Below are 56,404 nucleotides of genomic sequence, written 5' to 3' on the forward strand. Positions count from 1 at the left end.
GACGGACGCCGGCGAGACCATGCTCGGCTATGCGCGGCGGCTGCTCGAGCTGAATGACGAGGCGGCGGCGGCGATCCATGATGTCGAACTGGAAGGCTGGGTGCGGCTCGGCCTGCAGGAGGATTTTGGCGAAGCGGTGCTACCGGATGTGCTCGGTCGCTTCGCCCGTGCCCACCCCAAGGTCAAGATCGAGGCCAGGATCGCGCGCAGCCACGAGCTTGCCGAAAGGGTGATGTCAGGCAGCCTCGACATCGCGCTCGCCTGGCATAGCGGCCAGACGCTGCCCTACAGCGAGCATGTCGCCGATGTTCCCATGCGCTGGATCGGCCCGGCAAGGCGCATCGAGACCAGCCTGCGCGACGGCGAACCGCTGCCCCTGGTGGCGCTCGAGGCGCCATGCCTGTTGCGCACGGTTGCGACCGAGACGCTCGATCGCGCCGGGCTGCCCTGGCGCATGGCCTTCTCCAGCCCGAGCCTCGGCGGCATCTGGGCGGCCGTGGCGGCTGGCCTGGGGCTGACGATCCGCACCGATGTCGGCCTGCCGGCCAGCGTCAGCGCGATGACGCCGGAGATTGCCGGTCTGCCGGCACTGCCCAAGATGGCGCTCTTTCTGCACCGCCGGGATGCCGAACCCGAGCCGGTGGCGGCCCGCCTCGCCGCCATATTGCTGGAGGCGGCGCGGCAGGCCTTGCCGGGCAATGCGAGGACTACCGGCCTGCGTGCGGTCGCCTGATCGGACGAGCACTGAGGCTCAGCCGCGTTTCTTGGCCCGGCCGGCGAACGGATTGTCGGAGGTGCGCAGCGCAATGCGGATCGGCACGCCCGGCATGTCGAAGGCTTCGCGCAGGCTGTTGGAGAGATAGCGCACATAGGATTGCGGCATCGCATCCGGACGCGAGCACTGGACCACGAAGCCCGGCGGCCGGGTCTTGGCCTGGGTGACGTACTTGACCTTGAGCCGGCGCCCGGCAACGGCGGGCGGCGGATGATGCGCCAGTATGGCTTCGAGCCAGCGGTTGAGCTTGCCGGTCGAAACGCGGCTGTTCCAGACCTTGTGGGTTCTGAGAACCGCATCCATCAGCTTGTCGAGGCCGCGCCCGGTCTCGGCCGAGACCGGCACCGCCTGGATGCCGCGCACCTGCGGCAGCAGCCGCTCGGTCTTCTCGCGCAGTTCCGCCAGCAGTTCCTGCGGATGATCGATGAGGTCCCATTTGTTGAAGGCGATCACCGGCGCCCTTCCCTCGCGGATGATCAGGTCGGCGATCTGCAGATCCTGCTTCTCGAAGGGAATGGTGGCATCGAGCACGATGATGACGATCTCGGCGAAGCGGATGGCGCGCAAGCCGTCCTGCACCGACATCACTTCCAGCTTTTCGTGGATCCTCGCCTTGCGGCGCATGCCGGCCGTGTCGAACAGCTTCAGCCGGCGGCCGTGCCAATCCCAGTCGACCGAGATCGAATCGCGGGTGATGCCGGCTTCTGGTCCGGTCAGCAGCCGCTCCTCGCCGATCAGCGCATTGATCAGCGTCGACTTGCCGGCGTTCGGGCGGCCGACGACGGCGATGCGCATCGGCTTGGTGTCGTCGTAAGTGTGCACATCCTCGGCGTCAGGGTCGGCAATATCCTCGCCGATCAGCACCTCGGTGGCGGCGATCTCGTCGTCTTCGCCCCCTTCGTCCTCACCGAAAGCGCGCCCCTCGCCAAGTGCCGCGATCACCGCATCGCGCAGATCGGGCATGCCTTGGCCATGTTCGGCGGAAACCGGGATCGGCTCGCCAAGTCCAAGCTCCCAGGCTTCCAGCATGCCGCCCTGCGCGCCTTTGGCCTCGGCCTTGTTGGCGACCAGCACGACCGGCTTGCCGGACTTGCGCACGATCTCGGCGAAGGTTCTGTCATCCGGCAGCAGGCCGGACTTGGCGTCGATGGTGAAGAAGATCAGGTCGGCTTCGTGGATGGCGATCTCGGTCTGCACACGCATGCGGCCGGGCAAGGTCGATGCGCCGGCGTCCTCGAAACCGGCGGTGTCGATGACGTCGAAATGCAGATCGTAAAGCTTGGCGGCATGGACGCGACGGTCGCGGGTGACGCCCGGCGTGTCGTCGACAAGCGCCAGCTTCCTTCCCACCAGCCGATTGAAAAGGGTCGATTTGCCGACGTTAGGTCTGCCGATGATGGCGACTTTGAAGGTCATACGGTCCTACAATCATGCATGTCGTTGTCCCAAAACCGCTGCACACTTTTTGGGCGACATGCATTTACGAGGCATTGCCCGAGCCGCGGATCAGCTCGGACATCAGCGTTGCCCGCTCGCGGGTGTTGCGCGGGGCGCCGTCATCGGCGGCGATCTGGTCGAACAGCTTCAACGCGTCCTGGGTCTTGCCTTCCTTCCAGGCGGCAAGGCCGAGCGCCTCGCGCGCCGCGTGGCGCAGCGTGTTGGTGTCCGACGTCAACGCCTCGACGCGGCTGGACACGTCGGCGAAGGAGCCGTGGTCGACGAGCAGCAGCGCTGCCCTGAGCCGCGCCATGTCGCGAATGCCCTGGGGGATGGCGGTGTCGGCGGCGACATCGTCGAAATCCTTGACGGCGGCAGCAGCGTCGCCCTTGCTCGCCTTGACGGTGGCGGCACGCATGCGGGCAAGCAGCGGATAGGCGCCGTAGCCATCCTTTTCCAGCTGATCGAGCGCGGCCAGCGCCTCGTCGTTCTTGCCGTCATTGGCCAGCTTCAGCGCCTGCGAGAAGGCATCGCCGGAGCGGTTGGCGCGCGTCTCGTCCCAATAGCGATAGCCGACGAAGGCGGCGGTGCCGAGCACCACGAGGATGGCGATGACGAGCAAGGCCGGGCCGAAACGGTCCCACAGCTTCTGCGCCTGCTCGCGACGCATCTCGTCGTTGACTTCACGGATAAAACTGTCGTCGGACATCAATCAAAACCATTCCTGCCCCGGGCCGGGGCGGTTCATGAGCCCGCGTTTTAGCGAAATTTTGTCGGCATGGAAGGGGTTCGGCCTGAAAATCGCCTATTCCCACCGGGCAAACGGATCTTTGCCCAGGCAAACCGGCAGAAAGCCCAATCGCACCCATGCCACATTTCGGGGATAGCCGGCTTGCTGACCGCCCGGAGCCTGTAAGTTTGCCGATGCCTTGTTTGTCCCGCGTTGCCGCGTTTTCGCTTGTCTCCCTCGCCACCGCCGGCGTGGCCCTGGCCGATCCGCCCGCGCCGCCAATGCCGGCAAAACCGAAGCAGATGGTGATCATCTCCTTCGACAGCGCCCGCGACTTCTCGCAGTGGAAGCGCAGCCGGGCGCTGGCGCAGCGCACCGGCGCGCATTTCACCTATTTTCTCTCCTGCGTCTTCCTGCTGTCGCAGGAGACACGCCAGGAATACACCGCACCAGGCAAAACGGCCGGCAAATCCAACATCGGCTTTGCCGCTTCCAAGCAGGAAGTGGCCGAGCGGCTCGAACAGATCGGCCTCGCCGCGCATGAAGGCCACGATATCGCCAGCCATGCCTGCGGCCATTTCGACGGCAAGGACTGGAGCAAGGCCGACTGGCTGAAAGAATTCGCCTCGTTCGAACACATTTTCGAGAACGCCTATGCAATCAACGGCATCGCGCCCGAACCCACGGGCTGGCGCGACTTCGCACGGCATGCCGTGATCGGTTTCCGCGCGCCGTATCTGTCGGCCAGCAAGGCGCTTTACGAGGCCTTGCCCGCCGCCGGCTACGAGTTCGACGCCAGCGGCGTCTCGCAAGGTCCTGCCCAGCCGCCGACCGTCGGCGGCATCACCCGCTTTTCACTGCCGCAGATCCCGGAAGGACCGAAATCCAGGCCGGTAATCGCCATGGATTACAATCTCTATGTCAGGCATTCCGGCGGTTTCGAGCGGCCGAGCATGGCGGACGAGTTCGCTAACCGGACCTATCAGGCCTTTCGCGCCGCCTTCGACGCGCAGTATCAGGGCAAGCGCATTCCGCTGGAACTCGGCTTCCACTTCACGCTGATGAATGACGGCGCCTACTGGAACGCGCTGGAGCGCTTTGCCGGCGAGGTCTGCGTCAAGGCCGATGTCGAATGCATCAGTTTTCGCGACTACGTTTCGCGGCAGGCTGCCAGCCAGAAGCAGGCCTCGGTTGGCGGCTGAGCCGCCAACCTGGTTCGATTTTCAGACCGCAGTTTTAGGCCGTGTCCTTGACACCCTGCCCTGCCAAATAGCGCTGGTCGATATCAGGCAGCGGCTCTCCTTGCAGCGTCGCCTCAAAGGCGCGCAGGCGTTTGTAGATCGAGATCAGTTCCACAATAGTTGGCCAGGCGGTGACAAGATATTGGAACGAGCTGGAAACCTGGCCAAAGGCAGTGCTGATCTGCTGCCATATACCCATGGTGATCTTGCCAGCGGCGATGGTCGGAATGAGGATAACGCTGGAGAAGATCGCATCGGCCTGGCCGAAGCCGGCCCGGAAGATGTTGAAATAGGCATAGTGAAAATAGTAACGAAAATACGTGCGCCGCACGTTTTGGAACAACTCGCCCAGGGTGAGTGGCGTGGCTCGGTTCGGATCATCCTCGCCATAGACGAGTTCCTTACGGTAGGCGGCTTCCACCCGCTGGTTGCGAAACTCCATGCCGGGCAGTTTGATGCCCGCGACGGCCAGTAGAACCGTGCCGAATATTGACCATACCAGCGCGGCGATCACCAGCGAATGAGGAATTGGGCCGATCAGCGGCAGCTCGGTGATGTGAGTCGAGAGGGTATCGAGCACCGGCAGGAACGCGATGAGCGTCAGGAGCGAATCGGCGAATGCGACGCCCAATGACTCCATGGTGGTGGAGAAACGCATTGTGTCTTCCTGGACACGCTGCGAAGCGCCTTCGATGTGGCGCAGCCTCGGCCAATTCTGGACATAGAATTCGTTCATCGCAGTGCGCCAGCGAAAGATGTAGTGGCTGACAACGAAACGCGTTACGACGAAAAGCGAGATGAACATCAAGCCGATCAAAGCGTAGATCGAGAACAGACTGTAAAGCTCCGCGGCCGACACCGAAGCTGGTGTGGTTAGCGCCTTCTGAAAAAGATCAAAGAATGGGCCGCGCCAATTGTTCAGAGCTACATAGATCTGCACGTTTATGTAAGTCGAAAAGAGTATGAACGCGGATACCAGGATAGACCAATTCTGCCAGGGATGGGGTGCATAGAAACGCCAGAACAGATAGAAAGCGGCCAACATCACCGCAAAATAAATATAGAACCACAGGAATGGCGGCGACCAAAACATCGGCACGCCCAGAATGGGCGGCGCAGCGGGCGCTGCTGGCGGGAAGCCAAGGTGCGCTCCCAACTGCTGGCCACCGAAAAACCAGAACAGGATTGCGGCAAGGCTCCAGATGGCAGCCGAAGAAAAGAAGAGCTTCGGCTGCGGGAAGAAGGATACGAACACTGTGGCGAATTCCTTGCTTGGTGGGCAAATCAGCTGACTTCGGCGGGCATAAGGTCACACATTAGTGGGAAAGAAAATGCCTGCCCCGATGCCCGGCGCAGAGCAAGACCACAAATCATGGCGATTTTGGCACGGCCGACCATGTGATGGCGCCGGAGACCACCAGCATGGCCGCGGCGACGATCGAAGCGAGGAAGAAATCGCCTGACATCTGCGCCAACAGGCCGGCGGCGATCGGGCCGATGATCTGGCCAAGGCCGAACGACGCCGTCATCAAGGCAAAGATGCGCCGGGGCGCCTGCGGCGCCTGCTGCCGCGCGGCCTGCAGGCCAAGCGCGGTGATGGCGATGAAGGTGCCGCCGAGCAGCAGACCGCCAAGCAGTGGTCCTAAATATCCGCCAAGCGCCACGCTGGCGGTGACGCCGATCACTTCTATGAGACATGCCAGCGCATAGGCGGCGTTCAGCCCGACCCGCCCGGCTATCTTCTGCCACAGCCAGGCCGAGGGAAAACCGGCAAGACCGGCGACCAGCCAAACCATGGCCTCGAAGACCCGGCCGCCGCCGCCCTGGCGGACGATGGCGACCAGGAACGTCGCCGTCACCACATAGCCAAAGCCAAACAGGCCGTAGGCGATGATGATTTTCATCAGCGACCGGTCTTTCGGCAGCGCCGGTTCACGGACGGCTTGGCCGTTTGTGAGCGGGCCTTCGTTCGCCAGCAGCGCCACGACCACGAAGCCACAAGCCGAAATTGCCGCCGACCACAACCAGCCCGCGGCCCAGCCGGCATGCTCGGTCACCAGCCCCGCCATCATCACCGCGGAGATCGCGATGCCGAGGCCGACGCCGCCAAAATGCCAGGCCTGCAGGTCGCCGCGACCGGCGGCATTGATATGGCTGAAAACGATGCTGGCCATGAAGACCATGACGAAGGCGCTGGCCAGACCGGCCAGAAAGCGGATGAGGAGAAAGGCGGCCATGGCGTCGGTCAGCCCCATCAACGCGGCAAGGATGGTGCTGGCGCCAAGACCGCCCAGCATCAGCACACGCTCGCGCCCATGCGCCCAGCCGCCCGCCGCCACAAACGCGCCGACGAGGTAGCCGAGATAGTTGGCGGACGCGATCCACCCGGCGTTGGCCGGCGACAGATGCAGCTCCTCCATCATGCCGGGCAGGATCGGCGTGTAGACGAAGCGGCCGATGCCCATGGCCACCGCCATCGCGATCATGCCGGCGAGGGTGAAGCGCAGTGCTGTTGAGGTGGCCGATCTCATTGCAGCGCACAATAAATGCAGGGATCGCTGAAACAATCCGCCATCCGTTGGGCCAGTGCGCGCAGAGGCGCGACCGGTTCGACTTCAAGTCAAGCCGAAGGCGCGTCGTCGGCTCAGCAGCGCCCACCCAAACCGGCGTGCAATGAAGCGGTCTCGTGCACCGTTCGCCGCGCCGTCAGCCTGAACGGCACGTCGCCCAATTCACGCTCCGACATGGTGTTCAGCACAGGATGCGACAGCGGATCGGTCAGCCAGGTCTGCGTGTCGCTTTGCGCGCGCGACCCGGACGGCGTGCCCGCAGCAAACAGAACCTTCAGTGACGACAACAGCCTTAACATTTGAGCCTCCTCGGATCTGGCTCCCATCGACAAAGTCTGCCGTTCCCTCGCGTCTTTCAATTGAGATTTCAGCCGGACCAGTTTAGAAAATCTCAAATGGCCATGCTTAACCGCGTTCATCTCAACGGCCTTCGTGCCGTCGAAACCGTTGCCCGTCTCGGCTCGCTAGCGGCGGCCGCCGGTGAGCTCAACGTTTCCGTCAGCGCCGTCAGCCAGCAGATAAGCCGCACCGAAAAGCAGCTCGGCCAGGCGCTGTTCGAGCGCACGGCGAGCGGTCTGGTGCTGACCGAGTTCGGCGCCGTCTTCGCGACCCGCCTCGGGGCTGGATTTCGCGAGCTTGCCCAGGCCGTGGCGCTGGCCGACGAAGCGAGCCAATGCACATTGGTCGTCTCGGCAGCGCCAGCCTTCGCTTCGAAATGGCTGCTGCCCAGACTGTCGCGCCACTTCGACCGCCATCCCAACGTGCTGTTGCGCATCGACGCTTCGGTGCGGCTGGCCAATCTCGACCATTCCGACGTCGACATCGCCATCCGGCTTGGCGACGGCAAATGGTCCGGCGGGCGGGCTGAACTGCTCCTGGCGCAGGAAGTGTTCCCGGTCTGCGCACCCGACATCGCCCGAAAACTGAAATCGATCGAGGACCTTGCGCAGACCTGCGCCATCACCGACGAGCGGGCGATGATCAACTGGGAGAGTTGGTTCGCGGCGGCCGGTGTTGCGCCCGTCACCTTCCAGAAAGGCGCGCGCTTCACGGACCCGATGCTGTGCCTGGAATCGGCGATCGCCGGCCATGGCGTGATGCTGGGCTGGCAGTTGCTGACGGCGGATGCGCTGGCCGACGGGCGGCTGGTGGCGCCGTTCAGCATCCGCGCCCAGAGCGGACTCGGCTACTGGCTGGTGACCGCGTCGGCCAAGACGGAGAGCCGCAAGGTCCGGGATTTCAAGGCTTGGATCAAGGAAGAGATCGAGGCGACGATGGCGCAGTTCGGATCACTCGAAAGCGCGGCATAAAGCCTGTCCCATCCCGATGGAATCGGGATGAGGCTCTGTCGCTTTTGGCGGACCATGATCTTTTTTCGAAAACCGGTGCCCGCTTTTGGGGGCCATGGCCTGAACTGGCCCAGCGCAATCGCGGTGGAAAGACGGGTGGCGCCGGTCTATGTAAGGTATCGGACCTCACATCACGGCAGGCAGGATCATGACTACACATTCGCGCGGCGTTTCCGCAACGATCGACACGGTGAAGCTCGACAGGCTGGCGGAAGTCGCCATCAAGGTCGGCCTGCAATTGCAGCCCGGCCAGGATCTCGTACTGACCTCGTCGATCGCGGCATTGCCGCTGACCAGGCGCATCGTCGAGCATGCCTACAAGGCCGGTGCCGGTCTGGTGACACCGATCTTCAACGATGACGAGATGACGCTGGCGCGCTATCGCTTCGGCGCCGACGCCAGCTTCGATCGCGCCGCCGGCTGGCTCTATGAAGGCATGGCGAAGGCTTTTTCCAACAATGCCGCCAGGCTTGCCGTGCGCGGCGAGGATCCGTCGCTCCTGTCGGCGCAGGACCCGGCAAAAGTGGCGCGCGCCAACAAGGCCAATTCCATGGCCTACCAGCCGGCGCTGGAAAAGATCACCGGCTTCGACATCAACTGGAACATCGTCGCCTATCCGGACCTCGCCTGGGCCAAGCAGGTGTTTCCCGATGACGCCGACGACGTCGCGGTGGCGAAGCTCGCCGACGCGATCTTCGCGGCGTCGCGGGTCGATGTGGAAGACCCGATCGGCAATTGGAAGGCGCACAACGCCGCGCTGCGCGGCCGAACCGAATGGCTGAACGGCCATAATTTCCATGCGCTGCACTTCACCGGACCAGGCACCGACCTGACAGTCGGGCTGGCGGACGGCCATGAATGGATGGGCGGCGCCTCGACCGCCAAGAACGGCATCACCTGCAATCCCAACATCCCGACCGAGGAGGTCTTCACCACGCCGCATGCCAGGCGCGTCGAGGGCCATGTCTCCTCGACCAAGCCGCTGTCCTACCAGGGAACGTTGATCGACGAGATTTCGGTGCGTTTCGAGGAAGGCAGGATCGTCGAGGCCAAGGCGTCGAAGGGCGAGGATGTGCTGAAGAAGGTGCTCGACACCGACGAGGGCGCACGGCGTCTCGGCGAGGTGGCGCTGGTGCCGCATTCCTCGCCGATCTCGGCCAGCGGCCTGTTGTTCTTCAACACGCTTTTCGACGAAAACGCCGCCTGCCACATCGCGCTCGGCCAGTGCTATTCCAAGTGCTTTGTCGACGGTGCCTCGCTCAGCCAGGACGAGATCGCCGCGCGCGGCGGCAACAAGAGTTTCATCCACATCGACTGGATGATCGGCTCGGACAAGATCGACATTGACGGCGTCCACAAGGACGGCAGCCGTGTGCCGGTGATGCGCAAGGGCGAGTGGGCCTGAGGGGTTCGGCGTAGGGAGGTCGAATGGCGTTCGACCTGATGGTCAAGCGGATCTACGAGCCGGCCGCTGCCGATGACGGGCAGCGGGTGCTGGTCGATCGCATCTGGCCGCGCGGCGTCAGCAAGGAGCATGCCGCGCTGGCGCTGTGGCTGAAGGAGATCGCGCCGAGCGACGAGTTGCGGAAGTGGTTCGGGCATGAGCCCGCACGCTGGGCGGAGTTCCAGAAACGCTATCGCGTCGAGTTGGATCGGAATGAAGAAGCGGTGACGCAACTGCGCGACCTGCTTCGGGAGGGCAAGGTAACGCTGCTCTACGGCGCCCATGACGAGGCGCACAACAATGCGGTGGCGCTGGCGGAGTATTTGCGCGGGAGAGGCTGAGGCGGCCATAACTTTCTGGGGCCGGCGGGACAGCGCCCCCCTCTGTCCTGCCGGACATCTCCCCCACAAGGGGGGAGATCGGCAGCTTCAACGGCTTCGCTACCTACTTCACCGCCTGCTCATAAACATCCGGCTTGAACCCAACCAGAACCCGATCGCCGATTTCCAGCACCGGCCGCTTGACCATCGTCGGCGTGGCCAGCATCAGCGCCTTGGCCTTCTTTTCATCGATGCCTTGCTTGTCCTTGTCCGCCAGTTCTCGGAATGTGGTGCTGCCCTTGTTGAGCAGCTTTTCCCAGCCGACCTTGCCGACCCAGCCATCCAGCCGCTTCGCGTCCAGCCCCTCCGCACGAAAATCGTGGAAGCGATAGGCCACGTCATGGCTCTCCAGCCAGACGCGCGCCTTCTTGACCGTGTCGCAGGTGGTGATGCCGTAGATCGTAATCGTCAAAGCGCGTCCCTCAAGCTGACAGTCGAATCCGTCCCACAGCCTAAAACCGCCCTTCCCGCTTTGCCAGCACCCAGGCCCGCAACCGCGGAATTTTCGGGCGACAACCACGAAGAGATGGGTTTCTTCGATGGCTGGGGCACTGTGACCGATCAGCTTGCCGAGTATGTGAAGACGATTTGAACCTCTCGCATGGAGGCCAGGACACCGTCCCGGCCGCCATGCTTGTTTCTCGATCCTGTAGCGAAGAGCCGACTCCGAAGTCGGAGCTTCCAGCCTCAGTAGTAGAAGCGCTCTTCGGTGATCTTGCCGTTCTTGACCGTGTAGAGGCCAACCTCGTCCATGGCGACACGCTCGCCGGTGGCCTTGGGCGTGACGTCAAACTTGAAGCGCACCGCGAACTGGTCGCCGTTGACATAGGGCCCTTCGACCGAGCCGCCATGCACTTCATGGTTTTCCTGCCACCATTGGCTTTTCTGCCTGAGGGCCTCCTTGCCATGGCTGACGGCCATCGGGCCCTCCATGGCTTCGTAGCTGGCGATATCGTCGGCATTGTATTTTTCAGCAGCACCGGCGTTATCACCCTGCTTGAGGAGTTCGGTGAAATCCTTGGCAATGTCCGTGATGGTCATGTGTGTTCCTCCTGTTCAGACGCACTGCAATTAGGGAAGAGCCTGCCCGTCTGCCACCTGTGCCCACATGACAGCTGACAAAGTGTGTCAGGACGATCGATATAGCGCGGCTCTGTGACGATGAATTGCAGGAGCGCCGGCAGCGGCCTCGGTTGCGGACGCAAGCCAATTCCGCAATGCTGGATGCATGTGCAACCTCTACAACATCACCACGACGCAAGAGGCGGTCCGCCAATGGACGCGCGCGCTGCGCGATATCAGCGGCAACCTTGAACCTTCCGTTGACATCTACCCCAATCAGCCCGGCCCGGTCGTCCGCAACACGGCAGACGGGAAGCGTGAGCTGGCGAAACTGCTTTGGGGGTTGCCGACGCCACCAGAGCGCATGAAGGGTAAGGCCGACTACGGCACGACCAACGTTCGCAATCCACAATATTCGCACTGGCAACAGTTTGTCGGGGTCGAGCATAGATGCGTCGTACCGGTCACCAGTTTTGCCGAACCCAGCCCGACACCGAGCGACAAGGACCCAGAAACAGGCATCCAGCGCAATTACTGGTTTGCCCGTGACGAATGCCGGCCGCTGTTCTTCTTCGCCGGCTTCTGGACCCGTTGGCAGGGTGTTCGAAAGGTCAAGGACGGACCGGGCGACTTCGAGTTATTTGCCTTCATGACAACCAAGCCTAACGCCCTCATCGCGCCGATCCATGAGAAGGCCATGCCAGTAATCCTGACCACGTCGGAGGAGACCGAGGCCTGGCTGGCGGCACCCTGGGCAGAAGCACGGCATTTGCAGCGAACAGCGCCAGACAACGCGTTGGTCGTCGTTGAGAAGCCAGCCACACAAATCAAGTTTCCGCAGCAGGCACCGGCCCAAGGGTCTCTGTTCTAGGCTGAAGGGACAGCCGCGTTCCTCATTCCTCGTCTCGCCATATCACACGGCGAACCATGCGGATTTCGACAAGGCGTCTCACACGAATTTTCAAGCGCTCGGCAGCGCTCGGCAAAATTATGTCGGCATCAAGCTCGCGAAGCTTGCAGCGCTCGCACCGCATATGCCGTTCGACATCCCAAAAGGCAATGTCACCGACAAGCTTCGCGAGATCGCCGGGCAGATAGTGCCGGGTGATGTTGCAGTGCCGGCATCGGACACGAATGAGTTGCCCCACTTCGTGCGCGAGGCATAGGGTTTGTACATTTCGGCGCGGTCGGGTGCTCAATTCCGGCATCAACTAATTTAGGAATGTCTTCCTAGATTAGTCAATTCCTACTTAATTCCATGGTCGTTTGTTCACATGTCGATCAGACCCGCGGTTGCGGGCGACCATGCGAAGGCGGAAGAGGCTAGCCCGGCAGCATGGGGCAGTTGGCGCCACGGCGCAGGCTGACATGCGCCACATCGCCAATGCTGAATTGAAACCCCTCGGCCTGGCGCGGCGCATCGATCACCACCGGCAACCCCTGCCCAAGTTCAGCATGCAGCCGCAAGGTACGGCCGTGGAAGACGATGCTGTTCACCCGCGCCGGCGCGGTTCCTTCGGTCGCCTCGGTGGCGGCCAGCAAGTCCTCCGGACGCACGCCGATGGTGCGCATCTCACCTTCGCCGGGTGCCTGGCCGGTTTCGGAGGTAGCCTCCAGCGGCAGAGCGCCGGCAGTGAAGCGCAAACGATCGCCGTCGCGGCCGACAAAGCGCGACTGCAGCAGGTTCATGGTGCCGATGAAGCTCGCCACGAACTTCGTCGCAGGCCGGTCATAGAGCGTCGCCGGCGGCGCGATCTGCTCGATGCGGCCCTTGTTCATGACGACGATGCGATCGGAGATCGACAGAGCCTCGGTCTGGTCATGGGTGACCATGACGAAGGTCGTGCCGAGCCGCGACTGCAGCCGCTTCAACTCGACCTGCATCTGTTCGCGCAGATGCGCATCGAGCGCCGACAGCGGCTCGTCGAGCAAGAGCACGCGCGGCTCGCAGACGATGGCGCGAGCAAGTGCCACGCGCTGGCGCTGGCCGCCCGACAATTCGGAGACACGGGCGCGAAGCTTGTCGGCGAGACCGACCATGCCCAGCGCTTCGCCGACCCGCTTTGCCTGCTCGACTCCCGTCAATCTGCGCAATGACAGGCCGAAGCCGACATTGTCGGCGACATCCATATGCGCAAACAGCGCGTAATCCTGGAACACCGTATTGACCGGCCGGTCGAAAGGCCGAAGCGCCGTGATGTCGCGGCCGTCGAGCAAGACCTTGCCGCTCGACGGGCTTTCGAAGCCGGCGATGACGCGCAGGCTGGTGGTCTTGCCACAGCCTGACGGCCCGAGCAGCGTGATGAACTCGCCGCTGATAATGTCGAGATCGACGGTATCGAGCCCAACGATGCCGCCCGGGAAAACCTTGGAGACCGCCTGCAACCGGACGAGTGGATCAGGCGCCATCGCGAACCTCGGAAGGCTTCGTGGTGTTGACCCACAGGATCTGGCATTGCTCGGCGCCGGGATTGCGGAAGGCATGCAACAGCGTGCTCTTGAAGGCAAAGCTGTCGCCGGTCTTCAGCCCGTATTTTGTCGAGTCCACCACCAGTTCGGCCTCGCCCGAAAGCACATAGCCGAATTCATGACCGGCATGGGCATAGGCTTCCGCCGTGCCGCCACCGGCCTCCACCGTCACCAGCATGCCGGTCAGCGTCGCACCGGGCGGCGACAGCAGCGCCTTGGCAATGCCTTCCGACTTGACGGGAATGGAGCGCCGCTTGTCGGCGCGCACGCAATAGAGATCGTTGACGGCCTCGTCGCCATCGGCGATCAGCGCCGAAGGCTCGATGTCGAGGGCGGCGGCGAGCGGCCAGATCACCTTGACGCGCAGCGAGGACATGCCGCGCTCGATCTGGCTCAGCGCGCCGATCGACACGCCTGCCCTGGCCGCCAGTTCGGCCAGTGACAGGCGCCGCTCCAGCCGCAGCGCCCGCACACGGCGCCCGACGCGAACATCGGCATCGTCCCTGGGTTTTTCGGCGGCGTCGTCCAGCATGTCCATGCATTCGTCCTCGTTGTCTTTCCCTTCTCCCGCAACGGGAGAAGGCAAGAGTGCTCACCCACCAGCCTTCACTTTCTCGAACATCTTGGCCACATCGTCGTTCTGCTTCATCGGCCCGGTGAAGATCGTGGTTTTCAGCATCACTTCCGGATCGGACGGCAGTTGCAGCTTTTCCAATTCATCCTTCGCCACGCCGGCGAAGGCGGTGCTCAGAGAACTACCATAGCCATAGGACTGGATCAGGTACTTGCCCGAATCGGCATCGAGCCGGCTGTTGATGAAATCATAGGCCAGATCGACATTCTTGGCGTCCTTCAGCATCACGAAGCCGCAGGCCCAGGTCAGCATGCCTTCCTTCGGCTTCATGAACTCGACCGGCACGCCCTGCTTCTTCAGCGAGGTGGCCGACGCGTTCCAGGTCATGGCGGCGACAAGCTGGCCGCTGGCCAGCGCCTGCTCGACCGACGTCATGTCCGTGGTGTAGCTCGACAGCAGCGGGCGTTGTTCGCGCAGCTTTGCCGCGACCTTGTCCATCTCAGCGGGCGTCATGTCGAACGGATTGACGCCGGCCAGAAGCGCGGCGACGATCGGCGTGTCATGCACGGCGTCGATCGTCGCCATGCGTCCGGCATATTGCTTGTCCCACAGCAGGTTCCAGCTTGCCTCGGGGTTCTTCACCAGATCGGTGCGGTAGAGGATGGAGGTGTTGCCCCAGTCCCACGGCACCATCCACACCTTGCCGTCGCCGGCCTGCAGGTCGGGCAGGTTCTTGAACACCGGGAAGATCGAATCCCAGTTCTTGATGCGCTTGGTGTCGATCGGCTGCAGCAGGCCTTCCTTGTTCCAGCGCGCCACCTTGTCATAGCAGGGATGCGCGATGTCAGGCCGGAAGCCGGCCTTGACCTTGGTGAAGGCATCGTCGTCGTCGCCGAAGATCGAGGCCTCGACGCCATCGGGATGAGCGGCGAGGAAGCTCTTGTTGAAATCGGGCAGTTCGTAACCCGACCAGGTGAAATATTGCAGCTTTTCGGCGGCCGGCGCTACGGTCGAAGACAGTGCTAGCGCCAGCGCGGCGAGGCCGGCGCGCGCCTTGTATCCGGTTATCGATGTCAGGTGGAATGTCATTTTCGTTCTCCTCTCATTGTTATGGTCAGGCTGGATCGCGGCGCGCGGCACCGAGCCCGCGATGGCGCAGGATCTCGGCAGTGCCGGCGATGATGAAGGATGTGGCCAGGATCACCGTCCCCAGCGCCATGACGGTCGGCAGCGAGCGGGGAAAGCGCAGTTGGCTCCAGATATAGAGCGGCAGGGTCGGCTCGGTTCCGGCAAGGAAGAAGACGACGATGAACTCGTCGAAGGAGATCAGGAAGGCCAGCATGAAGGCCGACAGCACGGCGGGCAGGCTGAGCGGCAGCATGACGCGCCGGAACGTCGTCCAGTCGGAGGCGCCGAGGTCGAGCGCCGCCTCGCGAACCGTCCTGGGGATGGCGGCGAAACGGCTGCGCATGACGACCACGGTCGTCGGCAAAGCCACGAGTATGTGGCCGAGCACGATGGCGACTCGCGACGGCCCAAGGCCGATGAGGTTGATCAGGATCAGCAACGATATGCCGACGATGACGCCGGGGATGAGGATCGGCAGGCGGGCTATGGCGCTTATGGTGGCGGCAAGCGGCGAGCGGCCATAGAGGTCCATATAGGACACGGTGATGCCGCACAGCGTGGCACCGGAAGCGGCGATGGTGCCGATGACGAGGCTGTTCAAGAGCGCGCCGGACAGCGCCGGATTGCCGTAGAGCGTCGCATACCATTGCGACGTAAAACCCTGCAGCGGAAACGCCGCCTGGATGGAATCGTTGAAGGAAAACAGCGGAATCAGCAGGACCGGCAGATAGAGAAACACCAGATAGGCAAGGACGTAGAGGCCGAGCCAGCGGCCATCCGGTTTCGTGCCGGCGCGTTCGGCTTTCATGTGCGGCTGCCAAATCTGCGGTCGGCACCGCGCGCGACCAGCACCACGACGAGGATGACCAGCATGACGCAGACCGAAAGCGCGGCGCCGAACGGCCAATCATTGGCCTTGCCGAACTGCGACTGGATCAGCGTGCCGATCATGGTGCTGGCCGGGCCGCCGACCATGGCCGGCGTGACATAGTCGCCGACCGTCGGCACGAAGACGACGAGCGCGGCCGCCAGCACGCCCGGCATGGAGTTCGGCAGCACGACGCGGCGGAACGCGGTAAACGGCCGCGCGCCGAGGTCGGAGGCAGCCTCGAGCAGCGATTTCGGGATGGTGTCGAGCGCCACATAGATCGGCAGGATGGCGAAGGGCGCATAGGCGTGAGCCAGCGTGACGACCACAGCGGCCGGCGTGTTGAGAAAAGCCAGTGTCGGCTCCGACCAGATGCCGCTTTCGATCAGCGCCGAGTTCAGGACGCCGTTATAGGCGAGCACGATCTTCCAGGCGAAGACGCGCAGGAGATAGCTGGTCCAGAATGGCAGCGTCACCAGGAACAAGAGCAGGCCGCGCCGGCGCCCGGCATGGAAGGCAAGATAATAGGCGACGGGATAGGCGGTGGCGACGGTTGCCAGCGTCACCAGGCCGGCGATGACCAGCGAGCGCAGCGTCACCGTCCAGTAGAGCGGATCGGTGGCCACGGTGACGAAGTTCTCGACGGTCAGCCCGACGCCGAGGAGCGAGCCGTCATTGCCGCGGAAGGCGAGGAACAGCACCAGGCCAAGCGCGAACAGGATCAGCAGGAAAGTGACCAGCGCCCCTGGCAAAAGCATGGCGAGCCGGAAGCCCGATGAAGACCGGGCCCCTGGCGCTTGTGCTGCAACTAAGGCCGACATCGACCTGCCCACCAAATTTGAAATTGGCTAACAGTTTTTCATATTCGTGAAACTGTCAAGCAGAATCCGGCTTTCCTGAATTGGTTGTCATCAACGCTCCAGCGACTGCCGGAACGCTTGGGACTTTGCCCGGTATGGTCAAAAAGCCGTAGCCGACCTGGTAAGCCTGCCGTTCTCGGCCGCGTTCGTCAGCTAATCTCATCCGAACCGTTTGGCCGGTGTGCCTCGAACGGCTGCGCGCACCGCGAACAGCCCGCCCTCCTGCGGGTTTGCCTGCAAATGTCTCTCGCTCATGGTAAACCGCGCCGAAGTGACGAAGAGGGTATCGAAATTCTCGCCGCCGAAGGTGCAGCTCGTGGGCCAGCTGCACGGCAGGTCCACCACCTTGTCCAGGACCCCGTCAGGTGAAATGCGAACCAGGCACCCGCCCCCCGCAACGCGACAGTTCCAGACATAGCCTTCCGCATCCATGCACGACCCGTCCGGCAGACCGCGTGGAAAGTCCGAGAAGAAGGGACGCCTATCGGTTATTCGCGACCGCACCCTGTCCCAGCGATAACGAAAGACCTGGTTCTTCGTCGTGTCCGCCGTGATGAAGGCATTATCCGCTGTCCAGATCATCGTGTTGGTGATGCCGAAGCGATCGGCACTGAGCGCCTCGACAATGCCGGCTGTGTCGACGCGATAGATCCGCCCCGCATCTCGCGAAATATCGCGCGCAAGATCATCGTCGTCGATGTTGTTTTCCATGGTGCCGACCCAGAACGAGCCATCCGGGGCGACCACGCCCTCATTCAACCGTGTGTCAGGGCTGTCCGGTTCGATCGTCGCGATCGTCCTGAAGGCTTCTCCGAAATCCCACAGAGCCACATCCTTTCGCAGCCCGACGATCGCGCCACCGTCCCCGCGCAGGCCAATCGAGGTTGCGAGGTCCGGTGTCTGCCAACTCTGATGATCGCGAGTAACCGGATCGAGCTGGTGGATGCGTCGCCCGACTATATCCACCCAGATCAGTGTCTTCCTGTTCTCGTCCCAGAGCAGGCTCTCACCGACGATATCCTGGGCATCGAACGCCAAGCCTGGCCGTTTTTCTCCGCTATCCACTGCCCTTCCTCTCCAACTGTCGCGTAGTCAACCGCTATTGACAGACAAGATTTCACAAAGATATACACATTTCAAGAAAACATGTCATACAGGTTTTGGGCAAATGGTAAGCGATCGCAGCATAGGGCCTGACGAGACAAATCCCGGGCTGGTGAGCGCCGCCATTCAGGCCATCACCCAACACATCCGCGTTGAAGGCCTTGGCCCTGGCGACCTCTTGCCCAGTGAAGCCGACATGACCCGCAAGCTCAGTGTCTCGCGCACGGTGGTGCGGGAGGCGTTTCGGTCGCTGTCGGCGATGCGCCTGATCGACATGAGCGCCGGGCGGCGCGCCAGCGTTGCCAAGCTCGACATTGGCGCGATGTCGATGGTGATCGAGCACGGCGTCACGACCGAACAGATCAGCATCCAGCAGGTCTATGATGTGCGCCGCACCATCGAAATGCGCACGGTGGCGCTGGCCGCGCTCCGGCGGACCGACGCGGAGGCGGCTGACGTTCAGAAATGCGCGCAGCTGATGCGCGAGAATTACCGTGCGCCGGAGATCGTCATGGAACACGACATCGCATTCCATGAAGCGATCGCGCGGGCCTCTCACAACCCGGTGTTTTCGTTGATCATCAACGCCTTCAGCGGCGTCACGCGACGCACCTGGGTGATCGGCTGGCGTACGCGTGCAACCGAGGAAGAGCAGATCAAGATGATCGAGGGGCACGCGGATATTGCTCGGGCGATCATCGCGGGGAACCCGCAACTCGCCGCCGAACATATGGCCGCGCATTTCGACAAAAGCGTCAAGGCATTGATCGACGCGGGGATCGCATGAAAATCCGCTCGCTTGAGACCATTCGTATCGAAGAGCGGCCCAATCTGCTCTGGATCGAGGTGCATACCGACGAGGGCATCACCGGCCTTGGCGAAACCTTTTTCTTGGCCCGCACGGTCGAGGAATATGTCCATGAATATGTCGCGCCGCGCGTGATCGGCCGCGATCCACTGCAGATCGATCTGCTTTCCGCGGACCTGGTCGGCTATCTTGGTTTCCGCTCAAGCGGGGTCGAAGTCCGCGGCAATTCCGCCTTCGACATCGCGCTCTGGGATATTTTCGGCAAGGCCATGAACCAGCCGATCGCGCAACTCCTGGGAGGCTTTTCGCGGCAGTCCATCCGTACCTACAACACCTGCGCCGGCACCGAATACATCAAGGACAGCAAGGGGCAGACCACCGCGAATTATGGTCTCGGCACAAGGCAAGGCTACGACGACCTGAACGGGTTTCTCCACCGCGCCGACGAATTGGCAGCGGAGCTGCTCGAGGACGGCATCACGGCCATGAAGATCTGGCCTTTCGACCATGCGGCCGAGAAAAGCCGAGGGCAAGACATCAACGCCGGCGACCTGAAAGCCGCGCTGCAACCCTTCGAGAAGATCCGCAAAGCTGTCGGTGACAAGATCGACATCATGGTCGAGTTCCACTCCATGTGGCAGCTCTTGCCCGCGATCAAGATTGCCAAGGCGCTCGGGCCTTACGGCACGTACTGGCATGAGGATCCCATCCGCATGGACAGCCTCGCCGATCTCAAGCGCTATGAGGCCGCGAGCCCGGCACCGATCTCGGCGTCGGAAACCTTGGGCAGTCGCTGGGCATTCCGCGACCTTCTGGAGACCGGCGCCGCAGGCATCGTCATGCTGGACATTTCCTGGTGCGGCGGGCTTTCCGAAGCACGCAAGATCGCGGCGATGGCTGAGGCCTGGCATTTGCCGGTCGCGCCGCACGACTGCACCGGGCCGGTGGTTCTGGCGGCGTCCACGCATTTGTCCCTCAACGCGCCCAACGCACTCGTACAGGAGAGTGTGCGGGCATTTTACAGGACCTGGTATCGCGACCTCGTGACCGCGCTACCGGAAGTCAAGGACGGCATGATCACCGTGCCGCCTGGCCCCGGCCTCGGGCTGGAACTCAATCCCGACCTCGGTCGGGCCTACACCGTCCATCGCCGCGTCTCCGACAAGGCGGACATCTGAAGAACACCAACGGGAGGATTAGTAATGAAACGACTGACTGCAACGCTTTTGCTCGCGACGACACTGTTCGCCGGGCCTTCCGTCGCCAGCGCCGACGGGCTCAACATCGTCTTCACGCACCATTCGTCGGCGTCGAACACCTTCTGGCAGGCGGTGAAAAAGGGCTTTGACGATGCCTGCGGCAAGGTCGAGGCCAAGTGCAACATGATTTTCACCCAGACCGAAGGCTCGGTCGAGCAGCAACTCGCCAACATGCGCGCCGCGCTTGCGGCAAAGCCGGATGCCCTGCTGACCTCGATTGTCGACAACAAGGCGTTCGACGACGTCATCAAGGAAGCGCGAGATGCCGGTGTGTTGGTGATTGCCGTCAATGTGGATGACACCGAGGGCGCCAAGGGCAATGCGCGGCAGGCCTTCATAGGGCAGGGTTTCAAGCCGGCGGGCTATTCGCTCGGCAAGGCGATTTCCGAGAGCTTCCCGAAAGAGGGGGCAATCAAGGTTCTGGTCGGCATTTCCGCACCCGGCCAGAACTGGTCCGAAAGCCGCGGCGCAGGCGTGATGCAGTTCCTGGAAGAGTACAAGGCGGCCCACCCCGACCGCCAGGTCTCATGGGAGCGGATCGACAGCGGAACGGACCTCGCGATCACGTCCGATCGTGTCGGCGCCTATCTCAATGCGCATCCCGACACCACAGCCTATTTCGACACCGGCTTCTGGTGCGCGGGCGTAGCGCGGTCGCTGCAGGATCGCGGCGTCGCGCCGGGCAAGGTCCTCCTTGGCGGGTTCGATCTGGTGCCGGAAGTGCTGCAGCAGATGCAGAAGGGCTACGTACAGGCTTTGGTGGACCAACAGCCCTACATGCAGGGCTTCATGCCGGTCATGGAAGCCTACCTGAACAAGAAGGTAGGTCTGGCCCCCTCCGACATCGATACGGGTCAAGGCATCGTGCGCCCGAATCAGGCCGACGCGATCATGACACTTTCATCGCAAGGCCTGCGTTAAGCCCACGCGCGCCATGTGTTCACCCGGCGGTGTTCGCACCGCCGGGTGGTCCCTTGCCTCGAATTCCTGGAGCCTGCCTTGAAACGCCTCTTCAAGACCTATCTGGAAAAGCCGGAACTGGCGGGACTGATCCTGCTGGTGCTTCTGGTGGTGATTTTCGAGATCCGCTCGAATGGCGTGTTCCTCAACCAGGATAACCTTCGCGGCATGCTCGGCATTCTGCCGGAAACGGGCCTCGTCGCCATCGGCGTCACCATCTTGATGATCAGCGGAGAGTTCGACCTTTCGGTTGGATCGGTGTTTGCCCTGATGCCGATGTGCATGGCGGTCCTCATGGTCGAAGGGGTGCCTTTCCCGCTTGCTTTGGTGGCCGGGCTTGTCGTTTGCGCGGTGATCGGATTTATCAACGGCTATGTGACGATCTGGTTCGAGATCCCGAGCTTCATCACCACGCTCGGCATGCTTTTCATCGCCCGGTCGCTGACGATCGTCGTCTCGGGCGGGTTTCCACCCTTGCTTCCCGCCGATCTTCCGAACTGGCTGTTCACTTCGTTCGTCGGCCCTGGCAACATGTTCCGCATGTCGTTCCTGTGGTTTGCGGGAATTGCCCTGCTGACGTCACTGATGCTTTCCAGAACCAATTTCGGCAATTGGATAAAGGCCACCGGCGGCTTCCACCCGGCTGCCGCCTCCATGGGCATCCCGACCGCGAGAGTAAAACTCGCATGCTTCGTGCTTTGCTCGATGCTGTCGGGCTTCGCCGGCATGTTGCAAGTGCTGAGGCTGGGCTCTCCCTTGCCTTCCATCGGCGAAGGCCTGGAGCTCCAGGCGGTGGCCTCGGCGGTCATCGGCGGCGCGTCGCTCGCAGGCGGCATCGGTACCGTCGCCGGCGGCATCATCGGCACAATCCTCATCCGCATCATCGACAACGGGCTGGTGCTCTCCAATGTCGACGCGAACTGGTTCAAATTCGCGATCGGCTTCCTGACCATTTTCGCCGTCGTCGCCAACGCCTGGATGCGCAAGCGCGCCAAGGCGATCAAGATGGAGGGCTGAGCCATGGAAGACGCAATCATCTCCGTCCGCAATCTTCACAAATGGTATTCCGGCGTCCACGCGTTGAAGGGCGTGAGCCTCGACCTGAAGCGAGGCGAGGCACTTGGGCTGGTCGGCGACAACGGTGCCGGCAAATCGACGCTCATCAACATTCTGTCAGGCGTCCACACCGCCGACGAGGGCGAGATCCTGGTCGAAGGCAGACCAGTGCGAATCGCCAGGCCGCGCGACGCGATGAACCTCGGTATCGAGACCATCTACCAGTACAATTCGATGGTCCCCACCATGTCGATCGCCAGGAACCTGTTTATCGGCCGCGAACCGACGCTGTTTTCCGTATTCGGCGTCGGCATCCTGGATCAAAAGCAGATGGCCAGCGAGAGCATCAAGGCGATCGCCAATGTCGACCTGCATCTGCGCTCGCCCGACGCACTGGTCGGTGAATTGTCAGGCGGCCAGCGGCAGGGCGTCGCCATCGCGCGGGCCATGCATTTCAAGTCGAAGGTGATGATCCTCGACGAGCCGACCAATCACCTTTCGGTCAAGGAGACCAGCAAGGTCATCGGCTTTGTGCGTGGATTGAAGGCGCAAGGGGTGACCGGCGTTTTCATCAGCCACAACATGCATCACGTTTTTGATTGCTGTGATCGTGTGGTCGCGATGGCGCGCGGCGAGGTCGTTCTCGACAAGCGCATCGAGGAAACCTCCATCGATGAAGTTCACAACGTGCTTTGAGGAGCGGGAACGGTGATGACGAACCTTTCCGGTAAAGTCGTGCTCCTGACGGGTGGTCTGGGTTCGCTCGGCCGCGCCCAGGCTGCCGCGCTTGCCCGCGCTGGCGCGCGCGTGCTTCTGCTTGACCGACCGGAGAATGCGGAAGGGCCCAAGATCGCGGCGGAATTGGCGGCGACAAACAAAGGTACGATCGTCTATGTCGGTTGCGACTTGAACCAGCTGGCCGAAGCCGAGGCAGCGGTCAAGGCGCTCGTCGACGAAGAAGGCACGATCGATATTCTGATCAACAACGCGGCGCTCATCATCAACCGTCCGTTCGAGGAATTCTCACTTGGCGAGTACGAGGACCAGATCCGTGTAAATTCGTCAGCCGCCTTCGCGCTGGCGCGCGCCTGCGCGCCTGGCATGAAGAGGAAGGGCCAGGGCAGGATCGTCAATTTCTGCTCGGTGACGCTGAACGGCCGCTGGGACGGCTACGTGCCCTATGTGGCTTCGAAGGGAGCCATGCTGGGGCTCACCAAGTCGCTGGCGCGGGAATTAGGACCACACGGCATCACCGTGAACGCGGTGTCGCCAGGCGCCGTCGTTTCCGAGGCAGAGGAGCGCGTCTTCGGAGAACGGCTCGAGGAATACAACGACTGGATCCTTACCAACCAATGCCTGAAGCGACGCATCGAGCCGCAGCATATCGCCGATCTCGTGCTGTTCCTCGTCTCCCCGGCCTCGGACATGATCAGCGGTCAGAACATCAACATCGATGGCGGATGGTAGCCATAGCGGCCCTTCAATGACAAATGGCGATGAGATCGAACTTGCCGACGGGCGTGCAAGCCTTGTGGTGTGTCCCCGCGAGGGCGCCGCCATCCTGCGCTACGACGCGCTCCGCCCCGGCCGAGCACCTACGCCTCTGCTTGAGCCATCGAGAGGTCTGCTGAAGTTCGGGTCTCAACTGCTGATTCCCTGGTCAAACCGCATTTCCGGTGGAGGCTTCGAGTTTGACGGGCGCTTCCATGCGATAGAGCCCAATGTCGAAGGGGAGCGGTTCCCACTCCACGGCGACGCATTTCAAAGACCGTGGCGGTTGACGAGGCGAACCGGCACTGAAATCGAGCTGGCTCTGGAGGATGGGGCGATCGGACCCTACCGCTACCATGCAAGCGTCCGCTATGCATTGGAGGAAGGCGCGCTGTCCGCCGTGCTGGCTGTCGAAAACCGAGCCGCCATCCGCCTGCCCTACGGGCTGGGCTTCCACCCCTGGTTTCCGCGCCGCCCGCGCACTCTGCTGCAAGCATCGGCGCACAGTGTCTGGTTGGAAGACGAACGACACCTGCCGACGGGGGTGGTGCCGCTGGCCTCCCGGCCGGACTGGGACTTTTCGCAAGCCTCGCCGCTTCCCGACGCCTGGGTCAACAATGCCTTCGAAGGCTGGAACGGGCACGCCTCGATCATCCAGCCGGACGACGCCATCGCCCTCACGGTCGAGGCGTCGCCCTCGCTGAATGTCTTCGTCCTCTATTCGCCGGCACGAGACGCTGATTTCTTCTGCTTCGAACCCGTTTCACATGTGGTGGACGCCCATCACGGCAGCGGCCTGACGACGCTGGAAAAAGGCGGATCGACAAGCGCGCATTTGCGGTTACGCTGGGGTGAGCTATAGCGCCAGATCGGAAGTCGCGAAGCGGTGCAGTGGCATGGTGGCAAAGGCCATTTCCGTTGATCGTCCATCGCTTGGCACATGCTGCTTCAGGGCGTGTCGGCTTGAAGAGGCCATGCGCACCTCATAACATCGAACCATCCTGCGCAATAACGAGAGTGCAATGACAAACATGACGTTTCTGCCTGACGATGGCGTCTTTCTCGGCCGCGCTCGATCACCGGCTGTGCCCCATCCCCTGGTGGTCACGGTGCGTGACGGCACCGTCTTCGACATTACGTCGAGCGAGGCGCCGACCGTGCGGGACATCTGCGAGATGGCCGATCCGGCAGGGCATGTGCGCTCGGCCAAGGGCAAGCCGATCGGCTCGCTCGACGACATCGCGGCCAATAGTTTTGCAGCCGGGCGCGATCAGGCCAAACCCTATCTCCTCTCCCCGGTCGACCTGCAGGCGGTCAAGGCGTCGGGCGTCACCTTCGTCGTCAGCCTGCTAGAGCGGGTGATCGAGGAACAGGCGCGCGGCTCGGCGGAAAAGGCCGACGCCATCCGCGCCGACATTGCCGGGCTGATCGGCCACGATTTGTCGAAGCTCAAGCCCGGTTCGCCGGAAGCCATGGAGATCAAGGCCAAGCTGATCGCGCGCGGCGCCTGGTCGCAATATCTGGAAGTCGGCATCGGCCCCGATGCTGAGATCTTCACCAAGTGCCAGCCAATGGCGTCGGTCGGCTTCGGCGCCGATGTCGGCCTGCACCCGGTGTCGACCTGGAACAATCCGGAGCCGGAGATCGCCATGGTCGCCGCCTCGAGCGGCAGCATCGTCGGCGCCACCATCGGCAACGATGTCAATCTGCGCGACGTCGAAGGGCGTTCCGCTTTGCTGCTCGGCAAGGCCAAGGACAACAATGCTTCGGCCTCGCTTGGACCCTTCATCCGCCTGTTCGACGACACCTTCTCGATCGACGACGTGAAGAAGGCGGTCGTGCGCCTCAAGGTCGAGGGCGAGGATGGCTTTTCGCTGGAGGGCGCAAGCTCGATGGCCGAGATCAGCCGTTCGCCCGAAGAGCTCGTTGCCGCCGCGATGGGTCCGCACCACCAGTATCCGGACGGGCTGACGCTGTATCTCGGCACCATGTTCGTGCCGTCGAAGGACCGCGGCGAGAAGGGCAAGGGGTTTACCCACAAGGTCGGCGACATCGTCACCATCTCATCGGAAAAATTCGGCGCGCTGGTCAACCGGGTGCGGCTGTCGCCCGACTGCCCGCACTGGACCTACGGCGCCAGCCATCTCATGCGCGACCTGGCAAAGGCCGATCTGATCTAGACTCAATCCAAAACGCCATGACCTTGCTTGGCGTGGATGCCATCTGGGCCCGCCTTCACCACCGGTGCTCCGGTCGTGCTTGCCTTGGCGATCGACCGGCTGCGACGCCGCTGGCGCGCCGGACACAGCGCGGACAATCCGCCCGGCTGAGCCTCGCCGCCAATCATCCGACCGCTCCTGAAAAATCACCCCGGCTGATGCAATCTGATGGGACCGTTGATGGCGTCGCGTCAGGCGCCAACTACATCTGCAGATGGAGGCTTGCCATCCGTCGAAAAAGGGAATGCTCTGAGGCATCCGAGCGGCGCTGGCAAAAGACGCAATCCGGCCGACGCCGGAACAGGGACGGATCATCTTCAACCGGGAGGAAATCAAATGCTGACAAGACTGAGATTTGTGCTCTACGGCCTTCTGGTCGCGCTGACGGTCATTCCGGCAGCCGCGCAGGCCAAGACCTTCTACTGGATTTCGCATGGCGGCCCCGCCGACCCGGTCTGGACCTACTTCCTGGCCGGGGCCAAGCAATGGGCCAAGGACACCGGCAACACCGTCAACACCTCGTTCCACAATGGCGATGTTGCCTCCCAGCAGGAAGCGGTTCGCGCCGCCCTCTCGGCCAAGGCCGACGGCATCGTCACCACCAGCCCCGATCCGGGCAGCCTCGTCGAGATCGTCAAGGAAGCCCGCGCGGCCAACGTCCCGATCATCAACTTCAATACGCCCGATCCAAAAGCCAACTTCAATGCCTATGTCGGCGGCGACAACGTCACCTTCGGAAAGCATTGGGCGCAGTATCTGGTCGACAAGGGCCTGGTGAAGAAGGGCGACTTCGTCTGGATGCCGGTCGAGGTCCCCGGCGCCACCTATGGCGTCCAGGAAGAGGAAGGCATCAAGAGCGTCTTCGGACCGCTCGGCATCACCTATGAAGTGACCGAAGCGACGCTCGACCAGGCCGAGGTGATCAATCGCATGGTCGACTACCTCACCGCCCACAAGGGCAAGGTCAAGGCCGTTATCGGGCTGGGCGACCTCGTCACCGGCTCGATCAAGCGGGTGTTCGACCAGGTCGGCGTCAAGCCGGGTGAAATCCCTGTTGTCGGCTGGGGCAACTCGCTCGACACTACCCAGGAGGTTCTGAACGGCTACGTCAATGCCGGCCAGTGGCAGGACCCGCAGGCGACCAGCTATGTCGCGCTGTCGCTCGCCAACATGGCGGCGTCAGGCATTCCCCCGGGCTTCAACGTCATCACCGGCGCGCTCTATGAGAAGGACACCGCCGGCGTCTACGACAAGATCCTGTCCGGCAAATAAACCGCGATCCCTGGCGCCGCGCCCATCTGGCACGCGGCGCCAGATATCTGCTTGCGCCGCGACCATCCATCCGAGGCGGTGGAGATCGCGGCCCGTTCCAACCATGTCGCGGGTTCCCAGTGGAAAATCATTCGCTTGTCCAACGCCTGATTGCGCGGCCTGAATTCGGTCCCTTCGTGCTGCTCATCGTCGAGATCGGCGTTTTCTGGGGCTTCAACCACGACTTCCTGTCGCCGCAGAACATCTCCAACACCCTGGCCTTCACGGTCGAACTCGGCCTGATCGCGCTGGCGATGACCTTGCTGATGACATCAGGCGAATTCGACCTGTCCGTCGGATCCCTGTTCGGCTTCTCGCCAGTGCTGATGTGGACGCTGTTCAACGGCGGCGTCACATCGCTGGAGATGGGCTTCGTCGTCGCGCTGGTGGTTGCCGCCTTGATCGGCCTGGTCAATGGCTGGTTCGTCACGCAGCTCAAGATCCCGTCCTTCCTGGTGACGCTCGGCATGCTGCTGGTGGTGCGCGGCAGCGCGCTTTTCATCACCGACGGTTTTCCGCAGCGCACCTGGAGCGCCGAGGGCAGCTGGCTGGCGGAGGCACTGGTCGGCGACTTCTTCATCGGGCCGTTCCGCATCTACATGTCGCTGTTCTGGTTCATCGCCGCGGCGATCGCGCTCGGCTATGTGCTGACGCAAAGCCGGACCGGCAACTGGATCCAGGCGGCGGGCGGCAATCCCAACGCGGCGCGTGCCCGCGGCGTCAATGTCAACCGCGTCAAGATCGGCCTGTTCGTGCTGTCGTCGCTCATGGCCTCGCTGGCCGGCGTCATCTCCTCGCTGCGCACGTCGGCCGCCAATCCCAACAGCGGCACCGGCTACGAACTCGAAGTCATCGCCATGGTGGTGATCGGCGGCACGGCGCTGACCGGCGGACGCGGGACCATCATCGGCACCGTGCTCGGCATCCTGATCCTGCGCGTGATGCGCAACGGCATCGTGCTGATCGGCGTGCCCGGTCTTGCCTACAATATCTTCATCGGCGCGATCATCCTTGGCATGATGGCGCTCCACTCATGGCTGGAACGCCGGCACCAGGCAGGGACTTGAACCATGGCCGAGCCATTGATCCGCATGCAGAACATCCGCAAGTCCTACGGCCGCGTGCAGGCGCTTGTGGACGCTAATTTCCATGTCAACGAGCGGGAGATCGTCGGCCTGCTCGGCGACAATGGCGCCGGCAAGTCGACGCTGATCAAGGTCTTGTCGGGCGCGGTGCCGCTGACCAGCGGCGACATCTTCATCCGCGGCAAGAAGGTCACCTTGCGCAGCACCAGCGATGCCATCGCGCAGGGCATCGAAACGATCTACCAGGATTCCGCGCTGGTCACGCAACTGTCGATCGCCCGCAATCTGTTCCTCGGGCGCGAGCCGATCAAGCCGCCGCGTTTCCTCAACCGCATGGACCAGGAGGCGATGAACAACGTCGCCCGCGACCTGCTCAAACAGGTCGGCATTTCGAAGAACATTCCACCGACGACGCCGATCGGCTCGCTCTCCGGCGGCGAGCGCCAGGCGGTGGCGATCGCGCGCGCCATGCATTTCGACAGCGACCTCATCATCCTCGACGAGCCGACCAACAATCTCGGCGTCGCCGAAACACAAGGGGTGCTTAGCTTCGTGCGCAGCGCCCGCGATTCCGGCCATTCCTGCATTTTCATCGCGCACAACATCCATCACGTCTTCCAGGTGGTCGACCGCATCGTCGTCATGCGCCGGGGCAAGGTGGTCGCCGACGACATCGACCCGAAGAAGACAACCGTGACGGAGGTCGAACGGATCATCACCGGCATGTCGGACAAGGAAATCCGCGACGCCGTCGCCGACGGCAGGCCGTCGCACTGAGGACGGGCGGACCCGTCTTGCCGAAGCGGCTCAATGCGCATGGCGGCGATGGGTGTCAATCACCCGTCCGTCGGATCGCATCGGCTGCGAAATCACTTATCTGGCGCGTCATCGCATCGGCGCGTAGGGTTGCGGCATGAAGGCCACCGTCTCCGACATCGCCAGGAATTGCGGACTGTCGACCGCGACGGTCGACAGGGTGCTCAACAACCGGCCGGGCGCCAGCGCCGCCAACCGGCAACGCGTGATGGAAGCCGCCAAACAGCTCGGCTATCTGCCGGTCGCCGATCAGGTGACGCTTCCCTCCAGACCGGCAAACCTCGAGTTCTTCCTGCCGATCGGCAGCAACGCCTTCATGCAGGATCTGGCAAGGCACATCGAGGACTATGCATCGCGCCTGCCGCTGGTCGCTTCGTGCCGGATCCACAACCTCGCCGGCATCTCGCCGAACGCGCTGCAGAGCGCCGTGGAAAACCTGTCGCTGAGGGCCAATGGCGTCGGTGTCATCGCCATCGACCATCCGCGAACCCGCAACATCCTGCGCGACATCGTCGAAACCGGCATCCGCCTGGTGACGCTGGTGTCCGATATTCCGGCCGCTCCCCGCTCGGCCTATGTCGGCATCGACAACCGGGTGGCGGGCCGAACGGCGGCACTTCTGATGGGTCGCTTCCTCGGCGGCCGCGAAGGCCATCTGGCGATGGTCGTCGGTTCACGCTCCTACCGCGGTCATGAGGAGCGCGAAATGGGCTTTCGCTCCGTGCTCGGCGAGGAGTTTCCCAACCTCGCCGTGACCAGCGCCGTCGAGATCAACGACGAACCGGATGCCAGCTACGCCGAGACCATGAAGGCACTGCACAACGAACCGGAACTGCTCGGCATCTATTGCGTCGGGGCCGGACGCTCCGGTGTTGCCAGAGCCATCCGGGAAGCCAGGCCCAACCGCAAGCCGGTGTTCATCTGCCACGACCTTACAAAGGAGACGCGCGGCTACCTCGTCGACGACCTCGCCGACGTCGTCATCGACCAGAACGCCAGGCTGATCGCCGAACAGTCGGTCATCCGCCTGCTCGGCTCCATCGCCTCATCGGCGCCCTATCTTACCCGGAAATTCATCGAGCCGCGCCTGATTTTCAGGGAAAACGTGCCGGTGCAGTGAGGCGAGACCGCCTGGCAATGCCGGCTTTCCTTGGATTTGTCTGATAATTGACACGGCAAATCTGCACAGCTGCTATGCACAATTCATTGTTGCCGAATCATTGGGCAACTCGTAGTTTCTGGTCGTCGGCCATCTACTCCTCCCAGATGCGATGCCGACGCTGAATGGGGCGCACCTCCTCCCGCGCCACATTCGAAAATCGAGCCCGCTGCCACCTCCTCCCGGCAGCGGGCTTTTTTCATTCAATATCGGAAATTCCTGTGCCGCCCGCGCCAAAGGGCGCCAAGCATCGCCTCGGTCATACGACCGGCAAATCGCCAGCAGTCGCGGCGGATTTCAACCGGCGGCGGTGCCCCGGAAGGAAACGATCAACCCTTCGGCCATGCGCACGAACTGCGTGCTCGGGCCTTCGGCGCCCACGGTCTGCACGCTGACACGGGCGCCCTCGAACAGCAGCGACAGCGTATCGGCAAGCAGTTCGGCCTGACCGATGCCCGCACCCCGGCAGAGCGCCACCAGGCGTTCGCGCTGGGCTTCCTTGAGCTCCTTGATCACCAGTCTCGCCGGATGGTCCGGCTCAGTCAGCTCAGCGGCGGCATTGGCCATGTCGCAGCCGCGGCCGTCGGCATTGAGCATGGCAGCCGCCTTGCGAACCCAGGCATGCAGCTGCGCGAGCTTGTCGCCGGGGAACTCGGCCTCGAAAGCATCCCACATCGCGCCGGCCTTGGCCGCATTGGCGCGCAGGCACTCGACGATCAGTTCGTCCTTGGATTCAAAGTGACGATAGAGCGTCATCTTGTTCGTGCCGGCAGCTTCGGTGATGGCGTCGACGCCGACGCCCTTGATGCCATGCTTGTGGAACATGTCGCGTGCCGTCTCCAGAATCCGATCCCTGGGACGAGAGCGCTCCACGACGCCGTCTGTCATCATGATCTCCTTTCGTTTCCAAAAAACCCTCGGCCACCTCTTGACTAGGGTGTTACCGGTCTGTAACTTCCAGAATGTTACTTACTGGTAACACCTACGTCGTCCGTCGTCAATAACAAGGCCGTGAACTGGTCCTGCCAGATGAGACGGACGAGAAACTGCCAATCATGCGGCTCCGGCCGGTGAGGGAATGGAAAACGGTTCGCGAGCATGGGCTGCGAATCGACAGACAAGGAGCCGGCCAATGCCACAGCGCCGCGATCTTACCATAGATGAGGCCGTCCGGGATCCGATGATCCGGCTGGTCATGAAGGCAGATGGGGTCGACCCCCGGGCCCTCGAGAAGATGCTTCGCTCGCTTGCCGATGGGCAGCGTCGCGAAGTGCCGTTGCTGCGTTCACGGGAAGCCTCCCGTGACGGGCACGGCCAGTTATCCAGAGTTGCCAGCGCCTTCGGGCGGGCAAGAGCAGCCGGCGAGGCATGTGTGTCGTGGTAAATTTCTTCATTCACCGTCCGATCTTCGCGTCGGCGATCGCCATCATCATGGTGCTCGCCGGGACGATTTGTTATTTCCTGCTGCCGGTCTCGCAGTTTCCAGACATCACGCCGCCCCAGGTCGTGGTCAGCGCCCATTATCCGGGCGCCAGCGCGCAAGTCGTGGCCGACACGGTGACGACGCCGCTGGAGCAGCAGATCAACGGCGTGCAGGGCATGACCTACATGTCGTCGACGAGCTCCAATGACGGCTCCTCGACCATCACCATCACCTTCGATGTCGGCTACTCCCTGAGCACCGCTGCCGTCGACGTCCAGAACCGCGTCTCGCAGGCGGCCTCCTCGCTGCCGGCGATCGTCAATCAGGGCGGCGTGACGATCAAGAAGCAGAACCCGAACTTCGTGCTCATCGTCAACCTCACCTCGCCCGACAAGTCGGTCGATCCGGTGGCGCTGTCGAACCTCGCCTATCTGCAGGTCGTCGATCCGCTGAAGCGGCTGCAAGGCGTCGGCGACGTGCAGATCTTCGGCGAGCGGCGCTATTCGATGCGCGTCTGGCTCGATCCGGACAAGCTTGCCAATCTCGGCATTACCGCCGTCGACGTGCAGAATGCCATCGCCGAGCAGAACGTCCAGGTGGCGGCCGGCAAGATCGGCCAGTCGCCGGCGCCCGCCGGCACCGCCTTCGAGATGCAGGTCAACGCCGTCGGGCGCCTGAGCGACCCGAAGGAATTCGGCGACATCGTCGTGCGCGCCAACACCGACTCCGGCTCGCTGGTGCGGCTGCGCGACGTCGCGCGTATCGAGCTCGGCGCGCTGCAATATTCGTCCTCGGCGTTCTTCGGCAAGGACCCGACCGTGGTCCTCGCCGTCTACCAGATGCCCGGTTCCAACGCGCTCGACCTTCAGCAGCGCGTCAAGGACAAGATGCAGGAACTGTCGGCGCGTTTCCCGAAGGGCGTGTCCTATGCCATGCACTACGACACGACGCGCTTCGTCTCGGCGTCGATGCATGACGTGCTGATCACGCTCGGCGAAGCGCTGGTGCTGGTCGTTGCCGTGGTGTTCATCTTCCTGCAGAGCTGGCGCACGACCATCATCCCGACCATCGCCATTCCGGTGTCGCTGGTGGCGACGCTGGTCGTCATGGAGATGCTGGGCTTCTCGCTCAACATGCTCTCCTTGCTCGGCATGGTGCTGGCGATCGGCCTTGTCGTCGACGACGCCATCGTGGTGGTCGAGAATGTCGAACGACAGCTCGAGGCCGGGCTGAAACCATTGGCGGCGACCAAGGCCGCCATGGCCGAAGTCACCGGTCCGATCATCGCCACCACCGCGGTGCTGATGGCCGTGTTCGTGCCGGTCGCCTTCATTCCGGGCGTGTCGGGGCGGCTCTACAACCAGTTCGCGCTGACGGTGGCGATTTCGGTCGGCATCTCGGCCTTCAATTCGCTGACGCTGAGCCCTGCGCTCAGTGCCGCTTTCCTGCGTCATCGCCATGGGCCGCAGTTCTTCCTGTTCCGCTGGTTCAACACCGGCTTCGACAGGCTGTCGCATGCCTACGCCCACGGTGTGCGCTTTCTGATCCGCCTACGCTGGATCATGCTCGGCCTGTTCGCCGCCGGGTTGGTCGCCACCTATTTCGTCTGGCAGAAACTGCCGTCGACCTTCCTTCCGGTCGAGGACCAGGGCTATTTCTTCGTCGTCATCCAGTTGCCCGACGGTGCCTCGCTCGAGCGCACCGACGCGGTGGCCCAGAAGGCGCGTGACATCCTGCAGGCAACGCCCGGCGTCGACATTGTCGGCTCGATCAGCGGCCTGAACTTCCTGACCAGTGCGGCGCAGTCGAACTCGGCTGTCGAGTTCGCCATCCTCAAGCCATGGGAAGAGCGTGGCCCCGACCAGAGCGCATCGAAGCTCGTCGCCGACGTGCGCGGCAAGCTGATGCAGATTCCGGAAGCTTTCGCGCTCTCCTTCGATCCGCCTTCGATCCCGGGCATCGGCACCACGGGCGGCTTCGAATTCGTCGTCGAGGATCTCACCGGTCGCGGCAGCACGGCCCTCAATGACGCGACGCAAGCCGTGATCGCCGAGGCGCGCAAGCAGCCGGAAATCAATCCGCAGCAGTTGTTCTCGCCATTCTCGACCTCGACGCCGCAGTTCAACTACGACCTCGACCGTAGCAAGGCCAAGCTTCTCGGCCTCAACCTGCCCGATGTCTTCAACACGCTGCAGATCTATCTCGGCTCGCTCTACGTGAATGACTTCAACCTGTTCGGCCGCACCTTCCGGGTGACCATCCAGGCCGACAAGGATGCACGTGCGGGCGCCGCCGACATTTCGCGGCTCTATGTACGCAACGCCTCGGGCGGCATGGTGCCGCTCAGCACGCTGGGCAAGCTGGTGCCGTTCGTCGGGCCGGAAACCGTGCCGCACTACAACAACAACGCCTCGGCCTCGATCAATGGCGGTGCCGCGCCGGGCTTCTCCTCGGGCCAGGCTGTCGCTGCCATGGAACGGGCGGCCGCCACCGCGCTCCCCAGGGATTTCGGTTTCGAATGGACCGGCATCACCTTCCAGGAGCTCAAGGCAGGATCCATCGCGTCCGTCGTCTTCGGCCTCGCCATCGTCTTCGTCTTCCTGATCCTGGCGGCGCAATATGAGAGCTGGGCGATGCCGTTCATGGTGCTGCTGGCGGTGCCATTGGCCTTGTTCGGTGCCTTCGCGGCGCTATCGGTGCGCGGCATGCAGATCGACGTCTACTCGCAGATCGGCTTCGTCATGCTGATCGGCCTGGCGGCCAAGAACGCGATCCTGATCGTCGAGTTCGCCAGGCGGCGACGCGAGGAGGGCCTCAGCATCGTAGAGGCGGCGATGGAAGCCGCCCGGCTCAGGCTGCGGCCGATCCTGATGACGGCCTTCGCCTTCATCCTCGGCGTGCTGCCGCTAATGTTCGCCACCGGCGCCGGTGCCGCAAGCCGCCAGTCGATCGGCACCACGGTGTTTGGCGGCATGGTCGCTGCGACCATCCTGTCGCTGGTGTTCGTGCCGGTCTTCTACGCGGTCATCGAACAGTTGCGGGAGCGCCGCGAAAGCGGCGAACCCGCCTCCAGGCATACTGAACCAACTGCCGAACCCGCCTTCCCTCCCCTGGCGGAAGCGGCCGAATAAGATTGGAGAAATATTATGCGTAAATGGAAAATCGCTTTGGGAGCGGCCGTCGCGGTGGGCGCGATCTCCGTGGCCAGCGTCCACCTGCTCGATATGGGCAATCTCAGGCTGAGCACCGGCACGGCCGGTGCGGCAACGCCCGCTCCGGCGGCATTCGTCATGCCGGTGCCGGTGGCGAGCGTGGTCAAGAAGACGATCCCGATCTATCTCGACTATGCCGCCCGCATCGAGCCTATCCGCAGCATCACGCTGCAGGCGCGCGTGCCGGGCTATTTGCAGGAACAGACGGCGCAGGACGGCGCGGATGTGCGGCAAGGCGACCTTCTCTACAGGGTCTCGCCCGACGACTTCCAGGCCGCGCTCGACCAGGCGAAAGCCCAGGTCCAGCGCGATACGGCGACCCTCGACTATGCGCGGTCCAATCTCGGCCGCGGCACCGAGCTCGCCAAGAGCGGTTATCTGGACAAGGACAGCTTCGACCAGCGCACCAGCACCTTGCGCGAAGCGCAGGCGTCGCTGGCGCTTAACCAAGCGGCCGTGCGCACGGCGGAGCTCAATCTGAGCTACGCCGAGATCCATGCGCCGTTCACCGGACGCCTGGGCCGCAACCAGGCTTCGGTCGGAACGCTGGTCAGCGTCGCCGGCACGGTGCTGAACACGCTGGTGCAGCTCGACCCGATCTATGTCACCTTCAATCCGAGCGAGACGGATCTGGCCGAGATCGAGCAGGCCCGCGCGGCCGGCCCGGTCGATGTCGAAGTCCTGCTGCCGGGTCAGACCGAGACCAGCCAGAAGGGCGAACTCACCTTCGTCGACAACACGGTCGACCACTCGACCGGCACCATCACCGCGCGCGCCACCATCGGCAATGCGAAGTTCACGCTCATGCCTGGCCAGTACGTCCGCGTGCGGCTGCACATCAGGCAACAGCCGGACGCGCTGATGGTGCCGCAGACGGCGCTGGGCTCGAGCCAGCTCGGCAAATATCTCTACGTCGTCGGCAAGGGCAACACGGTCGACCAGCGGCTGGTCTCGCTCGGCCCGACCAGCGGTGACCTTGTAGCGATCTTGAGCGGCGTCTCGGAAGGCGACCAGGTGATCACAGGCAATCTGCAGAAGATCGGACCCGGAATGCCGATCTCGCCACTGCCACAGAAACCGGCTACCTGACTCCCCCGCAGGCCCGGTTTCCGCGCGGCGCCCGCGACCTTCCCACGGGTCGTGGGCGCCGCATTTACAAGCAGGCCGACAAGAGCGGCCACGTCGGCGCGGTCGGCCTTGGCAGCGTGAATGCATAAATAGCTCTTGTTAGATTGTCGACAATCTGATTGTCTTGCCGCTGTACTCGCTGGAGTGGGCCGGATGGTGAAGACGGATTTCAGCCCGATTGCAGATACGACGCGTCGCGCCGAAATCGTCGCGCTGCTGCGGCGCGCCATCCTGACCGGGCAACTGCAACCCGGCCAGAAGCTCAACGAGCTCAGAATCTCCGAACAGATGCGGGTCAGCCGCGCGCCATTGCGCGAGGCGATGCGCGAGCTGGTGCAGGAAGGCATCCTGACCAGCATCCCCTATGCCGGCACCTTCGTCATCGACGTCACCGCCAAGGACATCGACGATGCCTATTCGCTCAACCAGGTGCTCGACGAGTTCGCCATCGAACGGACATGGCCACAGCGCGACCAGCGTTTCTTCGACGAACTTGACCGGCGCCACGAAGCGGTAAAACAGGCGACACGCAACCTCGACACCACAAGGCAGATCGAAACGGCGCTGCAACTGCATGGCCTGATCTATGAGTGGGCCGACAATTCGGTGCTTCTGGAAACCTGGCAGCGGCTGACCAGCCGGCTGCAAATGTATTTCGCGCTGCACCAGCATGCGCGCAACGAGCCGGTGCCGGCCGAAGACGTCCATGAAACCTACGTGCACCTGATGAAGGGCGCCGATATGCGCGCTGCCCAGCGTCACGCACGAGAACATATCAATCTCGACTTCGAGCAGTTGCTCTCTTATGCGCGCAGCCTCGAACAGCGCCTGTCGAAGGGCGCCTGACCAATTCCCAGACATCGCAGCCAGCGGACAGACAGAGTGCAGATCAAATCCATCAAAGCCTACCGTGTCGTGCAGCCCTTCGTGGACGGCCCCTACCGCATGTCCAAGGGGCGCCAGGCCGACGCCTTCGACGCGGTGATCGTCGCCGTCACCGCCGACAGCGGCCTGACCGGCTGGGGCGAGATGGCGCCGCTCGGCAATTTCTACTCGGCCGCGTTTCCGGCGGGAACACGCGCGGGCGTGCCGGAAATCGCGCCGCATCTCATCGGCCACGACCCGCGCGGGCTGGCCAGGATCGGCCGGCTGATGGACACGGTGTTCAAGGGCCATCCCTATATCAAATCGGCGCTCGACATGGCGTGCTGGGATCTCGCCGCGCGCGCCGCCGATGTGCCGCTGGTGACGCTGCTCGGTGGCAAGGAGAGCGATATGGCGGAGACCTACCGGGTCGTCACCCACGGCACGCTCGATCAGATGGCGGCACTGGCAAAGAGGATCATCGCCGAGGGCTGTCGCCGTCTGCAGGTCAAGGTTGGCGGCAACGTGCACGACGACATCGAGCGAGTGACGACAGTCGCCTCGGCGGTGCCGAAAGGTACGGTGATTTTCTGCGACGCCAATGCCGGCTGGACACCCTACCAGGCCCGGCAGTTCGCCGATGCCACGCGTGGCATCGACTACACGTTCGAGCAGCCCTGCACGACGCTCGAGGAGAACATGTCGGTGCGCCGCATGCTCGACAAGCCGATGGTGCTCGACGAATCCGTCACCTCGCTGGAGGAGATGCTGGAGATTCATCGCCTGGGCGCGGCCGACGGGCTGACGCTGAAGATCTCGCGGCTGGGTGGCGTGACGAAGACGCGCCAGATCCGCGACGTTGCCGTCGACCTCGGCTTCATGATCACTGTCGAGGACACAGGCGGCGCCGAGATCGACACGGCAGCGATGGCGCATCTGTCGCTGTCGACGCCTGAGGAGCGCCGGCTGCATGCCATTGCCTTCCATGAATGGGTGACGGTGCGCACGGCCTTCAACGCCCCGCCGGTCACCGGCAGCCACATGGGCATTCCGGACGGCCCCGGCCTCGGCATCGATGTGGATCCGAGCCTGCTCGGCAAGCCTTTCTTCGAGGTCGGCTGAGATGAAGATCCGAGGCATCACGGCCACACCGATCAATCTTCGTCTCGAAGCACCCTATGGCTGGGTGTTCGGCGAGCTCGACGGTTTTTCGCAGACCATTGTCGAGGTCGAGACCGAGGATGGGCTGGTCGGCCTCGGCGAGGCGCCGACGCCGGCGGCGGCCGCAATCATCAATGATGTTCTGGCCGAGCGCCTGGTTGGCCGCGATGCCTTCGACATCGCCGGCGCCGAGCATGTCTGCCTGCCCTACTGGACCGGTGTGCAGTCGATCAACGACCGCACCCGCATCATGGCTTTCGGCGCGATCGAGATGGCACTGTGGGACCTGCGCGGCAAGGCGTGGAACCAGCCGCTCTACCAGCTGCTCGGCGGCGCCGTGCGCAAGGACATCCCGTTCACCGACTATTTCTCGCTGCGCGGCGACGGGCCCGATGTGAAAGGCGAGACGACGCCGGAAGAAGTCGCCGATTATTGCGTCGAACTGCACGAGACGCATGGTACGACCTTCTTCGAAGGCAAGTTCTCGACCGAAGACCCGAAAGTCTCGCTGAGAATGGTCGAGCTGATCCGCGCAAAGCTCGGCGACGAGGCGATGATCCGCATCGATTCCAACCAGGCCTATTCGCTGGCGACGGCGCGGCGGCTGGCGCGGCCGCTCGAAGAGCTCGGCGTGCGCAACTGGGAGGATCCGGTGGCGACGCTCGAGGAGATGCGGCAGCTGCGGCAACATTGCTCGATCCCGTTCTCCACCCACAACATCGACATTGCGCGTGCCATGGACCTCAAGGTTCCGGATGCCTTCGTCGGCAATCCGACGGCGCATGGCGGCATCGGCCGCCTGCTGCGTTTCGTCGGCGCCTGCGAGCATGCCGGCGTCGATTTCTGGTGCTACAGCGGCGACAGCGGCATCGGCAGCGCCGCCTACCTGCACCTGTGCGCGGCGCTCGGCTGGATCCGGGAGCCCAACCAGTCGCTGTTTCGCATGCAGCCCATGGACATCACCGAGGAAGGGCCATTTTCGCCGAGGAACAATGTCGTGCACGTCCCGGAAGGTCCCGGTCTCGGCATCACCTTGTCGCGGAAAAACCTCGCGGCCTGCCATCGCGATTTCGCCGATAACGGCCCGTGCAACAAATATCACGACCCGGCGAAGCCCGGCACATATCGCCGCCTGCCGCTGAACTAGGAGAACGAGAAGGGAAAGGAGACGTCGTCAAGAAACAAGCCGCCGCCGCGATTGGGTCGCGACGGCAGGACCGGATGGGTGGAAACATCCTCAAGAAAATCTGACCGCTTCGCCGCAACGATCGGATGGACCGGATAAAGCCGCATGCTACAGTCCCGGTCGACCGACTTCGTTGACGGCCGGGGCAAGGAGAACTCCACGGAATTTCGTCAACCGGAAGTGCTTTCTTCAGCCATAAGAAACAAGGGGAAAGGGTTAAACCCATGAGCAAGAACCACCGCATTCTCGACCTGATCCGACGCAATCGCTCGCCGCTCGAAAACCATCTCATCGACGGTCTCGTCGACGGCCGTGTCAGCCGCCGCGACTTCATTCGCCACGGCAGCCTGCTCGGCCTGTCGCTGCCGCTTCTGGGCGGCATCACCACCGCTGCCGGCTTCAGTGGCATGCCGTCGCTCGCCCGCGCGCAGGGCGCGCCTGGCGCGACCATCCGTGTCGGCAGCAGCGTGCCGGCGGCAACCATCGACCCGGTCACCATCGCCGATGCCGGCGGCCTGCTGATCCTGCAGCAGGTTGCCGAATTTCTCTGCGTCGACGGCCCCGACCTGGTGCTCAAGCCGGCGCTGGCCGAAAGCTGGAAGCCGAACGACAACGGCACGGTGTGGACCTTCAAGCTGCGCAAGGGCGTCAAATTCCACTCCGGCGGCGAGATGAAGGCCGACGACGTCGTGGCCAGCATCGACCGCCTCGCCGACCCGGCAAACTCGTCCAACGCCCTGTCGGTGTTCACCGGCATCCTGCAGAAGGGCGCCACCAAGAAGGTCGACGACTACACGGTGGAGTTCCATCTCGACGCGCCGAACGGCAATTTCCCCTACATGGTGTCGTCCGACAACTATAACGCCGTCATCATCCCGGCGAGCTACAAGGGCGACTACGAGAAAAGCTTCGACGGCACGGGCCCGTTCAAGGTCGAGAAATACACGGCCAAGGTCGGTGCGTCCTTCGTCCGCAACGAGGACTATTGGGGCGAAAAGGCGCTGCCGGAGCGGACCGAATTCACCTTCTTCGCCGACATGCAGCCGCAGATCCTGGCGCTGCAGGGCGGACAGATCGACATCATCAACCAGATGCCGGTGCTGGCCGGCGTCGCCCTGCTCAATGATCCGAGCGTCGACATCATCAGCCTGAAGTCGTCGGCCCACCAGCAACTGCATATGCGCTGCGACGACGGCCCGCTGAAGGACGCGCGCGTGCGCCGTGCCATCGCGCTCTGCCTCGACCGCGACAAGCTGGCCGCAGGCCTGATGAAGGGTCGCTCGGCGCTCGGCAATGACAGCCCGTTCGCGGCCGTCTACCCTTCGACCGATACGAGCATACCGCAGCGCAAGCAGGACATCGCGCAGGCCAAGCAGCTGATGGAAGCGGCCGGCGCCGGCAAGGGTTTCAAGGTGACGCTGACCACCGAGCGCTACCTGGAAATTCCCGAATACGCCCAGCTGATCCAGAACTGGGTCAAGGAAATCGGCATCGAGCTGGAGCTCAACATCCTGGACCAGGGCGCGTATTACGGCGACGCCGTGTTCGGCAAATCAAACTGGCTGGATTCGGTGATGGGCATCACCGACTATGGTCACCGCGGCGTGCCGAACGTGTACCTTGCCGCACCGCTGAAGAGCGACGGCACCTGGAACGCCGCGCACTTCAAGAACAAGGACTATGACACGCTGGCGACCAGCTATATCGCGGCGCTCGATCTCGAGGCGCAAAAGGCGACGGCGGGCAAGATCCAGAAGCTGCTGCTCGAGGAAACGCCCGTCATCTTCGGCTATTTCTACGACTACCTGACGGCAACGGCGAAAGGCGTGGCCGGCGTGCAGCCGACCGCCATGTCGCAGCTGTTCCTCGAAAAGGCATCGAAGGCCTAAAACGAAAAAGGGAAAGCCAATCCTCTAACAGCCAGCTCCCGCGTGGGGGCTGGCTCCACAAGGAGTCTTAGCCATTCTCTCCTTCTTTGCACGGCGTGTGTCGCTGTCGCTGGTTACATTGTTCCTGCTCAGCATCATGGTGTTCCTGGGCGGCCAGGTGCTGCCCGGCAATGTCGGGCGCGCGATCCTGGGGCCGTTTGCCGACCAGCGCGCGGTCGATGCGCTCAATCATACGCTGGGCGTCGATCGGCCGCTGCTCACCCAATATGCGACCTGGATCTGGAATTTTATCCGGGGCGACATGGGCACGTCCTACATCTTCCGCTCGCCGGTGGCGCCGTTCGTCATCGATGCCTTGGGCAATTCGATGAAGCTGGCCGCGGTCGCCTTCGTCCTGGTGGTGCCGATCGGCATTCTGGGCGGGGTGGTGGCGGCACTCAACCTCAACCGCCCGCTCGACCGCATCATCAGCCTGGGCGGTCTGTCGGTGACGGTGCTGCCGGAGTTCGTAACCGGCATCATCCTGATCCTGATCTTCGGCGTGTGGCTGCGCTGGCTGCCGATCTCGGCGGCATGGCCGAAGAACGCCGGCTTCTTCACCCAGCTCCACTATCTGATCCTGCCGTCGCTGCCGCTGTTCCTGGTGCTGTTCGGCTATATCGCGCGCATGGCGCGCTCCGGCATGATCGAGGCGCTCGATTCCGACTATACGCGGACGGCCGTGCTCAAGGGCCTGCCCTGGCGCACGGTGATCTGGCGGCATGTGCTGCGCAATGCTCTGCTGCCGACCATCACCGTCATCGCCACCCAGACCGGCTATCTCATCGGCGGCCTGGTGGTGATCGAGACGCTGTTCCGCTACCAGGGCATCGGCTCGCTGATCTTCACCGCCGCGCGCGGCAAGGATTTCCCGATGCTGGAATCCGGCATCCTCACCATCGGCATCGTCTATGCGGTGGCGACATTGATCGCCGACTTCCTCTATTCCGTGCTCAATCCACGCATCCGGCTGGGGTCAGACCAATGAGCGCCGTCCAGACCACCTCTTCCCCGCAAGACGACACGCGCCGGCGCAGCCCCATGGCGGAAGTCTTCTTCTCGCTCATGCGCTCACGGACCTTCCTTGTCGGTCTTGCCATCGTGCTGTTCTGGGTCGCCTGCGCGCTGTTCGGCGAGCACTTCGCGCCCTACGACCCGCTTGCCGACGACATCATCAACGCGCTGGCGCCGCCGTCGTCCGAACACTGGTTCGGCACCGACCAGATCGGCCGCGACGTCTTCTCGCGCGTCATCGTCGGCTCGCGCGACATCCTCACCGTCGCCCCGCTGGCGACCTTGCTGGCGACGATCGCCGGCACGGCACTCGGCCTGCTCACCGGCTATTTCCGCGGCATCGTCGACGATGTCGTCAGCCGCATCCTGGAAGCCTTCATGGCCATCCCCGTGGTCATTGTCGCGCTGCTCGCCATCGTCGCGCTCGGCACGTCCAAGGCCACCGTCATCGTCGTCATCGGCTTGAGCTTCGCGCCGATCATTGCGCGCACCGTGCGCTCGGCGGTGCTGGCCGAGCGCGAACTCGATTATATCGCCGCCGCACAGTTGAGGCACGAGAGCGCCTTCCACACGATGTTCGTCGAGATCCTGCCCAATGTCATCCCGCCGATCCTGGTCGAGACCACCGTGCGGCTGGGCTACGCCATTTTCGCGGTCGCCACGCTCTCCTTCATGGGTTTTGGCATCCAGCCGCCCTCGCCCGACTGGGGGCTGTCGATCTCCAGCAATTACGGCATGATCGGCGGCGGCTTCTGGTGGACGGTGCTGTTCGACGCACTCGCCATCGCCTCGCTGGTGATCGGTGTCAACCTTGTGGCCGACGGCGTTCATGGAGCGCTCAATGACTAACTCCTCAAAGGCTGAAAACGCCCTCGAGCTGCGCGATCTGTCGGTCGCCTACCGGGTGGCCGGGCGCAACCGCGCCGTGCTGCGCAATCTCAGCCTCAACATCAGGCAAGGCGAGGCCTATGGGCTGGTCGGCGAGTCCGGCTGCGGCAAATCCACCGTGGCGCTCACCGTCGTGCGCTATTTGCCAAGAAACGGCTCGATATCGGGCGGCGCGATCTCGCTCGACGGTCAGGACGTCATGAAGCTCGATGCCGAGGCCTTGCGGCGCGCCCGCGCCGAAAGCGTCTCGATGGTCTATCAGGATCCCGGCAAGGCGCTGAACCCGTCGATCCGCATCGGCCGGCAACTGACCGAGATCTTCGAGCTTGGCGGGATCACGGGACAGGCAGCGACTGACCGCGCCATCGCCATGCTCAACCGCGTGCGCATTTCCGATCCGCCAAGCGTCATGCAGCGCTATCCGCACCAGCTCTCCGGCGGCATGCAGCAGCGGGTGGCGATCGCCATGGCGCTGGCCAACGATCCCTCGATGCTGATCCTCGACGAACCGACCACCGGCCTCGACGCGACGGTCGAGGCCGAGGTGCTCGACCTCATCGCGCAGCTCAGGCAAGAGCTGTCGGCCTCGATCCTGTTCATCAGCCACAACCTCGCCGTCGTCTCCAACATGTGCGACCGCGTCGGCGTGCTCTATGCCGGCATGCTGGTCGAGGAAGGGCCGACGGATGTCGTCTTCAACGATCCGTGCCATCCCTATACGGTCGCGCTCCTGCGCTGCCTGCCACGCGGCGGCCAGCGCAAGGACCAGGGCCGGCTCGACACCATTCCGGGCTTCCTGCCGGGCATAGGCTCCGACATCAAGGGCTGTGCCTTTGCCGACCGCTGTGCGCTCGCCGACAATCGCTGCCGCACCGAATTGCCGCCGCTCTATGATCTGAGTGACGAGCGCGGCAAGCGGCTGTCGCGCTGCTTTCACCACGACAAGGCGCAAGCCCTGCCGCGCGCCACACCGAGCGATGTTGCGACAGCGCCCAAGCCGACAACCGCACCGGTGCTGCGCGTCGCCGGGCTGAACAAGACCTATGCCAGCCACGGCCATCCCTTGCGCGCCGTCAAGGATGTCTCGCTCGATCTAAGGCCCGGCGAGACGCTGGGGCTGGTCGGCGAATCCGGCAGCGGCAAGACCACCTTCGCCAGGCTGCTGCTCGGCCTTGTGCCGCCCGATGACGGCGGTACCATCGAACTCGAGGGCAAGGCGCTGGCGCCGAAGCTGGAGAACCGTGGCGACGACCAGGTCAAGGCGATGCAGATCGTCTTCCAGAACCCGGACTCCGCGCTCAACCGCTCGCATTCGATCCGCCACATTCTCGGCCGCGCCTTGAAGCGGCTGGCCGGCCTCTCCGGCAAGGCACAGGAGGCGCGCCTCGACGACCTCGTCCGCTCGGTGCGCCTGACCGACCGGCATCTCGCCGTCAAGCCCCGCCAGCTGTCAGGCGGTCTGAAGCAGCGCGTCGCCATTGCGCGCGCCTTCGCCGGCGATCCGCGCATCGTCGTCTGCGACGAGCCGACCTCCGCGCTCGATGTCTCCGTCCAGGCGGCGATCCTCAACCTGCTCGCCGACCTGCAATCCAAGGAAGACGTCAGCTACATCTTCATTTCGCACGACCTTGGCGTGGTGCGTTACCTCTCCGACAAGATCGCCGTGCTCTATCTCGGCCGCATCATGGAGATCGGCCCATCGGAGGAAGTCTTCTCTGGGCCGCATCATCCCTATACCGAGGCGCTGCTGTCGGCGGTGCCCAAGCTCGACCAGACCGAGACGGCGCGCATCCGGCTCGACGGCGAGATCCCGAGCGCCACCAACCCGCCCCCGGGTTGCGTCTTCCACACGCGCTGCCCGCGCAAGATCGGTCCGATCTGCGAGCAGCAGGAGCCGCCGCTGGCCGAGGCACAGCCCGGCCACTCGATCCGCTGCCACATCCCCTACCCGGAACTTGCCAGGCTGCAGAAGGCAGCCGTGACTGAACCGGCATAGCAAGGCATCGCCGGCCGGTTAGCTCAGGCCGGCCATGCCCAGGGAACGGTCGCCTTCCGAAAAACCCTGTTCGCTGGTCCAGTCCCTGGCCAGCGAGCGCAAGCCCGTCAGCGCGACATCCAGAACATCCGACGAGACGGGATTCGATGGATAGGCGAGATAGATCGGCCGCTGAAACACCGGTGTGTTGTCGATACGCCGCATCTCGCCGCGCTCGATATGGCCGCTGACGGCGCTGAGCGGCAGATAGGCCGCCGCTTGACGCGACAGCACATGCTGCAGCCCGATGAAGACCAGGCCGGCGGAAATCGCCGGCTTGACCATGCCGGCAAAGGCGCGGTCGTGTTCGATGCGGAATTCGAGCCCCCAGTCCATCAGTATGTAGTTTTCAGTCCACGGCTTGGTCTGCGCCGCATGCTGGACGAGCACGACCTGATCCACGGCCAGCGTCTCATAAACGATGCCGGGATGCGGGCGCGGCAGATAGAGGATGCAGATGTCGAGCAGGCCTTCCGCCAGCTGGTCGATGGCCAGGTCCGGAAAACTGCCTTCGAGCCGAAGGGCCACGTTCGGCCGCCTGGCCCGCATCCACTCGACCCATGGCGAGGTGATGCGCTCCCACAGATAGGCGGGAGCGGTCAGCCGCAGCAGGCTGTCATAGCCGTCGGGAACGGCGATGTCCTGCCTCGATTGCTCCCAGGTGCGGGTGATGGAAGAGGCGTGCGGCAGGAACTGCCGGCCAGCCGGCGTCAGCGTGACGCCGTCGCGGTCGCGCACGAAAAGCCGGCGCCCCAACTGCTCCTCCAGCCCCCTGATCCGCGCGCTGACGGTGGACTGCGCAAGGTTGAGCCGGCTGGCCGCGACGGTGAAGCTGCCATGTTCGGCGACCTCCAGGAAACTGCGCAGGTTCTCGGTATCCATGGCTTACACCTTGCATCGAAAATTTCGATGGACCCTATCAAAAAATATCGCTTTCCGGTCGCGGTCAACAATGACCTAAATGGCCGACCCCGAAGAGCAGGCGAGGAATGCAGCCATGCCAAGGCATTTCATGACGATCGACACTGCTCGCAAGAACCTGACCGCAATCGAAAATTCTGCTGTCGACGACTTGCTGGCCGGCAGGCTCGACCGCCGCGATTTTCTGCGCCACGGAAGCGTGCTCGGCCTTTCCCTGCCGTTCCTGGGCAGCCTTGTCGCGGCCGCCGGCCTCGGCACGCAACAAGTCCGCGCCGAGGGCAAGCCGGGCGGCACGGTGCGCGCGGGCGTGGCGACACCGGGCGGCGCCATCGACCCGGTCACCTACTATGACAGCGGCAGCTACCAGCTGGTTTTCCAGACCGCCGAATTCCTTTGCATCACGCAGCCGGATCTCACCTTGAAGCCGGTGCTGGCGGAAAGCTGGTCGCCGAACGCGGACGGCAGTGTGTGGACCTTCAAGCTGCGCAAGGGCGTGAAATTCCACAATGGCGAGGACTTCAAAGCCGACGACGTGGTGGCGACCTTCGACCGCCTCGCCGATCCCAACGGCGCCTCGAACGCGCTTTCGGTATTCAAAGGCCTGCTGTCGAAGGGCGGCGCGCAGAAAGTCGACGACCACACCGTCGCCTTCCATCTCGACGCGCCGAACGGCAGCTTTCCCTATTCGGTGTCGATCGACAATTACAACGCCGTCATCCTGCCGGCGAGCTACAAGGGCGACTACGAAAAGACCTTTGAGGGCACCGGGCCGTTCCGGCTGGAGAGCTACACGCCGAAGGTTGGCGCGACCTTCATCCGCAATCCCGACTATTGGGGCGAGAAGGCGCTGCCCGACCGGCTCGAGTTCAAGTTCTACGGCGACGTGCAGCCGCGCATCCTGGCGCTGCAGGCCGGCGAGGTCGACCTCCTCGACGCCGTGCCACTCGACGTCAGCCAAGTGGTGCTGAACAGCCCCGACATCACGGTGCTGCGTGTCGCCTCGACCGCGCATCGCCAGCTGCACATGCGCTGCGACACCGGTCCCTTCACCGACAAGCGTGTGCGCCAAGCGCTGGCGCTCAGCATCGACCGCTCCAAGCTTGTCGACGGCCTCTGCCGCGGCATGGCGGCCACCGGCAATGACAGCCCGTTCGCACCGGCCTTCCCCGCGACCGACAAGTCCGTGCCGCAGCGCGTCAAGGACATCGCCAAGGCGAAGCAGCTGATGGAGGCGGCCGGCCTCGCCAGCGGCTTCGACATCACCCTGACGACGCTGCGCTATTCCGACATTCCAGGCTACGCGCAGCTGTTCCAGAATTTCGCCAAGGAGATCGGTGCCCGCATCGCGCTCAACATCGAGGACCAGGACAAATATTACGGCAAGGCGGTGTTCGGCCAGTCGGACTGGCTGGACAGCCCATTGGGGATCACCGACTACGCCCATCGCAGTGTGCCGAACGTCTTCCTCAAGAGCCCGCTGGTCAGCGATGGCCCGTGGAACGCGGCGCATTTCAAAAACACTGCCTATGACGGCATGGTCGCCTCCTACCTCAAGGCACTCGATATCGGCGCACAGCGCGCGGCGGCCTCCGACATCCAGAAGCTGCTGCTCGACGAGACGCCGGTCATTTTCAGCTATTTCCCGGATCTGCTGGTGCCGGTGCGCAAGAATGTCAGCGGCCTGCCGCCGATCGCCGCCGGCCTGCTGCTCGATCGCGTGTCGCTGGGATAGAGACTGGATTGGACAATTCCGCTTTCGGGCGGCGAGGCTATCCGCTGGCAAGGCTGCGAAGAGCGATGGGGGCCATCGTTCGAGCGGCTCGATGCACGGAAAACCCGCCGCCCGGAAACCCTCAGCGGCACCATGGCTCAATGCAGGTTCATCTCGCTGTGCGCCAACGCTCGATGACAAAAGACAAGAAACGGGAGACCACCATTCGCAAGCCTCATTTGCGCGGTCGCGGACCGCATTTCCCCTTGCTCGACAATATCGTGCAGTATGAGATCGAGCCGGGCTATGTCGCCTTCACCATGCCGACGCAGAAGCGGCTGCGTGTGCAGGTGGGATCGATGATCGTCGCCGATACGACCAAGGCGCTGGTGCTCTACGAATCCGATCATCTGCCGGTTTACTACTTTCCGGTGAGTGACGTGCGCGAGGAGTTCCTGCTGCCGAGCAGGACGACGACAGAGAGCCCGTTCAAGGGCGTCGCCACGCATTATTCGCTGAACACCGGCATCACGCTGGTCGAGGATGCCGCCTGGCGTTATCTGGATCCGGTCAAGGGATCGCCCCTGCTTTCGGACCACATGTCCTTCTATTGGCCCAAGATGACGCACTGGTATGAGGAAGACGAAGAGATCTTCGTCCACGCCCGCGATCCGTTCCGCCGGGTCGACTGCCTGCCCTCCTCGCGACGGGTGCAGGTCATCCTAGACGGCGAACAGGTCGCCGATTCACACCGCGGCGTGTTCCTGTTCGAAACCGGCCATCCGGTGCGCCACTATCTGCCGATCTCGGACACGCGGCTCGATATGTTCGCGCCCAGCCGCTACATTTCGCGCTGCCCCTACAAGGGCATCTCCAACTACTATCACGTGACGACGCCCAAGAAGCGGCACGAGAATCTCGTCTGGTACTATCCCGAGCCGGTGCATGAGGCCGAGCGCATCAAGGGACTGGTCTGCTTCCACCACGAACTGGTCGACAAGATCCTGGTCGACGGCGTCGAGATCCCGAAGGAAGCCACCGCTGCGTCGGACGGCTATTTCTAGGCATCGCTGCCCCTGCCGGCTTGCGCATTGAGCGCTTGATCGAAACATGGCGCAGCGCATACTTTCCCTGAAACGGGAGGGCTATCGATGGATCTTTTCAAGCTGCACGGCGATGTCGCGCTGGTTACCGGTGCCGGCAGCGGCATTGGCCAGGCAATCGCAATTGGATTGGCCGAGGCAGGAGCCAACGTCGCGTGTTTCGGTCATGCATCGAAAGGCGGGCTGGAAGAAACCGCGCACCAAATCACGGCACTCGGGCGCAAGGCTTTGGTGCTGACCGGCACGGTCACTTCGGAGAGCGATCTGGCGGCGGCAATCGATCGCGTCGAGGTCGAACTCGGTGCATTGACCGTTGCCGTCAACAATGCCGGCATCGCCGGTTCGGAACCGGCCGAGACCTTGTCGCTCGATAAGTGGCAGAAGGTGCACGAGGTCAACGTCGCCGGCGTTTTCCTGTCCTGCCAGGCCGAAGCCCGCAAGATGCTGGCGCGCCGCAAAGGCTCGATCATCAACATCGCCTCGATGTCCGGTACCATCGTCAATCGGGGATTGACGCAGGCGCACTACAATTCGTCGAAAGCCGCCGTCATCCACATGTCCAAGAGTCTTGCAATGGAGTGGGCGGACCGGGGCTTGCGCGTCAATGTCGTCAGCCCAGGCTATACGCTGACACCAATGAACAAGCGGCCGGAAGTGGCGGAGGAGATCAAGATCTTCAAACGCGACACGCCGATGGGACGCATGGCAGCGCCTGAGGAAATGGTCGGGCCGACGGTGTTCCTGGCCAGCCGCGCGTCGAGCTTCGTCACCGGCCTCGACCTGATCGTCGATGGCGGCTACGTCTGCTGGTAGGACGAAAGATCGACTGGCCGGGCTCGGCTTCGCGTGCAGTCTGAATTTGTGCATGCCGCAGGCGTTAGTCGTTGCGCGATATGAATGTTGGTATATATAATTTCATCCTATGAAACGGTCTTGGCGAGATGGGGCTTGCCAGGGCCGACAGCCGAGATCATGGGACCTTGATGGCTCGCACCTTGCAGGGCGCCGCAAGACTGGCAAATGACCCACAGGTGATCGCTCCCGCAGCGGTCCGTCGGCACCCATGACCCCGACACTCCAGACCTATTCCGCCATCACCAGAATTGAGCGCCGTCTTGCCTGCCTGGGCCAAAGCCATGGCGACAATTCGGCGCCGACGGGCTTGCGCAACGAACCGCCTTTCCAACACAATCAAGAAAAGCCGCAAGAAGGGAACCAACGATAATTTTCACACAGCTTGAAGGAGAACAAGCATGTCATTTCGCAGCCAGATCTCGAACCTGTCGATGGGCGCCGTCGCGCTCGCCACGCTAAGCCTGCTGACGCCTTCCGCCCAAGCCGCCGCGCCCGAATCCAACGACCCGATCAAGATCGCGCTGTTCGACTGGACCAGCGTCAACCTCAACGCCAAGATCCTCGGCGGCATCCTGGAAAAGCTCGGCTATACCGTTGAATACCCGACCGCCGACTATCTCTCCAGCCTGACCACAGGCCTCACCAATGGCGACCTCGATGTCGGCCTGGAATTCTGGGACACGACTGCCGGCGAGGCGATGAAGGCCTCCGATGCGACCGGCCAGACGGAGCGCCTCGGCAAGCTTGGACCCAAGGCCAAGGAAGAGTGGTGGTTTCCCGAATATATGAAGGAGAAATGCCCGACACTGCCGGACTGGCATGCCTTGCTCGACCCGACATGCGCGGCGTCGTTCTCGACGGCGGAGACCGCACCGAAAGGGCGCTATCTCGGCGGCCCGGTGACCTGGGAAGGCTTTGACGACGAGCGTGTCGCGGCGCTGAAACTGCCCTTCACCGTGATCCACGCCGGCACCGATGCGGCAATGTTCGCCGAACTCGATTCCGCCTATCAGCGCAAGGCGCCGATCATGCTGTGGATCTATTCGCCGCACTGGGCGCCGGCCAAGTACAAGGGCGAGTGGGTGCAATTCCCGGAATACACACCCGAATGCTATAATGATCCGAAATGGGGCGTGAACCCCGACGCCAAATATGACTGCGGCAAGCCGCACGGCGAGATCTGGAAATACTCCTGGTCCGGCATGAAGGACAAATGGCCGGTCGCCTACAAGGTGGCAAAGGCCTTCACGATCGACACCGACGAGCTCAACAAGATGAGCGGCGACATCGACCTCGGCGGCAAGACGCCGGAACAGGTCGCGGCCGCCTGGATCGCAGCGCATGAGGCAGACTGGAAAGCCTGGGCGCAGTGATCGTTCCGACTGGAAAAATGGGGCCTGGCCGTTGATCGGCCGGGTCTCAGGTCTTGATGTTCCAGAAGGATGATTGGATGACGACTGAACAGGGATCGACGCAACCGGGCACGGATAATCGCCCGGTAAAGCTTGCCTGCCGCAATGTGTGGAAGCTGTTCGGAGTGAACGCAGCCAGCTTCATCCGCGAGCGCGACGGCAGGGCCAGCATGGCCGATGTCACTGCTGCCGGACTGGTCGGAGCCGTGCGCGCGGTCGATCTCGAAATCCGCCAGGGCGAGATCTTCATCATCATGGGGCTGTCGGGCTCCGGCAAATCGACATTGGTGCGCTGCATGTCGCGACTGGTCGAGCCGAGCCATGGCAAGATTGAATTCGAGGGCAAGGACCTGCTCAAGATTTCCGATGCGGCGCTCATCGAATTGCGCCGCCACCGCATGGGCATGGTGTTCCAGAATTTCGCGCTGCTGCCGCATCTCAATGTGCTGGACAACATCGCCTTTCCGCTCAGCATCCAGGGGCAGGACCGGGCAAGGCGCGAGGCGCGCGCGCGCGAAGTCATCGATCTGGTCGGCTTGCGCGGCCGCGAGCATTTCTACCCACGCGAATTGTCCGGCGGCCAGCAGCAGCGCGTCGGCATCGCCCGCAGCCTCGCGACCAAACCGGAGATCTGGTTCCTCGACGAGCCGTTCTCCGCCCTCGATCCGCTGATCCGCCGCGAAATGCAGGACGAGCTGATGCGGCTGCAGACCATGCTGCACAAGACCATCGTCTTCATCACCCATGATTTCGACGAGGCCATCCGGCTGGCCGACCGTATCGCCATCATGAAGGACGGCGAGGTCATCCAGATCGGCACGCCGGAGGAGCTGGTGGTCAATCCGGCGACTGACTATGTCGCAGAATTCACCCGCGACGTCGACCGCGCCAAGGTGATTTCCGCGTACAGCCTGATGCGTGCCTGCGATGGTTCGGAGCATGGTGGCACGGTTTCGCCGGATGCCAAGATCGCCAGTTTCTCGGCCAGCATCGTTTCAGCCGGCAAGCCGTTCGCCGTGGTCAACGGCACCGGCAAGCCGATCGGCGAAGTGACGCCGCAAGCGGTCATCGATCTGCTGGCCGGCATCGAGCACGCAAGAGCCGACGCATGACGGTGACGGCAAGCGCCAGCGAGCCGAGGCCGCCGCTTCAGCGCTGGCTGCTGGTCTGGGCGGCGGCCCTTGCCGCTGTGCTGTTGGTGTTCCTGTTGCAGGACAGCGTCCCTTGGGCTGTCGACTATCCGGCCAACGCCGTCGTGCCCGTCGCCGACTGGGTCAGCGCGCTGATGGGCTGGATCAAGTCGAACCTGTCATGGTTGACCCGCTCGATTACCGCGGTCCTCGGGGTGCCGCTCGATTTCGCGCTCAATCTCTTGGCCAAGAACTTCAAGATCGGCCACGGCACGGATGCCTATGTCCTGCCGCGCCTGTCCTGGGTTGGCGTCTGCGCCGTCGCCTTCCTCGCCGGCCATGCCGTGGGCGGCCGGAAACTCAGCCTGCTGGTCGGCGGCTGTTTCCTCTACATCGCGCTGTTCGGCCAATGGACCAGCGCCATGCTGACGCTGGCGCTGATCTCCATCGCCGTGCCGTTCTGCATCGTCACCGGCCTGTTCGCCGGCATCTGGGCCTGGCGCAAGCCTTGGGCGGAGAGGCTTATCGTCTCCCCTGCCCTCGACCTGATGCAGACGATCCCGACCTTCGCCTATCTCATCCCGATGCTGCTCCTGTTCGGCAACAGTCCGGTGTCGGCGATGATCGCCACCGCCGTCTTCGCCACGCCGCCGATGGTGCGGGCGACGATGCTCGGCCTCACCCGCGTGCCGCTGGAGATCGGCGAATTCAGCGACATGGCCGGCTGCACGGCGCGGCAGAAACTGTGGCGGGTGCTGCTGCCCTCGGCGCGGCCGACGCTGATGGTCGGCGTCAACCAGGTGATCATGCTGGCGCTCAACATGGTCATCATCGCCTCGATGATCGGCGCCGGCGGCCTCGGCTACGACGTGCTTCTGGCGCTGCGCGCGCTGAAGGTTGGCGAGGCGATGGAAGCTGGTCTCGCCATTGTGACGCTGGCGATCGCGCTCGACCGGCTGAGCCAGGCCATCGCGCACAAGCAGGCGAAGGGCCATGTTCATCAGGCGGTGAGCCCGAGCTTCTGGCGGCGCTATCCCAATCTGTCGCTGGCCATCGCCATCCTTGCCGTCACCACGCTGCTCGGCCTGTTCGTGCCGGCCTTCGCGGCGGTGCCGAAGGCGATCACCTTCACCACCGCGCCGCTGTGGAAGGCGGCGGTGAACTGGGTGACGATCAACTTCTTCGATGCCATCGAAGCCTTTCGCGTTGCGCTGATCCTCAACGTGCTCAACCCGGTGCGCGCCTTCTGCGAAGGCTTTCCGTGGCTGGGCGCGGTGTTCCTGCTCGGCCTTGCCGGCTATCAGCTCTCGGGCCTGCGCCTGGCGGCCCTGGTCGCAGCGCTGACCGCTTTCTGCGCGGTCACCGGGCTGTGGGAAAAGACCATGGCGACGGTCTATCTCTGCGGCATCTCGGCCTTCATCGCCTGCCTGATCGGCATCCCGATCGGGCTGATGGCAGCGCGCAGCGACCGCTTCGAGAAGATCGTCACGCCCATCATCGACACACTGCAGGTACTGCCGTCCTTCTGCTTCATCATCCCGGTGGTGATGCTGTTCCGCGTCGGCGACGTGACCGCCATGATTGCAACAATAGCCTTCGCCGTGGTGCCGGCGATCCGCTACACCAATCACGGGATAAGACAGGTGCCGCCGGCTCTGATCGAGGCAGCCAAGGTGTCGGGCTGCACGCCGCGCCAGACCTTCTTTCGCGTGCAATTGCCGCTGGCGCTGCCGGAGATCATGCTCGGCGTCAACCAGACCATCCTGATGGCGCTGGCGATGATCATCATCTGCGCCATGGTCGGTACGCGCGATCTCGGCCAGGAGGTGTTCATCGCGCTGTCCAAGGCCGATTCCGGCCGCGGCATCGTCGCGGGCCTGGCCATCGCCTTCATCGGCATCGTCGCCGACCGGCTGTTCAACGCCTGGACGGCGAAGGCGCGGGCAAGGCTGGGATAGGCAGAAGATGCGTCGCGGCTACTCCGCCGCGACGCCCTTCACCTCGAGATAGCTCTCCATGGAATCGTCCAGCGCCTGCAGCCAGGGCGTGTGATGCAACGGCGCCATGGTGCCGGTCATCAGCGAGCGGTAGGCATGGTCGCGGAAGCCCATAATGTCTTCCGCCTTGTGGTGTTCCCACTCCATGAAGGTCTGGTTGACCGCCTCGACATCGAAGCCGGGATAGTCGGTCTGGTCCATCAGTTCCTTGGTGTAGTCGCCCTGGAACCAGATCATCTGCTCGGCGTCTTCCAGCGTTTCCTCGCGCGCCCGCCACTTCGCGCCGTGCGCTGCCATCGCCTCGGCCGACGGCAATTTGATGCGGCCCATGATGACATCGCGGGCGAACCAGGCCTGCGCGTCGAACATGTTGAAGGTGTAGAACTGGTCCTGCATGCCGATATAGAACAGCTTCGGATTCTTTTCCCACACCACGCCTTCATAGAGATCCAGCGGCCACATGCGGTTGGCGGTCTTGAGCTTGAGGTCGTCGGTGAGGAAAGGGAAGGAATGGAGATAGCCGGTGCACAGGATGATGGCGTCGACATCCTTTGACGTGCCGTCCTTGAAGTACGCGGTCTTGCCGACGACTTTCTGCAGGAGCGGCACTTCCTTCCAATTCTCCGGCCATCTGAAGCCCATCGGCTTCGAACGGTAGCTGGAGGTGATCGACTTGGCGCCGTATTTGTAGCATTGCGAGCCGATGTCCTCGGCCGAATAGGAGCGGCCAATGATCAGGATATCCTTGCCCTTGAATTCCATGGCGTCGCGGAAATCATGGCTGTGCAGGATGCGGCCGTTGAAGGTGGCGAAACCCTCGAAATAGGGAACGTTGGGCACCGAGAAATGCCCTGAGGCGACGACGACGTTGTCGAACTCTTCGGAATAGGTGACGTCGTTGGCGCGGTCATGCGCGGTGACGGTGAATTTCTTGGTTTCGTCCGAGAAGGTCACCATGCGCACCGGGCTGTTGAAGCGCACCCATTTGCGCAGGCCCGATTTTTCGACGCGGCCCTTGATGTAATCCCACAGCACTGCGCGCGGCGGATAAGAGCCGATCGGCCGGCCGAAATGCTCCTCGAAAGTGTAGTCGGCGAATTCCAGGCATTCCTTCGGTCCGTTCGACCAGAGGTAGCGGTACATCGAGCCATGCACGGGATCGCCATGCTCGTCGAGGCCGGTGCGCCAGGTGTAGTTCCACAGGCCACCCCAGTCCGACTGCTTTTCGAAGCAGACGATTTCGGGGATGTCGGCGCCCTTGTCTTCAGCCGACTTGAAGGCCCTGAGCTGTGCCAGGCCGGACGGTCCGGCGCCGATGACGGCAACACGAGTTTTCATTTCCAGGGCCTCCTCATTTTTGATTTCCCCAGCGAAACAAATTTCACTGACAGTGACACTAATTGGCCCTTCGGTGCTGTCAACAGACATCTGCGGGAACGGCGTTTGCCCGCAAAGGATTCCTGACGAAAAACCTTCGCGGACAGAATCCATGGGATCGTCCGATGGACTTAAGACAGCTTGCCGACACAGCCGCGCTGCTGTATCGCCACCTGACATGTTCACCTTGAGTGAAATAAATCCGCGAAGTCCGGGGGCGACATGGCGAAAGACAGTTCCAAGGCCGGGCTTGCCGGCGCCAAGCCGAAGCCCCAGCCAAAGGTCTCGGCGGACGGCAAGACCATCCGCGCACCACTGACGCAGAACCCGCACGCCATCCGCGACACACGCGAGAAGGTGCTGGAGGTGGCCATCGGCCGCGAGGTGCGGGCGTTCCGCAAGAAGCTCGGCATCACCGTCGCCGATCTCGCCGTCGCCACCGACATTTCACTGGGTATGCTGTCGAAGATCGAGAACGGCATCACCTCGCCGTCGCTGACCACGCTGCAGGCGCTGTCGCGGGCGCTCGGCGTTCCGGTCACCGCCTTCTTCCGCCGCTTCGAGGAGGAGCGCAGCGCCGTCTTCGTCAAAGCCGGCGAAGGGCTGGATGTCGAGCGCCGCGGCACGCGCGCCGGCCATCAGTACAATCTGCTCGGCCATATCGGGTCGAACACCAGCGGCGTCGTCGTCGAACCCTACCTGATCACCCTGACCGAAGATTCGGACGTGTTCCCGACTTTCCAGCATGAGGGCATGGAGTTCCTCTATATGCTGGAGGGCGAAGTGGTTTACCGGCACGGCAGCAACCTCTACCCGATGAAGCCCGGCGACAGCCTGTTCTTCGACGCCGACGCGCCGCACGGACCGGAGCAGCTGACGAAACTGCCAATGCGGTATTTGTCGA

The 56,404-nt window shown here is 63.2% G+C and carries 53 protein-coding genes (2 of these 53 cut by a window edge); 35 read left to right on the forward strand and 18 right to left on the reverse strand.

Annotated elements, in window-relative coordinates; all coding sequences use genetic code 11:
* Nucleotides 1-733, forward strand: the 3' portion of a protein-coding gene (locus CK228_RS01620) for a LysR substrate-binding domain-containing protein (protein ID WP_095786648.1). 185 nt of this gene lie to the left of the window's left edge; 733 of the gene's 918 nt are visible here — the last part of the coding sequence; its start codon lies beyond the left edge, outside the window; the stop codon is at nucleotides 731-733.
* Between the two features lie 18 nt (nucleotides 734-751).
* Here the strand turns inward: CK228_RS01620 and der are convergent, their stop codons facing one another.
* Both der and CK228_RS01630 read right to left on the reverse strand, forming a co-directional pair.
* Nucleotides 752-2,191, reverse strand: coding sequence for a ribosome biogenesis GTPase Der (der, locus tag CK228_RS01625; RefSeq protein ID WP_095786649.1), 1,440 nt, complete (start codon nucleotides 2,189-2,191; stop codon nucleotides 752-754).
* Nucleotides 2,192-2,255: 64 nt separating this feature from the next.
* The gene (locus CK228_RS01630) at nucleotides 2,256-2,921 is read right to left on the reverse strand and encodes a tetratricopeptide repeat protein (RefSeq protein ID WP_095786650.1); all 666 of its coding nucleotides are present in this window, start codon (nucleotides 2,919-2,921) and stop codon (nucleotides 2,256-2,258) included.
* 215 nt (nucleotides 2,922-3,136) lie between these two features.
* On the opposite strand from CK228_RS01630, the gene CK228_RS01635 reads away from it, so the two are divergent.
* Nucleotides 3,137-4,144 (forward strand): polysaccharide deacetylase, encoded by a 1,008-nt coding sequence (locus CK228_RS01635; protein ID WP_095786651.1) that lies wholly within the window; start codon nucleotides 3,137-3,139, stop codon nucleotides 4,142-4,144.
* Nucleotides 4,145-4,178: 34 nt separating this feature from the next.
* Here CK228_RS01635 and sbmA read toward each other — a convergent pair whose 3' ends face one another.
* From sbmA to CK228_RS01650, 3 genes are all read right to left on the reverse strand, one after another.
* Entirely contained in the window at nucleotides 4,179-5,438 is a 1,260-nt protein-coding gene (sbmA, locus tag CK228_RS01640; protein ID WP_095786652.1) for a peptide antibiotic transporter SbmA, read from the reverse strand.
* Between the two features lie 115 nt (nucleotides 5,439-5,553).
* Nucleotides 5,554-6,714, reverse strand: a complete 1,161-nt coding sequence (locus CK228_RS01645; RefSeq protein WP_095771089.1) for a YbfB/YjiJ family MFS transporter — start codon at nucleotides 6,712-6,714, stop codon at nucleotides 5,554-5,556.
* A gap of 113 nt (nucleotides 6,715-6,827) precedes the next feature.
* Nucleotides 6,828-7,052, reverse strand: coding sequence for a hypothetical protein (locus CK228_RS01650; RefSeq protein ID WP_095771090.1), 225 nt, complete (start codon nucleotides 7,050-7,052; stop codon nucleotides 6,828-6,830).
* Between the two features lie 96 nt (nucleotides 7,053-7,148).
* Here CK228_RS01650 and CK228_RS01655 point away from each other — a divergent pair, with 96 nt between their 5' ends.
* The 3 genes from CK228_RS01655 (at nucleotide 7,149) to CK228_RS01665 (ending at nucleotide 9,887) form a co-directional block, all read left to right on the forward strand.
* On the forward strand, nucleotides 7,149-8,063 hold the full coding sequence (locus CK228_RS01655) for a LysR substrate-binding domain-containing protein (RefSeq protein ID WP_095771091.1): 915 nt from the start codon (nucleotides 7,149-7,151) through the stop codon (nucleotides 8,061-8,063).
* A 187-nt stretch (nucleotides 8,064-8,250) separates the two neighbouring features.
* Entirely contained in the window at nucleotides 8,251-9,507 is a 1,257-nt protein-coding gene (locus tag CK228_RS01660) for an aminopeptidase (RefSeq protein WP_095771092.1), read from the forward strand.
* Nucleotides 9,508-9,530: 23 nt separating this feature from the next.
* Nucleotides 9,531-9,887 carry a DUF488 domain-containing protein gene (locus CK228_RS01665; protein WP_095786653.1) on the forward strand — a complete coding sequence of 119 codons (357 nt, stop codon included), beginning with the start codon at nucleotides 9,531-9,533 and terminating at the stop codon, nucleotides 9,885-9,887.
* A 103-nt stretch (nucleotides 9,888-9,990) separates the two neighbouring features.
* Here CK228_RS01665 and CK228_RS01670 read toward each other — a convergent pair whose 3' ends face one another.
* A complete protein-coding gene (locus CK228_RS01670) occupies nucleotides 9,991-10,338 on the reverse strand; it encodes an ArsC family reductase (RefSeq protein WP_095786654.1) in 348 nt (115 codons plus the stop codon).
* A gap of 275 nt (nucleotides 10,339-10,613) precedes the next feature.
* A complete protein-coding gene (locus tag CK228_RS01680) occupies nucleotides 10,614-10,967 on the reverse strand; it encodes a SnoaL-like domain-containing protein (protein WP_095771095.1) in 354 nt (117 codons plus the stop codon).
* Between the two features lie 187 nt (nucleotides 10,968-11,154).
* On the opposite strand from CK228_RS01680, the gene CK228_RS01685 reads away from it, so the two are divergent.
* Nucleotides 11,155-11,859, forward strand: a complete 705-nt coding sequence (locus tag CK228_RS01685; RefSeq protein ID WP_095786655.1) for an SOS response-associated peptidase — start codon at nucleotides 11,155-11,157, stop codon at nucleotides 11,857-11,859.
* A 163-nt stretch (nucleotides 11,860-12,022) separates the two neighbouring features.
* Nucleotides 12,023-12,154: a hypothetical protein gene (locus tag CK228_RS36270; RefSeq protein WP_280951002.1), complete on the forward strand. Its 132-nt coding sequence runs from the start codon at nucleotides 12,023-12,025 to the stop codon at nucleotides 12,152-12,154.
* Between the two features lie 157 nt (nucleotides 12,155-12,311).
* On the opposite strand, the gene CK228_RS01695 is transcribed toward CK228_RS36270, so the two are convergent.
* From CK228_RS01695 to CK228_RS01720, 6 genes are all read right to left on the reverse strand, one after another.
* Nucleotides 12,312-13,397: an ABC transporter ATP-binding protein gene (locus CK228_RS01695; RefSeq protein WP_095786657.1), complete on the reverse strand. Its 1,086-nt coding sequence runs from the start codon at nucleotides 13,395-13,397 to the stop codon at nucleotides 12,312-12,314.
* Complete coding sequence (locus tag CK228_RS01700) at nucleotides 13,387-13,995, reverse strand: cupin domain-containing protein (protein ID WP_095771098.1); 609 nt, start codon at nucleotides 13,993-13,995, stop codon at nucleotides 13,387-13,389. The genes CK228_RS01695 and CK228_RS01700 overlap by 11 nt, the downstream gene beginning before the upstream one ends.
* A gap of 54 nt (nucleotides 13,996-14,049) precedes the next feature.
* Complete coding sequence (locus CK228_RS01705; RefSeq protein WP_095786658.1) at nucleotides 14,050-15,120, reverse strand: ABC transporter substrate-binding protein; 1,071 nt, start codon at nucleotides 15,118-15,120, stop codon at nucleotides 14,050-14,052.
* A gap of 25 nt (nucleotides 15,121-15,145) precedes the next feature.
* Nucleotides 15,146-15,967 carry an ABC transporter permease gene (locus CK228_RS01710; protein WP_095786659.1) on the reverse strand — a complete coding sequence of 274 codons (822 nt, stop codon included), beginning with the start codon at nucleotides 15,965-15,967 and terminating at the stop codon, nucleotides 15,146-15,148.
* The gene (locus tag CK228_RS01715) at nucleotides 15,964-16,848 is read right to left on the reverse strand and encodes an ABC transporter permease (RefSeq protein ID WP_095786660.1); all 885 of its coding nucleotides are present in this window, start codon (nucleotides 16,846-16,848) and stop codon (nucleotides 15,964-15,966) included. The genes CK228_RS01710 and CK228_RS01715 overlap by 4 nt, the downstream gene beginning before the upstream one ends.
* Before the next feature lie 198 nt (nucleotides 16,849-17,046).
* Complete coding sequence (locus CK228_RS01720; protein ID WP_245437943.1) at nucleotides 17,047-17,925, reverse strand: SMP-30/gluconolactonase/LRE family protein; 879 nt, start codon at nucleotides 17,923-17,925, stop codon at nucleotides 17,047-17,049.
* 130 nt (nucleotides 17,926-18,055) lie between these two features.
* On the opposite strand from CK228_RS01720, the gene CK228_RS01725 reads away from it, so the two are divergent.
* From CK228_RS01725 to CK228_RS01760, 8 genes are all read left to right on the forward strand, one after another.
* Nucleotides 18,056-18,778: a FadR/GntR family transcriptional regulator gene (locus CK228_RS01725; RefSeq protein ID WP_095786662.1), complete on the forward strand. Its 723-nt coding sequence runs from the start codon at nucleotides 18,056-18,058 to the stop codon at nucleotides 18,776-18,778.
* The gene (locus CK228_RS01730) at nucleotides 18,775-19,977 is read left to right on the forward strand and encodes a mandelate racemase/muconate lactonizing enzyme family protein (protein WP_095786663.1); all 1,203 of its coding nucleotides are present in this window, start codon (nucleotides 18,775-18,777) and stop codon (nucleotides 19,975-19,977) included. Before CK228_RS01725 ends, CK228_RS01730 begins: the two co-directional genes overlap by 4 nt.
* Nucleotides 19,978-20,001: 24 nt before the next feature.
* Nucleotides 20,002-20,979 carry a sugar ABC transporter substrate-binding protein gene (locus tag CK228_RS01735; RefSeq protein WP_095786664.1) on the forward strand — a complete coding sequence of 326 codons (978 nt, stop codon included), beginning with the start codon at nucleotides 20,002-20,004 and terminating at the stop codon, nucleotides 20,977-20,979.
* A gap of 78 nt (nucleotides 20,980-21,057) precedes the next feature.
* Complete coding sequence (locus CK228_RS01740) at nucleotides 21,058-22,035, forward strand: ABC transporter permease (RefSeq protein ID WP_095786665.1); 978 nt, start codon at nucleotides 21,058-21,060, stop codon at nucleotides 22,033-22,035.
* Nucleotides 22,036-22,038: 3 nt separating this feature from the next.
* The gene (locus CK228_RS01745; RefSeq protein WP_095771107.1) at nucleotides 22,039-22,770 is read left to right on the forward strand and encodes an ATP-binding cassette domain-containing protein; all 732 of its coding nucleotides are present in this window, start codon (nucleotides 22,039-22,041) and stop codon (nucleotides 22,768-22,770) included.
* A 15-nt stretch (nucleotides 22,771-22,785) separates the two neighbouring features.
* The gene (locus tag CK228_RS01750; protein ID WP_095786666.1) at nucleotides 22,786-23,541 is read left to right on the forward strand and encodes an SDR family oxidoreductase; all 756 of its coding nucleotides are present in this window, start codon (nucleotides 22,786-22,788) and stop codon (nucleotides 23,539-23,541) included.
* A 16-nt stretch (nucleotides 23,542-23,557) separates the two neighbouring features.
* On the forward strand, nucleotides 23,558-24,427 hold the full coding sequence (locus tag CK228_RS01755) for an aldose 1-epimerase (RefSeq protein ID WP_245437944.1): 870 nt from the start codon (nucleotides 23,558-23,560) through the stop codon (nucleotides 24,425-24,427).
* 160 nt (nucleotides 24,428-24,587) lie between these two features.
* Nucleotides 24,588-25,745 carry a fumarylacetoacetate hydrolase family protein gene (locus CK228_RS01760; RefSeq protein ID WP_095786668.1) on the forward strand — a complete coding sequence of 386 codons (1,158 nt, stop codon included), beginning with the start codon at nucleotides 24,588-24,590 and terminating at the stop codon, nucleotides 25,743-25,745.
* Between the two features lie 2 nt (nucleotides 25,746-25,747).
* Here CK228_RS01760 and CK228_RS35155 read toward each other — a convergent pair whose 3' ends face one another.
* On the reverse strand, nucleotides 25,748-25,912 hold the full coding sequence (locus CK228_RS35155; RefSeq protein WP_179295770.1) for a hypothetical protein: 165 nt from the start codon (nucleotides 25,910-25,912) through the stop codon (nucleotides 25,748-25,750).
* Between the two features lie 208 nt (nucleotides 25,913-26,120).
* On the opposite strand from CK228_RS35155, the gene CK228_RS01765 reads away from it, so the two are divergent.
* From CK228_RS01765 to CK228_RS01780, 4 genes are all read left to right on the forward strand, one after another.
* Entirely contained in the window at nucleotides 26,121-27,056 is a 936-nt protein-coding gene (locus CK228_RS01765) for a substrate-binding domain-containing protein (protein ID WP_095786669.1), read from the forward strand.
* 119 nt (nucleotides 27,057-27,175) lie between these two features.
* Complete coding sequence (locus CK228_RS01770; protein ID WP_095771112.1) at nucleotides 27,176-28,162, forward strand: ABC transporter permease; 987 nt, start codon at nucleotides 27,176-27,178, stop codon at nucleotides 28,160-28,162.
* Between the two features lie 3 nt (nucleotides 28,163-28,165).
* Entirely contained in the window at nucleotides 28,166-28,957 is a 792-nt protein-coding gene (locus CK228_RS01775) for an ATP-binding cassette domain-containing protein (RefSeq protein ID WP_095771113.1), read from the forward strand.
* 136 nt (nucleotides 28,958-29,093) lie between these two features.
* A complete protein-coding gene (locus tag CK228_RS01780; protein WP_095786670.1) occupies nucleotides 29,094-30,116 on the forward strand; it encodes a LacI family DNA-binding transcriptional regulator in 1,023 nt (340 codons plus the stop codon).
* Nucleotides 30,117-30,452: 336 nt separating this feature from the next.
* Here the strand turns inward: CK228_RS01780 and CK228_RS01790 are convergent, their stop codons facing one another.
* Complete coding sequence (locus CK228_RS01790) at nucleotides 30,453-31,043, reverse strand: TetR/AcrR family transcriptional regulator (RefSeq protein WP_095771432.1); 591 nt, start codon at nucleotides 31,041-31,043, stop codon at nucleotides 30,453-30,455.
* Between the two features lie 480 nt (nucleotides 31,044-31,523).
* On the opposite strand from CK228_RS01790, the gene CK228_RS01800 reads away from it, so the two are divergent.
* The 5 genes from CK228_RS01800 (at nucleotide 31,524) to CK228_RS01820 (ending at nucleotide 39,090) form a co-directional block, all read left to right on the forward strand.
* Nucleotides 31,524-34,709: a multidrug efflux RND transporter permease subunit gene (locus CK228_RS01800; RefSeq protein WP_179295771.1), complete on the forward strand. Its 3,186-nt coding sequence runs from the start codon at nucleotides 31,524-31,526 to the stop codon at nucleotides 34,707-34,709.
* A 15-nt stretch (nucleotides 34,710-34,724) separates the two neighbouring features.
* A complete protein-coding gene (locus CK228_RS01805; RefSeq protein ID WP_095771116.1) occupies nucleotides 34,725-35,879 on the forward strand; it encodes an efflux RND transporter periplasmic adaptor subunit in 1,155 nt (384 codons plus the stop codon).
* A gap of 192 nt (nucleotides 35,880-36,071) precedes the next feature.
* Entirely contained in the window at nucleotides 36,072-36,764 is a 693-nt protein-coding gene (locus tag CK228_RS01810; protein WP_095771117.1) for a GntR family transcriptional regulator, read from the forward strand.
* A gap of 36 nt (nucleotides 36,765-36,800) precedes the next feature.
* Nucleotides 36,801-37,904: a mandelate racemase/muconate lactonizing enzyme family protein gene (locus CK228_RS01815; RefSeq protein WP_095771118.1), complete on the forward strand. Its 1,104-nt coding sequence runs from the start codon at nucleotides 36,801-36,803 to the stop codon at nucleotides 37,902-37,904.
* 1 nt (nucleotide 37,905) lies between these two features.
* Nucleotides 37,906-39,090, forward strand: a complete 1,185-nt coding sequence (locus CK228_RS01820) for a mandelate racemase/muconate lactonizing enzyme family protein (RefSeq protein ID WP_095786672.1) — start codon at nucleotides 37,906-37,908, stop codon at nucleotides 39,088-39,090.
* Here the strand turns inward: CK228_RS01820 and CK228_RS35160 are convergent.
* A complete protein-coding gene (locus CK228_RS35160; protein WP_179295772.1) occupies nucleotides 39,087-39,236 on the reverse strand; it encodes a hypothetical protein in 150 nt (49 codons plus the stop codon). The two genes, CK228_RS01820 and CK228_RS35160, sit on opposite strands and share 4 nt — an antisense overlap.
* Nucleotides 39,237-39,353: 117 nt before the next feature.
* Between CK228_RS35160 and CK228_RS01825 the strand changes: the two genes are divergently transcribed.
* The 4 genes from CK228_RS01825 to CK228_RS01840 all read left to right on the forward strand — a co-directional run bounded on the left by CK228_RS01825 (nucleotide 39,354) and on the right by CK228_RS01840 (nucleotide 44,955).
* Nucleotides 39,354-41,018 carry an ABC transporter substrate-binding protein gene (locus CK228_RS01825; RefSeq protein WP_095786673.1) on the forward strand — a complete coding sequence of 555 codons (1,665 nt, stop codon included), beginning with the start codon at nucleotides 39,354-39,356 and terminating at the stop codon, nucleotides 41,016-41,018.
* A gap of 73 nt (nucleotides 41,019-41,091) precedes the next feature.
* The gene (locus CK228_RS01830; RefSeq protein WP_095771121.1) at nucleotides 41,092-42,045 is read left to right on the forward strand and encodes an ABC transporter permease; all 954 of its coding nucleotides are present in this window, start codon (nucleotides 41,092-41,094) and stop codon (nucleotides 42,043-42,045) included.
* Nucleotides 42,042-42,920: an ABC transporter permease gene (locus CK228_RS01835; RefSeq protein ID WP_095771122.1), complete on the forward strand. Its 879-nt coding sequence runs from the start codon at nucleotides 42,042-42,044 to the stop codon at nucleotides 42,918-42,920. The genes CK228_RS01830 and CK228_RS01835 overlap by 4 nt, the downstream gene beginning before the upstream one ends.
* Nucleotides 42,913-44,955, forward strand: a complete 2,043-nt coding sequence (locus CK228_RS01840) for an ABC transporter ATP-binding protein (RefSeq protein WP_095786674.1) — start codon at nucleotides 42,913-42,915, stop codon at nucleotides 44,953-44,955. Before CK228_RS01835 ends, CK228_RS01840 begins: the two co-directional genes overlap by 8 nt.
* 18 nt (nucleotides 44,956-44,973) lie before the next feature.
* Here CK228_RS01840 and CK228_RS01845 read toward each other — a convergent pair whose 3' ends face one another.
* On the reverse strand, nucleotides 44,974-45,876 hold the full coding sequence (locus tag CK228_RS01845; protein ID WP_095771124.1) for a LysR family transcriptional regulator: 903 nt from the start codon (nucleotides 45,874-45,876) through the stop codon (nucleotides 44,974-44,976).
* 115 nt (nucleotides 45,877-45,991) lie between these two features.
* Here CK228_RS01845 and CK228_RS01850 point away from each other — a divergent pair, with 115 nt between their 5' ends.
* From CK228_RS01850 to CK228_RS01875, 6 genes are all read left to right on the forward strand, one after another.
* The gene (locus CK228_RS01850) at nucleotides 45,992-47,647 is read left to right on the forward strand and encodes an ABC transporter substrate-binding protein (RefSeq protein ID WP_095786889.1); all 1,656 of its coding nucleotides are present in this window, start codon (nucleotides 45,992-45,994) and stop codon (nucleotides 47,645-47,647) included.
* Nucleotides 47,648-47,820: 173 nt separating this feature from the next.
* Complete coding sequence (locus CK228_RS01855) at nucleotides 47,821-48,690, forward strand: DUF427 domain-containing protein (RefSeq protein ID WP_095786890.1); 870 nt, start codon at nucleotides 47,821-47,823, stop codon at nucleotides 48,688-48,690.
* An 87-nt stretch (nucleotides 48,691-48,777) separates the two neighbouring features.
* Nucleotides 48,778-49,542 (forward strand): SDR family oxidoreductase, encoded by a 765-nt coding sequence (locus tag CK228_RS01860; protein ID WP_095786675.1) that lies wholly within the window; start codon nucleotides 48,778-48,780, stop codon nucleotides 49,540-49,542.
* 440 nt (nucleotides 49,543-49,982) lie between these two features.
* Entirely contained in the window at nucleotides 49,983-50,957 is a 975-nt protein-coding gene (locus CK228_RS01865) for an ABC transporter substrate-binding protein (protein ID WP_095786676.1), read from the forward strand.
* Between the two features lie 77 nt (nucleotides 50,958-51,034).
* Complete coding sequence (locus tag CK228_RS01870) at nucleotides 51,035-52,108, forward strand: glycine betaine/L-proline ABC transporter ATP-binding protein (RefSeq protein ID WP_095786891.1); 1,074 nt, start codon at nucleotides 51,035-51,037, stop codon at nucleotides 52,106-52,108.
* On the forward strand, nucleotides 52,105-54,084 hold the full coding sequence (locus CK228_RS01875) for an ABC transporter permease subunit (RefSeq protein WP_095786677.1): 1,980 nt from the start codon (nucleotides 52,105-52,107) through the stop codon (nucleotides 54,082-54,084). The genes CK228_RS01870 and CK228_RS01875 overlap by 4 nt, the downstream gene beginning before the upstream one ends.
* Nucleotides 54,085-54,102: 18 nt before the next feature.
* Here CK228_RS01875 and CK228_RS01880 read toward each other — a convergent pair whose 3' ends face one another.
* Nucleotides 54,103-55,461: an NAD(P)/FAD-dependent oxidoreductase gene (locus CK228_RS01880; protein ID WP_095786678.1), complete on the reverse strand. Its 1,359-nt coding sequence runs from the start codon at nucleotides 55,459-55,461 to the stop codon at nucleotides 54,103-54,105.
* A 261-nt stretch (nucleotides 55,462-55,722) separates the two neighbouring features.
* Between CK228_RS01880 and CK228_RS01885 the strand changes: the two genes are divergently transcribed.
* On the forward strand, nucleotides 55,723-56,404 hold the 5' portion of the coding sequence (locus CK228_RS01885) for an XRE family transcriptional regulator (protein ID WP_064983208.1). 32 nt of this gene lie beyond the right edge of the window; only the first 682 of its 714 coding nucleotides appear in the window; it begins with the start codon at nucleotides 55,723-55,725; its stop codon lies beyond the right edge, outside the window.

Origin of the sequence: Mesorhizobium sp. WSM4312 (genome assembly GCF_002294875.1) — a bacterium.
GTDB lineage: Bacteria > Pseudomonadota > Alphaproteobacteria > Rhizobiales > Rhizobiaceae > Mesorhizobium.

Excerpts from the sequence above, each read along its gene's own strand:
- CK228_RS01660 (WP_095771092.1), top strand. The coding sequence starts at position 8,251 with ATGACTACACATTCGCGCGGCGTTTCCGCAACGATCGACACGGTGAAG.
- CK228_RS35160 (WP_179295772.1), bottom strand. The coding sequence starts at position 39,236 with ATGCGGCTTTATCCGGTCCATCCGATCGTTGCGGCGAAGCGGTCAGAT.
- CK228_RS01655 (WP_095771091.1), top strand. The coding sequence starts at position 7,149 with ATGGCCATGCTTAACCGCGTTCATCTCAACGGCCTTCGTGCCGTCGAA.
- CK228_RS01855 (WP_095786890.1), top strand. The coding sequence starts at position 47,821 with ATGACAAAAGACAAGAAACGGGAGACCACCATTCGCAAGCCTCATTTG.
- CK228_RS01665 (WP_095786653.1), top strand. The coding sequence starts at position 9,531 with ATGGCGTTCGACCTGATGGTCAAGCGGATCTACGAGCCGGCCGCTGCC.
- CK228_RS01755 (WP_245437944.1), top strand. The coding sequence starts at position 23,558 with ATGACAAATGGCGATGAGATCGAACTTGCCGACGGGCGTGCAAGCCTT.
- CK228_RS01710 (WP_095786659.1), bottom strand. The coding sequence starts at position 15,967 with ATGAAAGCCGAACGCGCCGGCACGAAACCGGATGGCCGCTGGCTCGGC.
- CK228_RS01645 (WP_095771089.1), bottom strand. The coding sequence starts at position 6,714 with ATGAGATCGGCCACCTCAACAGCACTGCGCTTCACCCTCGCCGGCATG.
- CK228_RS01725 (WP_095786662.1), top strand. The coding sequence starts at position 18,056 with ATGGTAAGCGATCGCAGCATAGGGCCTGACGAGACAAATCCCGGGCTG.
- CK228_RS36270 (WP_280951002.1), top strand. The coding sequence starts at position 12,023 with ATGCCGTTCGACATCCCAAAAGGCAATGTCACCGACAAGCTTCGCGAG.
- CK228_RS01650 (WP_095771090.1), bottom strand. The coding sequence starts at position 7,052 with ATGTTAAGGCTGTTGTCGTCACTGAAGGTTCTGTTTGCTGCGGGCACG.
- CK228_RS01835 (WP_095771122.1), top strand. The coding sequence starts at position 42,042 with ATGAGCGCCGTCCAGACCACCTCTTCCCCGCAAGACGACACGCGCCGG.
- CK228_RS01800 (WP_179295771.1), top strand. The coding sequence starts at position 31,524 with ATGTGTGTCGTGGTAAATTTCTTCATTCACCGTCCGATCTTCGCGTCG.
- CK228_RS01750 (WP_095786666.1), top strand. The coding sequence starts at position 22,786 with ATGACGAACCTTTCCGGTAAAGTCGTGCTCCTGACGGGTGGTCTGGGT.
- CK228_RS01870 (WP_095786891.1), top strand. The coding sequence starts at position 51,035 with ATGACGACTGAACAGGGATCGACGCAACCGGGCACGGATAATCGCCCG.
- CK228_RS01635 (WP_095786651.1), top strand. The coding sequence starts at position 3,137 with ATGCCTTGTTTGTCCCGCGTTGCCGCGTTTTCGCTTGTCTCCCTCGCC.
- CK228_RS01765 (WP_095786669.1), top strand. The coding sequence starts at position 26,121 with ATGCTGACAAGACTGAGATTTGTGCTCTACGGCCTTCTGGTCGCGCTG.
- CK228_RS01680 (WP_095771095.1), bottom strand. The coding sequence starts at position 10,967 with ATGACCATCACGGACATTGCCAAGGATTTCACCGAACTCCTCAAGCAG.
- CK228_RS01730 (WP_095786663.1), top strand. The coding sequence starts at position 18,775 with ATGAAAATCCGCTCGCTTGAGACCATTCGTATCGAAGAGCGGCCCAAT.
- CK228_RS01865 (WP_095786676.1), top strand. The coding sequence starts at position 49,983 with ATGTCATTTCGCAGCCAGATCTCGAACCTGTCGATGGGCGCCGTCGCG.
- CK228_RS01820 (WP_095786672.1), top strand. The coding sequence starts at position 37,906 with ATGAAGATCCGAGGCATCACGGCCACACCGATCAATCTTCGTCTCGAA.
- CK228_RS01735 (WP_095786664.1), top strand. The coding sequence starts at position 20,002 with ATGAAACGACTGACTGCAACGCTTTTGCTCGCGACGACACTGTTCGCC.
- CK228_RS01845 (WP_095771124.1), bottom strand. The coding sequence starts at position 45,876 with ATGGATACCGAGAACCTGCGCAGTTTCCTGGAGGTCGCCGAACATGGC.
- CK228_RS01780 (WP_095786670.1), top strand. The coding sequence starts at position 29,094 with ATGAAGGCCACCGTCTCCGACATCGCCAGGAATTGCGGACTGTCGACC.
- CK228_RS01850 (WP_095786889.1), top strand. The coding sequence starts at position 45,992 with ATGCCAAGGCATTTCATGACGATCGACACTGCTCGCAAGAACCTGACC.
- CK228_RS01810 (WP_095771117.1), top strand. The coding sequence starts at position 36,072 with ATGGTGAAGACGGATTTCAGCCCGATTGCAGATACGACGCGTCGCGCC.
- CK228_RS01880 (WP_095786678.1), bottom strand. The coding sequence starts at position 55,461 with ATGAAAACTCGTGTTGCCGTCATCGGCGCCGGACCGTCCGGCCTGGCA.
- CK228_RS01790 (WP_095771432.1), bottom strand. The coding sequence starts at position 31,043 with ATGACAGACGGCGTCGTGGAGCGCTCTCGTCCCAGGGATCGGATTCTG.
- CK228_RS01700 (WP_095771098.1), bottom strand. The coding sequence starts at position 13,995 with ATGGACATGCTGGACGACGCCGCCGAAAAACCCAGGGACGATGCCGAT.
- CK228_RS01695 (WP_095786657.1), bottom strand. The coding sequence starts at position 13,397 with ATGGCGCCTGATCCACTCGTCCGGTTGCAGGCGGTCTCCAAGGTTTTC.
- CK228_RS01745 (WP_095771107.1), top strand. The coding sequence starts at position 22,039 with ATGGAAGACGCAATCATCTCCGTCCGCAATCTTCACAAATGGTATTCC.
- CK228_RS01825 (WP_095786673.1), top strand. The coding sequence starts at position 39,354 with ATGAGCAAGAACCACCGCATTCTCGACCTGATCCGACGCAATCGCTCG.
- CK228_RS01760 (WP_095786668.1), top strand. The coding sequence starts at position 24,588 with ATGACAAACATGACGTTTCTGCCTGACGATGGCGTCTTTCTCGGCCGC.
- CK228_RS01840 (WP_095786674.1), top strand. The coding sequence starts at position 42,913 with ATGACTAACTCCTCAAAGGCTGAAAACGCCCTCGAGCTGCGCGATCTG.
- CK228_RS01705 (WP_095786658.1), bottom strand. The coding sequence starts at position 15,120 with ATGACATTCCACCTGACATCGATAACCGGATACAAGGCGCGCGCCGGC.
- der (WP_095786649.1), bottom strand. The coding sequence starts at position 2,191 with ATGACCTTCAAAGTCGCCATCATCGGCAGACCTAACGTCGGCAAATCG.
- CK228_RS01715 (WP_095786660.1), bottom strand. The coding sequence starts at position 16,848 with ATGTCGGCCTTAGTTGCAGCACAAGCGCCAGGGGCCCGGTCTTCATCG.
- CK228_RS01630 (WP_095786650.1), bottom strand. The coding sequence starts at position 2,921 with ATGTCCGACGACAGTTTTATCCGTGAAGTCAACGACGAGATGCGTCGC.
- CK228_RS01775 (WP_095771113.1), top strand. The coding sequence starts at position 28,166 with ATGGCCGAGCCATTGATCCGCATGCAGAACATCCGCAAGTCCTACGGC.
- CK228_RS01685 (WP_095786655.1), top strand. The coding sequence starts at position 11,155 with ATGTGCAACCTCTACAACATCACCACGACGCAAGAGGCGGTCCGCCAA.
- CK228_RS01805 (WP_095771116.1), top strand. The coding sequence starts at position 34,725 with ATGCGTAAATGGAAAATCGCTTTGGGAGCGGCCGTCGCGGTGGGCGCG.
- CK228_RS35155 (WP_179295770.1), bottom strand. The coding sequence starts at position 25,912 with ATGATTGGCGGCGAGGCTCAGCCGGGCGGATTGTCCGCGCTGTGTCCG.
- CK228_RS01860 (WP_095786675.1), top strand. The coding sequence starts at position 48,778 with ATGGATCTTTTCAAGCTGCACGGCGATGTCGCGCTGGTTACCGGTGCC.
- CK228_RS01875 (WP_095786677.1), top strand. The coding sequence starts at position 52,105 with ATGACGGTGACGGCAAGCGCCAGCGAGCCGAGGCCGCCGCTTCAGCGC.